This window comes from Streptomyces sp. NBC_01334, assembly GCF_035983595.1.
Taxonomy (GTDB): Bacteria; Actinomycetota; Actinomycetes; order Streptomycetales; family Streptomycetaceae; genus Streptomyces; species Streptomyces coriariae.
Map to the genome: position 1 here is coordinate 4917200 of NZ_CP130718.1, position 57308 is coordinate 4974507.

A 57308-nucleotide genomic window follows, 5' to 3' on the forward strand; every position below is an offset into this window, starting at 1 on the left:
CCATGCCGTTGAAGGGCTCGTCGAGCAGCAGCAGCGACGGGTCGTGGACCAGGGCGGACGCCATCTTGACGCGCTGGCGCATGCCCTTGGAGTAGGTGGAGATCTTGCGGTCCTGCGCGTACTCCATCTCGACCGTGGCCAGCGCCTTCTGCGCCGCCTTGGCACCCAGGCCGTGCAACTCGGCGTTGGCGACGACGAATTCGCGGCCGGTGAGGAAGTCGTACATCGCCTCGCGCTCCGGGACGATGCCGATGTGCCGGTAGATCGCCTCGTTGCGCCAGACCGGGCTGCCGTCGAGGGTGACCGTGCCGGTGGAGGGGGCCAGGAAGCCGCCCATCATGTTGATGAGGGTGGACTTTCCTGCGCCGTTGGGGCCGAGCAGGCCGGTGACGCCGGGGCCGATGGTCATGGTGATGTCGTTGACGGCGACCACGTTGCCGAACCAGCGGGAGACGTGGTCGATGCTGAGCGTGGTCACAGTCCGACCCTTCGGTAGCGGCGCATCAGGAGGCCGTAGCTCGCGGCGATGAGGCCGAGGACGACGAGGACGTAGACGACGCCCTCCCCGTTGGAGGGGCCGATCCCGCCCGGGAAGGCGGAGGTGGCGCCCAGGAACGCGGACTGCACGCCGTCGATGAGGGTGACCGGCGAGAAGAGGCCGATCCAGGGGATGGAACCGGTGCTGTTCTGCGCGTCGGCGATGGCCTGGAGCGTGGAGACGGCACCGTAGGAGATGGTCAGGACGGCGATGACGGCGGCGATGCCGAAGCCGCGCCGCGGGGTCACCGAGGCGATGACCAGGCCGAGACCGGCGAAGAGCAGCGAGAGCAGGGCCACGGAGACGAGTCCTTGAGCGAATCCCTTGGTCTGGTCGGCGAAGTCCAGCTTGGCCAGCAGCGCGCCGATGTACAGCACCAGCAGCGGGGCGGCGGTGAGGACGAAGAGCGCCGAGGCCAGGGCCGCGAACTTCGCGCGTACGTAGTCCGCGGTCTCGATGGGCCGCGAGAAGTACAGCGGCACGGTCTTGAAGCGGAGGTCGCGCGAGACGGACTGGGGCGCCTGCGAGGCGACGTACAGGCTGATGACGGCCTGCATGATGATCGCGTACCGCGTGTAGTCCACCGGCAGTTCGTCGGCCTTGGTGGCGACCGCGACGGCGACCATGATGGCGGCGGGTACGCACATCACCACGAAGAGCAGCATCGGCAGCACCTTGGACTTCACCGAGCGGCCGAGGCCGTAGGCGCCGCGCAGGGACTGCGAGTAGAGGGAGCGGCGGGCGTAGGCGCGGCCCAGCCGGGGACCGTCGTAACTGCGGTAGCCGATGTTGTGGATGCGGGTCTGGTCACCCGAGGGGGCGGTGACCGGGTGCTCAACTGCCATGGCCGACGGCCTCCTTCCGCTGCTGGTCGTTGGTGGCGTCGCCGTCCGTGAAGACCTCGGAGATGTGGTGCCTGCGCTGTTCCATGCGCACCAGGCCGAGGCCGAGGTCGGCGACCACGTCCCGGACGACGTCGTAGGTGTCCTCGCCCTGCGCCGTCAGCAGCAGGACGTGGCCCGCGCCCGGCAGGCCGCTGTTGCCGTCCAGGACGTCCACCCCGCGCGCGTGGAGCGCTTCGCGGACCGCGCGGGTGCCGTCCGGGTGGTCGTCGGTGTCGGTGACCTCGATCGCGAGGGTGGTCGTGGTCTGGGTGAAGTCGGTGGTGGAGCTGGAGCGCAGGAGCTTGCCGCCGTCGACGACCACGACGTGGTCGCAGGTGCGCTCCAGTTCGCCCAGCAGGTGGGAGGTGACCAGGACCGAGATGCCGAAGTCGGTGTAGATACGGCGGATCAGGCCCAGCATCTCGTCACGGCCGACCGGGTCCAGGCCGTTGGTCGGTTCGTCCAGGAAGACCAGCTGGGGGTCGTGGACGAGGGCCTGGGCGAGCTTCACGCGCTGCTTCATGCCGGTGGAGTAGCCGCCGATGGGGCGGTAGCGCTCCTCGTACAGACCGACATGGCGCAGTGTGTCCGCGGTGCGCTCCCGCGCGGCGGTGGGCGGCAGGCCGGACATACGGGCCATGTGCACGACGAACTCGGTGGCCGAGACGTCGGGCGGCAGGCAGTCGTGCTCCGGCATGTAGCCGACCCGCTCGCGGATGTCGGCACCCTTGCTCGCGACGTCGAGGCCGAGCACCTCGGCTCGGCCCTCCGTGGCGGGCGACAGACCCAGAAGGATCTTGATCAATGTGGACTTGCCGGCCCCGTTGGCTCCGACGAGGCCGGTCACACCGGGCCCGACGTCCACAGAGAGCCGGTCAAGAGCGGTCACCCGGGGGAACCGCTTGCTCAGGCTTTCGGTCGCGATCACAGTCACGTCATCGAAATTAGTGACGCACGCCACGAAAATCGTCAGCCCACAGAGCCGTCTTCGCATCAGACCTCAGATGTACGGGTCCGTAGGGGATGCCATGCCTGAGAGCTACGGAGGAGGCGACGGCGGGTTTTCCACAGGCTCCGAACCCTCCTATTGACGCGGCCTCTAACAACTGTCACATTCGGCGATGTCAAGTTACGGGCACGTAGCGCAGTCGACGGGGACTGGCTGGGACGGGGTGGCATGACGACGGCACCGACGGCAGGGACACGCGAACTCTCCGCCGAGCTGCGGGGATTCAGACGGGTGCAGCGGCTGGCGTACGACTGCGCGCAGGCCGTGGCCGCCGAACTGCGACCGGGTGTGACGGAGCGCGAGGCGGCGCGGATGCAGCGGGAGTGGCTGCGCGAACGGGGCGTACGCGACTGGTTCCACCTGCCGTTCGCCTGGTTCGGGGACCGCACGGCGTTCACCGGCTTCCGGTTCCCGTTGCAGTTCTTCCCCACCGACCGCCGGCTGGAGCCGGGGATGCCGTTCATCCTCGACCTGGCACCGGTGTACGAGGGGTACACGGCGGACATCGGCTACTCGGGCGCGCTCGGTGCCCATCCCCTGCAGGAGAGGCTGATGGCCGACTTCGCGGCACACCGGGAGCTGATCCTGCGCGAGGTGCGCGAGCGGCGTTCGCTGCGCGAGATCTACGCCGACGTGGACCGCCTCATGGTCCGCCAGGGCTACGCCAACCGGCACCGCGCGTATCCCTTCGGCGTGATCGCGCACAAGGTGGACCGGGTCAGGGAGCGCCGCTTCTCGCCCCGGCTGTTCGGGTTCGGCACGCAGTCCCTCAAGGGTCTGGCGTCCGACGCGCTGCACGGCCATCGGGAGGGCTGGTCGCCGCTGTGGTCGCCGTACCGCTTCTCCGACCATCCGCCGCAGCCGGGCCTGTGGGCGGTCGAACCCCATCTCGGGTTCCGGGGCACGGGCGCGAAGTTCGAGGAGATCCTCGTCGTCACGGACTCCGCGGATCCCGAGGAGAGCGCGTTCTGGCTCGACGACGATCTGCCGCACGTCCGGGGCTGGGCGGGCACGGGAGCGACGACGGACACGGCAGGGAAGGCGGAGGGGAAGTGACGTTGCCAGAGGGTGCGCGTGAGCGGTGGGTGCGGACCGGCGGGATCCAGCTGTGCGTGGCCGAGCTGGGGGACCCGGAGCGGCCGACGGTCGTCCTGGTGCACGGCTATCCGGACAGCAAGGAGGTGTGGTCCGAGGTCGCGTCCCGGCTGGTCGACCACCACGGGTTCCATGTGGTGCTGTACGACGTCCGCGGGCACGGCCGTTCCGGCGTGCCGAAGCCGCTGCGGGGCGGGTTCACCCTGGAGAAGCTCACGGACGACTTCCTGGCGGTCGTGGACGCGGTCAGCCCGGACCGCCCGGTGCACCTCGTGGGGCACGACTGGGGCTCCGTGCAGTCCTGGGAGTTCGTGACCGTCGAGCGCACCAGGGACCGCATCGCTTCCTTCACCTCGATGTCCGGGCCGTCCCTCGACCACTTCGGCCACTGGATCAACAAGCGGCTGACCAGGCCGACTCCGCGCCGGGTCGGCCAACTCCTCGGTCAGGGAGCCAAGTCCTGGTACGTGTACCTGCTGCACACACCCGTCCTGCCCGAACTGGCTTGGCGCGGCCCGCTCGGCAAGCGCTGGCCCGGCATCCTGCGGCGGATCGAGAAGGTTCCCGCCGGCGACTACCCGACGCCGTCACTGCCGTCGGACGCGGCGCACGGAGCCTGGCTGTACCGGGACAACGTACGGCCCCGCCTGCGCCACCCGCGTGCGGACGCGCACGCCCACGCGCCCGTGCAGCTCATCACGCCTTCGGGGGACCGGTTCCTGTCGGAGCGGCTGTACGACGAACTGGAGAAGTGGGTCCCGCGGTTGACCCGGCGCACCCTCCCGGCCGGGCACTGGATCCCACGCACCCGGCCCGACCGGCTCGCCTCCTGGATCGACGACTTCGTCCTGTCGGTCGAGAGGGAGCGGGAGGCCGAGGCGGTGGGAGAGGCCCGCGGGGACGACGCGGGCGGGCCCGTGCGCAAGGCCGCCACCGGCCGGTACGCCGAGCGCTTCGGCGGTCAGCTGGTGCTGGTCACCGGTGCGGGCAGCGGCATCGGGCGGGCCACGGCGTTCGCGTTCGCCGAGGCGGGCGCCCGGGTGATCGCCGTCGACCGGGACGCCGAGAGCGCGGCCCGCACCGCCGAGATGTCGCTCCTGGTCGGCGCGCCCGAGGCCTGGGCGGAGGCGGTGGACGTCTCCGACGAGCAGGCGATGGAGAAGCTCGCGGCGAAGGTCCACGCGGAACACGGTGTGGTGGACGTGCTGGTGAACAACGCGGGCATCGGGCTGTCGGGTTCGTTCTTCGACACGACACCCGAGGACTGGCGCAGGGTTCTGGACGTCAACCTGTGGGGTGTCATCCACGGTTGCCGTCTGTTCGGCCGGCAGATGGCCGAGCGCGGGCAGGGCGGCCACATCGTCAACACCGCCTCGGCGGCCGCCTACCAGCCGTCCAAGGCGCTGCCCGCCTACAGCACCTCCAAGGCGGCGGTCCTGATGCTGAGCGAGTGCCTGCGCGCGGAACTGGCCGACCAGGGCATCGGCGTCACGGCGATATGCCCCGGCCTGGTGAACACCAACATCACCGCAACGGCGACCTTCGTGGGCGTGGACGCGCAGGAGGAGCGACGCCGCCAGAAACGCTCCACGCGCGTGTACGGGCTGCGGAACTACCCGCCGGAGAAGGTCGCGGACGCCGTTCTGCGGGCGGTCGCGCTCAACAAGGCGATGGTTCCGGTCACTCCGGAGGCGCGGGGCTCGTACGCGCTGTCGCGTTTCCTGCCCAGGGCGTTGCGGGCGCTGGCGCGGGTGGGACCGCCGCTGTGAGCCGCCGCTCGGCCCCGCTGCGCCCGGCGGCGGACTCGGCATCCACCAGGGCAACGACCGTTCGGGGAAAGACGCCTTGACCACCGACCCGCCCGCCCGGCCCCCGTACCGCATAGAGACGCTGGCGCATCTCACCGGCGCCACCGTCCGCACCATCCGCGCCTACCAGGACCGGGGTCTGCTCCCCCGCCCCGAGCGTCAGGGGCGGGCCAACCACTACTCCGACGCCCATCGCACCCGGCTCCACCAGATCGCCGACCTCCTGGATCGCGGCTACACCCTCGCCTCCGTCAAGGAACTCCTGGACGCCCACGACACCGGCCGTGGCCTGGGCGGTGTCCTGGGGCTGGTCGCCGAGGTGGACGGTCCGTGGACCGACGAGGAGCCCTCCCGCGTCTCCCGCTCCGACCTGACCGCCCGCTTCGGGGGCACCGCCGACGACGGGGCGATCGCCGAGGCCGTGGCCCTCGGCGTGCTGGAACCCGTCCCCGGTGACGAGGACGTCTTCCTCGTACCCAGTCCCCAAGAGCTCGCGGTGGCCGTGGAGTTGCATGCTGCCGGGGTTCCGCTGGGCGCGATCACCTCCCATCTGCGGGAGTTGAGGGGTCAGGTCGAGCAGATCGCCGCCCGTTTCCTGGAGTTCACCACCGAGCATGTCTTCGCGCGCTGTCTCGACGGACCGCACCGTCCGACCGACGCCGACGCGGCCGAGGCGGCCTCGCTCGTCCGACGGCTGCGCCCGCTCGCCCGGCAGACCGTGGACGCTGAACTGGCGCGGGCCATGCGCCTGTTCGCCGGTCATCACCTGCGTCGACACCTCGGGGCGGGCGATCCCCCGCCGCCCCTGTCCGGGACACGGACGGTGCCGGTTCCGGTGGAGACAATGCGTGCCGTGGAGGCACTGGTTGGCCCGGAGCATGCCGCGGGTTTTCTTGCGCTCGCGGCCGAACGGGAGTTGCGCGCCCGCGCCTTGGACCACCTCGTCTCAAGTCATGCGGCGTCAGATGATCTTGACGAAGAGAGCTGAAGCGGCGGCCAGTTGTCCACAGAATCACCAACTTGCCTGTGGATAACTACAGTTGGCTGTGGACCAAACCTGAGTCGCAAAACAAAGTGCGTGATCTGCGTCTCCCGCGTCATGCTGAGTGGATGAACGAAATGGACCGGGACGAGAGACGCACCGTGAAGGTGTCGAAGTACCTCTCGAAGCACCTGCGGCACCAGCCCGAGCGGATCGGCCTCACGCTCGACGAGGCCGGCTGGGTGGAGATCGACGAACTGATCGCGGCCTGCGCCGCCCACGGCTTCCGCTTCACCCGGGACGAGTTGGACCACGTCGTGGCCGCCAACGACAAGAAGCGCTTCGCGATAGACGGCACCCGGATCCGCGCCAGCCAGGGCCACAGCGTCGAGGTCGACCTCGGGCTGCCCCCGGCGACCCCGCCGTCGTACCTCTACCACGGGACGGTGGCCCGCTCCCTGGACGCGATCCGCGCCGAGGGGCTGCGGCCCATGAACCGGCACGACGTGCACCTCTCGGCCGACCGGGAGACCGCGACCCGGGTCGGAGCGCGCCGGGGCCGCCCCGTGGTCCTCGCCGTCGACGCGGAGGCCATGCACCGTGACGGCCATGTCTTCCAGGTCAGCGCCAACGGGGTGTGGCTGACGAAGGCCGTGCCCGCGCGGTACCTGCGCTTTCCCGAGCGGCACTGAGGCGCGGCTTCGGCTGCCGCGCCACGTCTTCCTTCGGCATGATCACAGGTATGGACCACCTCCCCACCACTGAGGCCGCGGTCACCGCCCTCCGGTCGATCGCCGCCCAGTACTCGCTCGAGATCGAGGTCACCCACGACATCGGCGCCGATCAGACCTCCCGCCGCACCTCCGCCGGCGTCGGCGTCACCGTCGACCCGGACGGCTCGCTGCCGCACGAGGCCTACGTCGAACTCGGCGGCCGCCCGAGCGTGAGCGTGCGGCTCTACCCCGACGACGACGCCCTGATCACCGTCGACGGAGTGGAGTGCCCCGACGTCGACCGCGACGACGTCCCCGCCTTTCTCCGCGCTCTCTACGACGGCCACGCCTGGGTGAAGATCCGGCGCTTTCCGCCCGCCCACTTCCTGATGGTGCCGCTGCCGCACGACCGCGTGCACAAGGAGTTCATCCTGGTCGGCCTCAGCCCGTGGCTGGGCGGACGCGTACGGTGACTGTTTCACGTGAAACACGCTCGTCCGCATACGCTCGATGACATGAGTCTGCGTCTGAGCACCGTGATCCTCCCGCACCTGCGTTGGCACGAGGGAGGCCGTTCCACCTGGACACGGGCCGAGCAGCTCGGCTTCCACACCGCGTACACCTACGACCACCTGTCCTGGCGCACCTTCCGTGACGGGCCGTGGTTCGGCGCGATCCCGACACTGACCGCCGCAGCGGCCGTCACCGACCGGCTGCGTCTGGGCACGCTGGTGACCTCGCCGAACTTCCGGCACCCGGTGACCCTCGCCAAGGAACTGATCTCCCTGGACGATGTCTCCGCCGGCCGGGTGACCCTGGGGATCGGCGCGGGCGGCACCGGCTTCGACGCCACCGCCCTCGGCCAGGAACCGTGGACCCCGCGTGAGCGGGCCGACCGCCTCGCCGAGTTCGTACCGCTGCTGGACCGGTTGCTCACCGAGGACTCCGTGTCGTACGAGGGCGACCACTACTCGGCGCACGAGGCACGCAACATCCCCGGCTGCGTCCAGCGCCCCCGGCTGCCCTTCGCGGTCGCCGCGACCGGCCCCCGCGGGCTGCGGCTCGCCGCGCGGTACGGACAGGCCTGGGTGACCACGGGCGACCCCAAGCTCTACGAGAGCGGCACCCCCGAGCAGTCGGTTCAGGCCATTCGCGGCCAGGTGGAGAAGCTCACCGACACCTGTGCCGAGATCGGGCGGGACACACAGGAGCTGGACAAGATCCTGCTCACCGGGTTCACCCCGGACCGCGGGCGTCCGCTGGAGTCCCTGGACGCCTTCGTCGACTTCGCGGGCCGGCACCGGGAGCTCGGCTTCACGGAGATCGTGGTGCACTGGCCCATCGCCGACTCCGTCTTCGCCGCGGACGAGAAGATCTTCGAGCAGATCGCCATGGAGGCCCCGGCGCAACTGCGCTGACCTCGGCATCAGGCCGTCCGCGCCCCCGGCGGCGTCTCATGTGTGCGGGCTCGCGCCCGACCGTGCAGGCATATGCGCGAGAATGGCCCGGTGACCTCAGCGACTCGACAGCCCGAGACCCCGGCCGCCGCCCTCCCGCCCCGGCTGATCGCCACCGATCTCGACGGCACTCTGCTGCGCGACGACAAGTCGGTGTCCCCGCGCACGGTCGCCGCCCTCGCCGCCGCCGAGGAGGCCGGCATCGAGGTCTTCTTCGTCACCGGCCGCCCGGCCCGCTGGATGGACGTCGTCAGCGCGCACGTCCACGGGCACGGCCTGGCGATCTGCGGCAACGGCGCCGCCGTGGTCGACCTGCACGGCGGCCCCGGCGCCCACCGGTTCGTGAAGGTGCGCGAGCTGGCGCGGGAGAACGCGCTGGACGCCGTACGGCTGCTGCGGGAGGCGGCGCCCGGCACCATGTACGCCATCGAGCAGACGTACGGCTTCTACCAGGAGCCGGAGTATCCCAAGATGCACATGGAGATACCCGACACCCTCGCGCCGGCCGAGCGACTGCTGGCGCCGGACGCGCCCGGGGCCGACGAGCCGGTGCTGAAGATCCTCGCGTTCCACCCCACGATCGACCCCGACGCCTTCCTCACCCTCGCCCGGCTGGCCATCGGCGACCGCGCCAACGTCACCCGCTCCAGCCCCAGCGCCCTGCTGGAGATCAGCGGCCCCGACGTCTCCAAGGCCAGCACGCTCGCCCTGTGCTGCGCGGAACGCGGTATCTCCCACGAGGAGGTCGTCGCGTTCGGCGACATGCCGAACGACGTCGAGATGCTCACCTGGGCCGGCCGGTCGTACGCGATGGGCAACGCGCACCCGGACGTGCTCGCGGCGGCCTCCGGGCAGACCGTCGCCAACAACGAGGACGGGGTCGCCGTCGTCATCGAGCAGCTGATCGCCGAGCGGGCATAGCTCCCCCGAAGGACGTCAACCCTGCTCCCGCTCCACCGGCAGCCACAGTTCGGCGTCGGCCTCGGTCCCGTCCGGTGACAGCCGGGTGCGCAGGATCTCCGGGCCGGGGCGGCTGCGGCACGGGTTGGACGGGAACCACTGCGTGAACACGTCCCGCCACAGCTCCTGGATGGCCTGCGGCGCCGGCCCGGACGTGGTGAAGACGGCCCAGGTGCCGGCCGGCACGGCCAGGGCGGTCGTGCCCTCGGGAGCGGCCGCGGAAGTGATCACCCCTTGGTAGTAGTCGAGTTCGGTGCCCTCGGCCCGGCTCGGATCCAGGTCGTCGCAGACCGCGACGATGCCCTGTGGCTCCTGGTCCGACAGCTTCTCCAGACGCTCCAGGACCTGCCGGTCGATCCCGCGGACGAAGTCGATGATCACCTGGTTCGGCCCCGTGTGCACCAAGGGCACCCGGGCCTTGACGCCGGCGACGGTGAACGCCGGTCGGTCCACGACGCGATAGCGCATGCTGCTGCTCCCTTCGACAGTGAGGCGGAAGGCCAGCCGGGGCTGGGAGACGAGCGCGGCGCCGGTACGGCGGGCCTCGCCCGGCCCGACGCCGTGCACGCCACGGAACGCCCGGGCGAACGCCTCACCCGAGCCGTAGCCGTAGCGCACCGCGATCTCCAGCAGCGAGTCCCCTCCGGCGAGCACCTCGGCGCCCGCTACGGTCAGCCGCCTGCGCCGGATGTACTCCGACAAAGGCATGCCGGCGAGCGCGGAGAACATCCGGCGCAGGTGGTACTCCGAGGTGGCCGCGCAGTGTGCCAGCGCCGACACGTCGATCGGCTCGTCGAGGTGGTCCTCGACGTACTCCATGGCCTGGTTGAGCCGCTCCAGCACTCCGGTCTCCTTCCGCTGTTGCGCTCACCACGCTAGGCGGCGGACATCCGGCCGGACCCGACATCCTGTGCCCGATCAGGTCGGGTGCGCAGGAAGAGCCTCAGCCGACCGGCGCTCCGCGTGCCGCCAGCCAGGGCACCGGGTCGAGCGCCGAGCCCGCGTCGGGCGTGACCCGCACCTCGAAGTGCAGGTGTGGGCCGGTCGAGTTCCCCGAGGTGCCCGACTGCCCGATCCACTGCCCGGTGGCTACTTTGTCGCCCTGGTCGACGGTGACGGCGGCGAGGTGCGCGTACTGCGTGTAGTAGCCGTCGGAATGCCGCACCACGACCTCGATCCCGAAGGCGCCCCCGCACGAGACCCGCACCACGCGGCCCGCGCCGACCGCCCGTACCGGCGTCCCGATCGGCACCGCGAAGTCCTGCCCGGTGTGCCGGTTCGCCCAGCGCGTGCCACCGCTGCCGTACGACGCGGACAGGGCGTACGTCTCGACCGGTGCGACCCAGTCGCCCACGAAGTGCGTCGGCGGCTGGTCCAGGCGCACGGCACCGCGGCAGGAGCCCGCCGCCACCGAGGCGTCCGCCCGGCCCTGCAACTGCCATCGTGCCTGCTCGAGCTTGTCGTCGATGTCCTTCTTCAGCCGCGCGAGTTCCCGGGCATGCTGCTCCACGGCCTGCCATGCCTCGACGGCCTTCGCCTCGTCGGCGGCCAGCCGTGCCTCCGCCCGCCGGTTCTTGCCGATCGCGTTGTCGACGGCGAGGTTCGCCTGCGAGAAGACGTGCTGGCCGCGCATCAGCTCGTCGGGGCTGCCCGCCAGGACCAGCTGCGCGACGACCGGCAGGCCGCCACCGCCGCGGTACTGGGCGCGGGCGATACGGCCCAGGTCCTCGCGCAGCACGGCGATCTCCCGCCGCTCACGGGTGAGGAGTTCCTCCGCCCGCCGGGCCTGCCCCCGCTGCGTCTCCGCCTCGCGCCGCCCCGCCTCGTACCGCTGCGTCGCCACCGCAGCGTCCTCGTACAGCCGGGCCACCTGCGCACTGATCCGCGAGTCCGAGCCGTCGCCGGGCTCCCCCTCGGCGGCCGTGGGCCGGGTCGCGAGCAGCCCGGACACGCACAGCAGAACCGGAACGAGCAGGACACGACCGCGAGGTGAGCGCATGTCAGCGATCGTGACCCGGCCACCGGTCCCCGGTCCTGTTCAAGTCGTACGCCTGGGGGACACCCCGCCCCTGATGGCTCAGTACGGCGCCTGCCACACCACCGTCGTACCGGCGCCGTCCGCCCCGATGCCCGGGCCGTACGCGCTGTCGCCGCCGAGCGACTCGGCACGCCGCCGCAGGTTCCGCAGACCGCTGCTCCGGCCGCCGTCGGGGATGCCCACCCCGTCGTCGGCGACGGTCAGCCGCACACCCGGCCGGCCGTCGGGGAGGGCCGCCGTCGCGTCGACGACGACGTCGACACGGGAGGCGGCCGCGTGCCGGAAGGCGTGGGAGAGGGCCTCCCGGAGAGCCGCGACGAGGTTCTTGCCGGTGAGGTCGCCGACCAGGGTGTCGACCGGCCCGACGAACCGGTGCGACGGCGTGAAGCCGAGCGGCACGGCCACCGTGTCGATCTCGCGCAGCACCCGCGTGCACAGCCCGGCCGGCGTCTCGGCGGGACCCTGCTGGAGCGCGAAGATCGCCGTACGGATCTCCTGGATGGTGACGTCGAGTTCGTCGACGGCCTTGCCGACGCCCTCCCGCACCTCGGGCACGACGGACCCGCGCTGGGCGCTCTCCAGCATCACCCCGGTCGCGAACAGCCGCTGGACGACGAGATCGTGCAGGTCACGGGCGATGCGGTCGCGGTTCTCGAACACCGCGAGCCGCTCCCGGTCACGCTGCGCCTCGGCCATCATCAGCGCGAGCGCGGCCTGTGAGGCGAACTGGACGGCGAGGCCGCGCTCGTCCTCGCCGAACGGCCTTTCCCCGCGGGTGCGCAGGATGACCAGGGCGCCGAGAACGCACCCGTCGTTCTGGAGGGGGAGCAGCATGATCGGCCCGTAGCCTCGTGCGGACGCCGTGAGCGTGCGCGGGTCGTCGGCGGCGTCCGCCACGAACACCGCCTGCCCCTCGAGGAGTTCGGTGACGATCTCGCTGTCCGGCGGGACGACCTCGCCGAGCATCGTCGACGGCCGGTCCGCGGCCACGGCGACGATCTCCAGGCCGCCTTCGTCGGCGGGCAGCAGCACGACCCCGGCGGCCGAACGGGACAACCCGCGGGCCTGTTCGGCGACCACCTGGAGGGCGTCGTGGACGTCCCCGCCGGACAGCAGCGCCGTGGTGAGCGACCGAACCGTCGATCCACCGTTCGCGCTGCTGAGCGGCCTCGTACAGACGGGCGTTGCCGATGGCGATGCCCGCCTCGGTGGCCAGCTCCCGGGCCGTGTCCACGTCCTGATCGTCGAACGGCCGCCCGTCCCGCTGCTCCGCCACACTGAGGGTGCCGAAGACCTCCCCGTGGACCCGGATCGGCAGGCGCAACCCGCTGTGCCCGTCGGGCAGTCGGCCGACACGGCGGGCGGTCGCCTCGTCGACAGCGTGGAAGACGACGTCGGTCGGACCGTCGTGGCCCTCGCCGCTGACCCCGATCAGCGCGTACCGGGCCCGGGTCGACTCCACGGCGGTCTCGCAGATCCGCTCCAGGGTGGAGCGCAGTTCCGGCAGGCGAGCGGAAAGTGGATCCGTGGACACTCCCCGAGCCCAATAAGCCCTGTTCGTCACGGAAAGTCGGACCGGGCGCGGCAGGTCATCGCGCCGCCACCAACAGCTCCGTGGCTTCCTCCCGTTCGGCCATCCTCCGCAACGGTCCCTCCACCGCCACCAGGGCCGCGTAGGAACCCCGCTGCACCACCCGTCCCTCGTCCAGCACGATCACCTCGTCGACCGCCTCGAGACCGGCCAGCCGGTGGGTGATGAGCAGGGTCGTACGACCCTCGGTGGCCGCCAGCAGGTCCTGGGTGAGAGCGTCGGCGGTCGGCAGGTCCAGATGCTCGGCCGGCTCGTCGAGCACCAGGACGGGGAAGTCGGCGAGCAGCGCCCGCGCCAGCGCGAGCCGCTGCCGCTGTCCACCGGAGAGCCGGGCGCCGTGCTCGCCCACGAGCGTGTCGAGCCCATCGGGCAGACCCTCGGCCCACTCCAGCAACCGGGCTCGCGCCAGCGCGTCCCGCAGCTCCTCCACGTCCGCCCCCTTCTTCGCGAGCAGGAGGTTCTCGCGGACCGAGCTGTCGAAGAGGTGCGCGTCCTGCGCGCACAGCCCGACGAGCCGGCGTACGTCGTCGCCGTCGAGGGCCTGCGCGTCCACCCCGCCGAGCGTGTACGAGCCCGCGTCGGCGTCCAGGAAACGCAGCAGCACCTGCGCGAGCGTGGTCTTGCCGGAGCCCGAGGGCCCGACGACGGCAATCCGGCGCCCCTGCGTCAGGGTGAGGCCGACCCCGGCGAGTGCGTCCCGGCCCTGCCCGGCATGCCGGGCGGCCAGCCCCCGCAGGACCAGCGGGAAGGGCGACGCGGGCGCCTGACGGGGACTCTCCGGCTCGCGCACGGGCTCGGGGGAGTCCAGGACCTCGTACACCCGCTCGGCGCTCCTGCGCACCCGTTGGCGGTACTGCACGGCCAGGGGCAGCCCCAGGACGGCTTCGAAGGCGGCCAGCGGGGTGAGGACGACCACGGCCATGGTCACGCCGCTCAGCCGCCCGTCGGCGACGGCCTGGGCGCCCACCAGGGCGCCGGCCGTGACGGTCAGCCCGGAGACGAGCGCGGTCAGTCCGTCGCCGAGGGCGGTGGCGGTCGCCGCGCGCGAGGCGATCCGGGTGAGCACGGAGTCGGCCGCGCGCACCCCCGCGGTACGGACGGGCAACGCGCCCGCGACGGTCAGCTCGGCGGTGCCGGTGAGCAGGTCGGCCGTGCGGGTGGCGAGCACCCCTCGGGCGGGGGCGAGCCGCCGTTCGGCCCGGCGCGCCACGGCACCGGTGACCATCGGAACGCCGATCCCGGCCGTCAGCAACCCGGCGGCGAGCACCGCCCCGGCCTCGGGCAGCAGCCACGCCGTGAACGCGACGGACCCGGCCGAGACGAGGACGGCGGAACCGGCGGGCAGCAGCCAGCGCAGCCAGTAGTCCTGGAGGGCGTCCACATCGGCGACGAGCCGCGTCAGCAGATCGCCTCGCCGGGTCGAGCGCAGCCCCGCGGGCGCCAGCCGCTCCAGCCGGCGCCAGACCGCGACCCGGGTGTCGGCCAGCATCCGCAGCACGGCGTCGTGCGACACGAGCCGCTCCGCGTACCGGAACACCGCCCGCCCGATACCGAAGGCACGGGTCGCCGTCACGGCCACCATCAGGTACAGCACCGGTGGCTGCTGCGAGGCCCGCGAGATGAGCCATCCGGAGGTGGCCATGAGGCCCACGGCACTGCCGAGGGCGAGGCTGCCGAGCAGCAGCGCGAGGGCGAGCCGGCCGCGTCGGGCACCGGCCATGGCGCGGACTCGCGCGAGGACGCCACCGCCGGTCACGACGAGCCCCGTCCCGCACTCACCGCCGACAGGCAGAGCGGCCGCCTCTTCCGACGGGGCGGGAGCGTTCTGGGGCGCGGCGCCCACGGGCACGGACGCCTCGGCCACGACCTCGGCCAGCCGCACCACACGGTCCGCCACCGCCAGCAGCGCCGGCCGGTGCACGACCAGCAGGACGGTCCGACCGGCCGCGAGTCGCCGCACGGCCGCCACCACCTCCGCCTCGGTCTCCCCGTCGAGCGCGGCCGTCGGCTCGTCCAGCAACAGCACGGGCCGGTCGGCGAGGAACGCCCTGGCCAACGCCAGCCGCTGCCGCTGTCCGGCGGACAGCCCTGCCCCGTCCTCGCCGAGCACCGTGTCGGGGCCGGCGGGCAGCGCCTCGACGAACTCCAGCGCTCCCGCGTCCGCCAGCGCCCGGCGTACGGCCGCGTCGTCGGCGTCGGGACGCGCCAGCCGTACGTTCTCGTCGATCGTCCCGGCGTAGAGGTGCGGGCGCTGCGGCACCCACGCGATCCGAGAGCGCCACTGCTCCAGGTCGGCCGACGCGAGGTCGACTCCCCCGGCCAGCACCCGGCCCGCGGTCGGCCGCACGAACCCCAACAGCGCGTTCAGCAGGGTCGACTTGCCCGCACCGCTCGGTCCGACCAGCGCGACCGTCTCCCCGGGTTCCACGGTGAACGACACGTCCGTGACGGCGTCGGCGGAGCGCCCGGGGTAGCGGACGGTCACGCCCTCGAAGGTCACCCCTCCCTCGGCCACCGCGACCGTGCCCAACGCCGGTGCCGGTGTCTCCAGCACCTCGAAGATCTCCTCGGCGGCAGCCAACCCCTCGGCGGCCGCGTGGTACTGCGCCCCGACCTGCCGCAGCGGGAGATACGCCTCCGGCGCGAGCACGAGGATCACCAGGCCGATGTACAGGTCCATCTCACCGTGCACGAGGCGCATGCCGATCGTCACGGCCACCAGAGCCACCGAGAGCGTCGCCAGCAACTCCAGGGCGAACGACGAGATGAAGGCGATCCGCAGCGTCCGCATGGTCGCCTGCCGGTACTCGCCGGTGATGCGCCGGATCGACTCGGCCTGCGCCTTGGCCCGCCCGAACACCTTGAGCGTGGGCAGCCCGGCGACAACGTCCAGGAAGTGGCCGGACAGCCGCGACAGCAGCCGCCACTGACGGTCCATCCGCGACTGGGTGGCCCAGCCGATCAGCACCATGAAGACCGGGATCAGGGGCAGGGTGCCGACGATGATCGCGGCGGACACCCAGTCCTCGGTCACGATCCGGGCGAGCACCGCGACCGGTACGACCACCGCCAGCCCCAACTGCGGCAGATAGCGGGAGAAGTAGTCGTCGAGGGCGTCCACGCCCCGCGTGGCGAGGGCGACCAGCGAACCGGTACGCCGGCCACTGAGCCAGTTCGGCCCCAACGCGGTGGCTCGCTCCAGCAGCCGACCCCGCAGCTCCGACTTCACGGCGGCACTCGCGCGGTGCGCGGCGAGTTCGGTGAGCCAGGCCACCAGCGCCCGGCCGACCGCCACGGCCACCAACAGCATCAGGGGGGTGCGCAGTTCGACGAGGGGCAGACCGTGCTGGAAGGCCCCCACCACGACCTCGGCGATGAGCATCGCCTGCGCGATGACCAGGACCGCTCCGACGGCACCCAGACCGACGACCGCCACCAGGAAGAGGCGGGTGGCGCGGGCGTACCGGAGGAGGCGCGGGTCGATCGGTTTCACGTGAAACACCCTCTTCTCAAAAAGCATGTTTCACGTGAAACACGCTTTGTCCTCATGGGGTGTGTTTCACGTGAAACACACCCCACATCAGACTCAGTGCACAGCCTCGGCGATGTGCTGCGTACCGATCCGCTTGCGGAACACCCAGTACGTCCACCCCTGGTAGAGCAGCACGATCGGCGTGGCGATCCCCGCGCACCAGGTCATGATCTTCAAGGTGTACGGGCTGGACGAGGCGTTGGTCACCGTGAGGCTCCAGTTCTCGTCGAGCGTGGAGGGCATGACGTTCGGGAAGAGCGTCAGGAAGAGCATCGCCACGGCGGCCACGATGGTGACGCCGGAGAGCGCGAACGACCAGCCCTCACGGCCCGCCTGGTTCGCCACGAGCGCCGCGACCAGGGCGCCGACCGCCACGACCAGGGCGACCAGACTCTTGGCGTCACCACTGTCGATCTGCGTCCACAGAAGGAAGACCGAAGCGAACACCGCGGCGGCGAGCCCCACCTTCAGCGCCAGCTTCCGCGCCCGTTCCCGGATATCGCCGACGGTCTTGAGCGCCGTGAACACCGCACCGTGGAAGGTGAACAGCGTCAGGGTCACCAGACCTCCCAGCAGTGCGTGCGGGTTGAGCAGGTCCCAGGCATTGCCCACGTACTCGAAGTCCTGGTCGATCTTGACGCCCCCCACGATGTTGCCGAAGGCGACGCCCCACAGGAACGCGGGAAGGAGCGAGGTCCAGAAGATCGCGGTCTCCCAGTTGCGCTGCCAGTTCTCCTCGGGCCGCTTCGCCCGGTACTCGAAGGCGACGCCCCGAACGATCAGACAGACCAGGATGAGCAGCAGGGGCAGGTAGAAGCCGGAGAAGAGCGTGGCGTACCACTCGGGGAAGGCGGCGAAGGTCGCACCGCCCGCGGTGAGCAGCCACACCTCGTTGCCGTCCCAGACGGGCCCGATGGTGTTGATGAGCACCCGCCGCTCGGGGCGGTCACGCGCGAGCAGCTTGGTGAGGATGCCGACCCCGAAGTCGAAGCCCTCCAGGAAGAAGTAGCCGGTCCACAGGACGGCGATCAGGACGAACCAGACGTCGTGCAGTTCCATGACTGTGCAGCTCCCTCGGCCTAGTAGGAGAAGGCCATCGGCTTGTCGGCGTCACGGGAGTCGCCGCCGATCTTCGTGGGCGGGTTGAGGTCGGCCTCGGTGAGCTCGGGCGGGCCGGCCTTCACGTACTTCACCAGCAGCTTGACCTCGATGACGGCGAGGACCGCGTAGAGCGCCGTGAAGACGATCATCGACGTGAGGACCTCGCCCTGGGAGACCCCGGGGGATACCGCGTCACGGGTCTGGAGGACGCCGTAGACGACCCAGGGCTGACGGCCCATCTCGGTGAAGATCCAGCCCCAGGAGTTGGCGATCAGCGGGAAGCCCAGCGTCCAGATCGCTGCCAGCCAGTAGAGCTTGGTGAGCTTCGGGCTGAGCGCCTTGTTCCTGAACAGGACCACGTGCGGCACCTCGTCCTCGCCGACCCTCAGGTGCTGCGGCAGCAGGAACTTCTTGCGGGTGAGCCAGAGTCCCGCCAGGCCGAGCGTGAAGGACGCCATGCCGAAGCCGATCATCCAGCGGAAGCCCCAGTAGGCGACGGGGATGTTGGGCCGGTAGTCGCCGGGGCCGTACTTCTCCTGCTCGGCCTTGTTCACGTCGTTGATGCCGGGGACGTACGAGCTGAAGTCGTCGTTCGCGAGGAAGGACAGCAGGCCCGGGATCTCTATGGCGACCTTGTTGTGCCCCTTCTCGACGTCGCCGTAGGCGAAGACCGAGAACGGCGCCGGCGCCTCACCGTCCCACAGGGCCTCGGCGGCGGCCATCTTCATCGGCTGCTGCTTGAACATGACCTTGCCGAGGGTGTCACCGCTGATGGCGGTGAGCAGGCCGGCGATGACCACGGTGATCAGGCCGAGCCGCAGCGAGGTCTTCATCACCGGGATGTGCTTCTTGCGGTACAGGTGGAAGGCGGCGATGCCGACCATGAAGGCGCCACCGGTGAGGAAGGCCGCGGACATGGTGTGGAAGACCTGGCTGAGCGCGGTGTTCTGGGTCAGTACGGCCCAGAAGTCGGTGAGCTCGGCCCGCCCCTTCTCCTTGTTGATCCGGTAGCCGACGGGGTGCTGCATCCACGAGTTGGCCGCGAGGATGAAGTACGCCGACAGGATCGTGCCGATCGAGACCATCCAGATGCAGGCCAGGTGGATCTTCTTCGGCAGCTTGTCCCAGCCGAAGATCCACAGGCCGATGAAGGTGGACTCGAAGAAGAAGGCGATCAGGGCCTCGAAGGCGAGCGGGGCGCCGAAGACGTCTCCGACGAAGCGCGAGTAGTCGGACCAGTTCATGCCGAACTGGAACTCCTGCACGATGCCGGTGACGACACCCATCGCGATGTTGATCAGGAAGAGCTTGCCCCAGAACTTCGTCGCCCTGAGGTACTTCTCGTTCTCCGTGCGCACCCAGGCGGTCTGCAGCCCGGCGGTGAGGGCCGCGAGGGAGATCGTCAGGGGGACGAAGAGGAAGTGGTAGACGGTGGTGATGCCGAACTGCCAGCGCGCCAGGGTCTCCGGCGCCAGAGCCAGGTCCACGTCGTCACTCCTTACCTCACGCTCGTGGATCACGCTTGTGAAAGCGTTCACATTCACAAGCTAGTATGACGTACCGATATTCGATAGGCGAAGGGGGGTCCCCGCCTACCCGCGGAAACCCCCCTGTGACCCCTGCTGAACAGCCGAAACCGGCGCAGTCGACTCGCTAGAGCTCCTTGCGGAACCCTTCCGTCACCTTCAGGAAGATGTCGTTCGCCTCGTTCTCCCCGATCGTCACCCGCACGCCCTCGCCCGGGAACGGCCGCACCACGACGCCCGCCCGCTCACACGCGGCAGCGAAGGGGACCGTGTGCTCGCCGAGCCGCAGCCACACGAAGTTGGCCTGGGTCTCGGGCACCGTCCAGCCCTGCGCGCGCAGCCCCTCGACCACCCGGAGGCGCTCGCACACCAGGGAACCGACCCGGCCGAGCAACGCGTCCTCGGCACGCAGCGAGGCGATCGCGGCCTCCTGCGCGAGCTGGCTCACACCGAACGGCACCGCCGTCTTGCGCAGGGCCTCCGCCACCGGCTCGTGGGCGATGGCAAAACCGATGCGCAGGCCGGCGAGGCCGTAGGCCTTGGAGAAGGTCCGCAGGACACAGACGTTGGGCCGCTTCCGGTACAGCTCCACGCCGTCCGGCACCTCGGGGTCGCGGATGAACTCCCGGTACGCCTCGTCGAGCACGACCAGCACGTCACGCGGCACCCGGTCGAGGAACCGTTCCAGCTCGGCCCGCTTCACCACGGTGCCCGTGGGGTTGTTGGGATTGCAGACGAAGATCAGCCGGGTCCGCTCGGTGATCGCGTCGGCCATCGCGTCCAGGTCGTGCACATCCCCCGGCGTCAGCGGCACCTGCACCGCGGTCGCGCCGCTGATCTGCGTGATGATCGGATAGGCCTCGAAGGACCGCCAGGCGTAGATCACCTCGTCGCCTGGGCCCGAGGTGGCCTGGACCAGCTGCTGGGCGACACCGACCGAGCCGGTGCCGGTGGCCAGGTGGGAGGCGGGGACGCCGAACCGCTCGGACAGCTCCTTGATCAGCACCGTGCAGGCCAGGTCCGGGTAACGGTTGAAGGAGGCGGCCGCCGCCGTCACCGACTCCATCACGCCCGGCAGCGGCGGATAGGGGTTCTCGTTGGAGGACAGCTTGTAGGCCGCCGGACCACCGCCCGCGGCCGGCTTGCCCGGCTTGTAGGTGGGGATCCCCTCCAGCTCGGCGCGCAGCTTGGGGCTCGTCTCGCTCACCGCAGTCCTCCTCGTGACCACCACCGGGTTCAATACTGCTCACCTTATGAGGATTCGACGCGGGTGCGTACAGCTGAGCAGGGACCGGCGCCTGAAACGGAGGGACCTCTGCGACTTCTGAGGACGAAGCCGCACGAAGGCGTACGCGTCAGGGGGCGCGCTGCACATATATCTACGCGCCGGTAGTGCACTCCGTGGCGCGCATCCCTCGTGCAGGTGAGTTGAGACCTCTTCGAAACATCGGTGCGTTGGCAGGCTCATCCGTGCCGACGCGTCACGTCTTGGTATTGACGGAGTCAACTACCTTTCTTTCCAAGGCACTTGACCCCATTTGGCCTTGCAGAAACGTGCCTGTCAATGCGTGCATATGCGTCCGCCCTACCCCACCGGAAGAGCCCTACTATCGGCTCGCCATGACAGCAGCAGGGAAGCACCAGGTGAGCCGCGCGGAAACCTCACGCCGAGGCAGCCGGCCGGGCCGGGCGGGCATCAGGGACGTGGCCGCCGCCGCCGGAGTCTCCATCACGACCGTCTCCGACGCCCTCAACGGCAAGGGCAGGCTTCCGGATGCCACCCGACGCCATGTCCGCGAGGTCGCCGACCGACTCGGCTACCGCCCCTCGGCGGCGGCCCGAACCCTCCGTACCGGCAAGTCGGGCCTCATCGGCCTGACCGTGACGACCTACGGGGATGAACCTTTCACCTTCACCGAGTTCGCATACTTCGCGGAGATGGCGCGCGCCGCCACCTCGGCCGCGCTCGCCCGCGGCTACGCGCTCGTCATCCTCCCCGCGACCTCACGCCACGACGTCTGGTCCAACGTGGCTCTGGACGGCACGGTCGTCATCGACCCGTCCGACCAGGATCCGGTGGTCAGCGAGCTGGTCCGGCAGGGCTTACCGGTCGTCTCCGACGGCCGCCCGGCCGGCACGCTCCCGGTCACCGCGTGGGTGGACAACGACCACGAGGCCGCCGTCCTCGACATCCTCGACCACCTGGCCGACGCCGGCGCCCGCCGCATCGGCCTCCTCACCGGCACCACCACGGACACGTACACACACCTGTCGACCAGCGCGTACCTGCGGTGGTGCGAGCGGGTCGGTCAGGATCCGGTCTACGAGGCCTACCCCGCGCACGACCCGTGCGCGGGCGCCGTGGCCGCCGACCGGCTGCTGGCCCGCCCCGACCGCCCCGACGCCGTCTACGGACTGTTCGACCCCAACGGCACCGACCTGCTCGCCGCGGCCCGCCGCTACGGGCTGCGGGTCCCCGAGGACCTGCTGATCGTCTGTTGCAGCGAGTCCACGGTGTACGCCAACACCGAGCCGCCCGTCACGACCCTCTCGTTGAAGCCGCGCCGCATCGGTACGGCGGTCGTGCAACTCCTCATCGACGCCATCGAGGGCGAGGAAGCGGACCGCCCGGTCGAGCAGGTCATACCGACCGAACTGTTCGTACGCACCTCTTCGCAGCGACGCCCCCCTCGGACCACGGTCAGCCCACCGCGGGCGCCGGAAGAGAAGTAGCCCGCCGCCGCTCCCCACAGCCGACGCCGACGCCATGGCACACGGTTCGTGGGGAGCGGCGGCCTGTGCGAGGGGCGGCGGGAGGGGTGGGGGTGAGGTCCGTTCGCGGCAGCTGAGGCGGGCGGGCCGGGCAGTCCGGGGTGTGGGGGCGGTCCGAGGCTGTGTGGGCGGGCCGGCGGGCCGCGTCAACGAAGGTTGGCGGGAGGCACGTACGGGCGAATTCCGGCGGTGCTGGAGACATCAGACGTCGCGTCGGTCACGGCCGTCCCGTCGACCTCGCTCCGGCCGCCGAAAGCACCCTTGCCCGGCCGATGCCGTCCCCCGCTCCGTCCGACGGAGCAGCCCGCGGGGGTAGGGGTCGGGTGCGGGCGAGGCGCGCGCCAGGTGAGTGCGGACTGCCGAAGCCCGGCCCAATCGGGGCGAAAGCCGCGATGAACTGGAGCCTTGCTCCGATTCACCACCCCTGGGACATCACACGGCACGATCCGCATTCCTATGATGGACGCACGGCACCGCGGGCCGCTGCGACCAGGCAGCCCGAAGGGTGCAGATGCGGCGCGATGGTGGAGGGGTCTGATGACTCAGGGGGCCGGTCAGGGACCCGAGGTGGAGCGGACGGCGACGTTGCGCGACTTCCGGGTGCCCGCGTACGTCCACGAGACCGGTCCGTACGACCCCGGCACGGAACCGGGCAATGTCGCGCCGCCTCTCGAAGAGCCGCTGGAGCACCCGGACGGCTACACACCCACCCAGCGCGACCTGCCCGTCATCAATCGGCGCGGCGACACCCTCCAGGTGACCGTTGACCCGGCAGCCGTCCAGGCTCCGCCGGCCGCGACCGGCCCGGGACCGCTGTTCGTCGTCGGCGACGTCCACGGCTACCTCGACGAACTGGTGGCCGCGCTTCAGGAGAAGGGTCTGGTCGACTCCGCGGGCAACTGGTGCGCGGGCACCGCCCGGCTGTGGTTCCTCGGTGACTTCACCGACCGCGGCCCGGACGGCATCGGCGTCATCGACCTCGTCATGCGGCTGTCCGCCGAGGCCGCCGCGGCCGGCGGGTACTGCAAGGCCCTCATGGGCAACCACGAACTGCTGCTGCTCGGCGCCAAGCGCTTCGGCGACACGCCCGTCAACTCCGGCGCGGGCACCGCCACCTTCCAGGCGGCCTGGCTGCTCAACGGCGGCCAGAAGTACGACATGGACCGTCTTCAGGATCACCACCTCCAGTGGATGGCCCGCCTCGACGCGGTCGAGGAGGTCGACGGCCACCTGCTCGTGCACTCCGACACCACCGCCTACCTCGACTACGGCGACTCGATCGAGGCGGTCAACGACACCGTCCGCGAGACGATCACGCGCAACGACGCGGACGAGGTGTGGGATCTGTTCCGCAAGTTCACCAAGCGCTTCTCCTTCCGCGACGAGGGCGGCGCCGACGCCGTACGCTCCCTGCTCGATACGTACGGCGGCACCCGCATCGTTCACGGACACAGCCCGATTCCCTACCTGCTCGGCGAAGTCGGCTCCGAGGACGGTGAGGACAACGGCGGTCCGCACGTCGAGGGACCGCACGTCTACGCGGACGGGCTGGCCATCGCGATGGACGGCGGCGTGACGATGGCCGGAAAACTGCTGGTCCAGCAACTGCCCCTGGAAATCTGAGCATTCCCGGGGCAGTTCCCGGGGCAGAAGTACCCCACTGTGGAGCCGTCGGCGACATCGCAGGCCAGGGGCCAATTTCGGCAAACCCCCTGTCACCTCATGCCGTCACCGCTCTACCATCGGGTTATCCGTAGCAGGCTCCCCTCCGTTTCTGCCCGACGGCTCGTTGGCATGCGAGCCCCAAGCCCTACGGAGCATCGGGGGATGCAGATGAACAGCGTTCCGCAGCACCTGAACAGCGAGGACCGCCAGGAGTACGAGCGGATCCTCGACGAGGCGCTGCGCTCCGCCCCACACCACCCGGAACTGGCCGCAGTCGGACAGCGGCTCAACCCCGAACAACTGCGCACCATGGCACTCAACGCCTCCGCACTCATCACGGTGGCCGCGGCGGCCGAGTACCAGCACTACGTGAAGGTCCGCGAGGAACTGCGCCACCCCGCGCCGTCCACCCCGTCGTCTCCGTCCGAGACCGGCTCCGCGGAGCCGGGCGCGGCCGCGATGGGGCTCGCCACCACCATGGGGGAGGCGGCCCAGGCCGCCGAAGCCGCCGGGGCGGGCGCCGTCGCCGCCGTCCTCACCCCTGTCCTCGCCGGGACCGCCGCGGTGATCTTCCTGCTCGTCGGCTACCTCCTCAGGGTGCTGGACCCCGAGCAGGCGTTCGCCCGGACCATGGTCACCGCCGGCTGGACGTTCGGGGCCGTGGCCGTGGCCGCGATCCTCGTCGCCACCGTCGCGCTGCTGCTCACCGCCCTGCGCAACCGTCCCTCCCTGGAGGCCGGACCGTACGGCGAACTGAGCGAGGAGGTCGACCAGGCCAGGGAAGCCTGGCGAGATGCCCTGCTGGAACGCGGCATCCTGCCGTTCCTCCGGGAGGCCCTCGCCGATCCCGGCACGGCGGCCGCCCTGCACACCGACCCGGCGCCCCCGGCCCCCACCAACCGCCTCCCGAAGATCGGCTATGACCGCCCGGGGTTCAGCAGCCCGGACGACGGCCGTTCGACCGGCCCGCGCCCGAGCTTCAGCAGCCCGGACTACAGCAGCCCGGACTTCGGCGGCCCGGAACACCAGCCGGAATAGGCACTCGGCTTGCGCCCCCGCCGACCCCGCCGAGGGGAGCGCAAGCCGTACGCCGGGCGCCGGACGGCTCTGGCGGAGAGCCGCCCCACGGGTCGGTGCAGCCCCGCGGGGCTCAGTGCTGCCCTGTGCGGGTCGGAGTCACAGGGGTGGCAGCCCGGAGTCGCACGTCCGCGCATCCGCGCATCCGCGCATCCGCGCATCCGCGCATCCGGTCAGAGAATGCCCGCCCGGCCGGCCGCGGTGACCCAGCTGGGGAACTCGGACAGCAGCCGGTCGTAGAGCTCCTGGTCCGGGAGGGTGCTGATGTCGTCCACGGAGAAGAAGCCCACGTTGTCGACGCGGCGTCCGGGCAGTGTGTCGAACCGCTCCAGGACGCCGTAGTTGGACCGGCCGAGCCCCACGAACTGCCAGAAGATCGGCTCCTCGACCGCCGCCCGCAGCTCCCGCTCGATCGCCGCGTCGCGGTAGACCCCTCCGTCGGAGAAGAACAGCACCAACGTCGGGGCGGCCGCCGGATTCTCCCGCACATACGACCTGACCTGGGAGATCGCCTTCTGCTCCTCGTTCTGGATGCCGACCGAGCGCATGTCGACCTGCCCCGGCTCCATCCCCTTGCGCGGCTTCTTGCCCCGCCGGAAGAGACTCATCTCACCCACCCGCACATGCAGCCGCAGCCACTCGGGGAGCTCGCCCAACCGCAGGTCGGGAAGGCGGGCGGCATCGCTGGCGAAGGTCCAGGCCTGCATCTCGCCGTCGTCGTCGAGCTCTGCCGCCACCGCGGCCATGCGTTCCACGACGTCCGCCACCACACCGCGTGAGTACAGGAACGCCATGGACCCGGAGGCATCGAGGACGAGCACGACCCGCGCGCTGATCCCCACCGCCCCCCGCTTGCTCAGACTGACGGCGACCTGCTCCTTGCGCAGCGACAGCCGCTTACGCATGTCGACGGGCAGCCGCTCCTCCCCCTTGGCCAGACGGGGGCCCGACGGTGGGGTGGCTGCCGGTGGGGTGATCGGAGGTGGGGCGATGGTCCGTGGGGTGACCGCGGGTGAGGCGACTGCAGGTGGGGCGACCGCTGGGCGGTTCGGAGGAGTGGCCGCGGGGCGGTTCGGTGGGGTGGCGGGCTGCTCCGGCTCGTCGTCGACCGTGATCCCGAAGTCCCTGGCCACCCCCGCCAGCCCGGAGGCGTACCCCTGCCCGACCGCCCGGAACTTCCAGCGCCCCTCGCGCAGGTACAGCTCACCGGCGATGAACGCCGTCTCCGTGTCGGCCTGCATCTCGAAGCGGGCCACTTCGGCGCGCCCGTCCCCACCGAGGAGTCTCAACGTCAGGCCGGTCACCTGGCCGAACGTTCCCCCGTCGGCCGACGCGCACAGCACCACACGCGTGATGGCGCCCTCCAGTGAGCGGAGGTCCACCTGGACGGTGTCGGTCAGGACACCGGCTTCGCTCCGCTTGCCGACGTGCCGTACGGCGCCGGACGCGTGCAGCGGCTGGTTGTAGAAGACGAAGTCCCTGTCGTCACGCACCCGTCCGTCCTGCGCCAGCAGCAAGGCCGAGGCATCGATGTCCGGCCCACCGGCCCCTTCGGCCCAGCTGAGTTCGACCCGTACGTCCGGCACGTCGACCGGCAGATTGGCACCCTTGCTCAGGGATCGCGCTGTCATGGAGGCAAGTCTGCCGAGCCGACGCTCTGGGGCAACCGAACGAGCGAGATCCTTTCCTCCTGGGCGACCGCCAAGAGCGTGCCGTCGGGACGCAGAGCCGCGACCGGTGTCGGTATGTGGGTGACGCCAAAGGCACCCACGCGGCGCGACACCTTCACCTCGGGCCACTCCGCCAGCACTTCACCGGTGATGACGTCGATCAGCCGAGGGTGCCCGTGCAGGGAGACGACGCGACCACCACCCGCGAGCAGCGTGCCGACCTCGAAATCGACAGAGCTTCGGTGCAGCCACGCGTGCTGGGACAGTGACCACACTCCGATCCGACGGCGTCCGAGCGAGGCGCCCCCCTCTTCGTCGAGGAACTCGTCTCCGGTCGCCACCGCCAGTCGGTCGTCGTCGAGCCAGCAGGCCGACTCCACCTCGGCGTCGATCCCCGGCTGCGTCGGCAACACCCCGCGCCCGTCCAGTACGGCCGGGTTCGCCAAGGCGCTCTCCAGATCGAAGACCTCGACGATTCCGTACGGATGCCACACCCAGCCGGCCACCAGCAGATGCCGGCCGTCCCCGCTCACCGACAGCCGGGAATGGAACACGTCCTTCGCTTCGCGGGCGCCGGCGGTGAGGCGCTGCCCTGACACCACGTCCTCGATCTGGAGAACGTTGTACTCCTCCGGACAGTGGACCAGGATCTCCCTGCCGTCCCTCAGGGCCCCCAGGGCCACGGGGTAGTCGTAGTCCTCGGCGTGATCCGGGCTGCGCGTCAGTGCACGGAGGGGGTGCGTTCCCTCCAGCAACAGCGCTTCGGTCCCCCGTTCCGCATGGACGACGCTGTAGCGGCCGGACGGTGAGACGACGCTTCTGTCGAAGCCTGGACCATGATCGGTGGCCGTCCGGCGCTCCACGCCATCGGTGCTCCACGCCCGGCCACCCACCGCATCGACCAGCTCATCGCCCTGCCAGGCCAACGACCGGACCGGCGCCGTCGACTTCACCCACTCCAAGGTCCCTCTCCCCCCGATCGCAGCAACGTCGTCTCCTTCTCCGTGACGGTCGCGCATGGGCGCTGTCCCCGGGCCTCGGGTCCCAGGGACAGCGCCGGTCCGAGTCCGTCAGTCAGCCAGCGGCAGGTACACCCGGTTCCCGCTCGCCGCGAACTCCTTCGACTTCTCCAGCATGCCCTCGGCGATCTCCTCCGCCGAGGCCCCGTCGGCCGCCCCGCCGCCGAACCGCTCGTTGATGCTCTGGCTGATCTTCATCGAGCAGAACTTCGGCCCGCACATCGAGCAGAAGTGCGCCGTCTTCGCCGGTTCCGCGGGGAGTGTCTCGTCGTGGAACTCCCGTGCCGTGTCCGGATCGAGGGCGAGGTTGAACTGGTCCTCCCAGCGGAACTCGAAGCGGGCGTCGGACAGCGCGTCGTCCCATTCCTGCGCACCGGGGTGCCCCTTGGCGAGGTCGGCTGCGTGGGCGGCGATCTTGTAGGTGATGACGCCGGTCTTGACGTCGTCACGGTTGGGCAGGCCCAGATGTTCCTTGGGCGTGACGTAGCAGAGCATGGCCGTGCCCCACCATGCGATCATCGCGGCACCGATGCCGGAGGTGATGTGGTCGTACGCCGGCGCGACGTCCGTCGTCAGCGGGCCGAGCGTATAGAACGGAGCTTCATCACAGATCTCCTGCTGAAGGTCGATGTTCTCCTTGATCTTGTGCATCGGGACATGGCCCGGGCCTTCGATCATCGTCTGAACATGGAAACGCTTCGCGATCCGGTTGAGTTCCCCGAGTGTCCTCAACTCCGCGAACTGCGCAGCGTCGTTGGCGTCCGCGATGGAACCCGGCCGCAGGCCGTCGCCCAGCGAGTACGTGACGTCGTAGGCGGCGAGGATCTCGCAGAGCTCCTCGAAGTTCTCGTAGAGGAACGACTCCTTGTGGTGCGCGAGGCACCAGGCCGCCATGATCGAGCCGCCACGGGACACGATGCCGGTCTTGCGGTTGGCGGTGAGCGGGACGTACGCAAGGCGGACACCGGCGTGGACCGTCATGTAGTCCACGCCCTGCTCGGCCTGCTCGATGACAGTGTCCTTGTAGATCTCCCAGGTCAGTTCCTCGGCGCGGCCGTCGACCTTCTCCAGTGCCTGGTACAGCGGCACCGTGCCGATGGGGACGGGGGAGTTGCGCAGCACCCACTCGCGGGTGGTGTGGATGTTGCGACCGGTCGACAGGTCCATGACCGTGTCGGCGCCCCAACGGGTCGCCCAGGTCATCTTCTCGACCTCCTCCTCGATGGAGGACGTCACCGCCGAGTTGCCGATGTTGGCGTTGACCTTCACCAGGAACCGCTTGCCGATGATCATCGGCTCGATCTCCGGGTGGTTGACGTTGGCCGGCAGTACGGCGCGGCCCGCCGCGATCTCCTCGCGAACCACCTCGGGGGAAACGTTCTCCCGGATGGCCACGAACTCCATCTCGGGTGTGATCTCCCCCCGGCGCGCATACGCGAGCTGGGTGACCGCCTCGCCGTCCCGCCCGCGGCGCGGTAGGCGCGGCCGGCCCGGGAAGACCGCGTCGAGGTTGCGCAGACCGCCGCGCGGTGAGGTGTGCTTGAGGCCGTCGTCCTCGGGGCGGACCGGGCGGCCCGCGTACTCCTCGGTGTCGCCCCGGGCGATGATCCAGTTCTCGCGCAACGGCGACAGGCCCCTGCGGACGTCCGTCTCGACGAGTGGATCGGTGTACGGGCCGGAGGTGTCGTACAGGGTGACCGACTGCCCGTTGGTGAGATGCACCTGACGAACCGGCACCTGTAGATCGGGGCGAGTGCCCTCGACGTACCCCTTGTGCCAGCCGATGGACTTCCCGGCCTCCGAGGCATTCACGTCGACCGTGCTTTCGCTGGTCGCGTTCTGCGTGAAGGCAGGCGTGCGTGCGTCCTTGTTGGTCATGAGACCTACTCCCTACGCCGGCATTACCCGGTAACAGGTTCGGCGGTCGACGCAGCGGCTACCGCCTGCCGATGTTTCATGTGAAACATCACTCGATTCGAGAGACGTTCCACGTGAAACATCGCGAAGACGGAGGTCAGCGCCCTCTCAGCCCGGTGCTCCGAGCTCCCGCGTGTGCAAAGGTTGTCTCCACGCTAGCGTCAATTCTGGCGCGGTGAACAGAGGGCCCGTGTCGTTCTTGCGATGATCGGTCGGTGACCACGACACACCAGCCCCCGTATCCGCCGCCCGAGCCGCCCCGCCGACCGGGCGCCGACAGCGGCCCCGGCAATGGCTCCGGCAGCGGTTCTGGCAGCGGCCCCAGAGGCGACGGCGACTTCAGCAACGGTCACGATCACCCGCGTAGTCCCGACCACGGGCCGGGATACGCAGGCGGGCTCGGCGGGTTGAGACGCGCCGGAACCCCTGGCGGTCGAGGACCCGGCCCGGTCGAGGGTCGCGGGGCAGGGCCGGGTGCGCAGTCGGGGCCGGTGGCGCAGTCAGGGTCAGGGTCGGGGAGCGGCGGCCGGGCCTACGGAAACGGTCCGGGGCCCGGGACCGGCCGGGGATACCGGAGCGAGCAAGGGCCCGGGAACGACCAGGGGTACGGGGGCGGCCAGGGATACGGGGACGGGTCCGTGCCCGAGCAGGAGTACAGCCCCGGCCATGGTTCCGGCCCTCGTCCTGAACGTGGCTCTGGTCCTGGTTCTGGTTCTGGTCCCGCCCCTGGTGACGGATACGGCTTCGACCGCGAACACGATCATGGGCAGAGCCACGACGGTGGTCATGGCGGCGGCCCCGGGAACAGTCCCGGCGAGGGCCACGGCGGCGGGCACGGCGGCGGGCACGGCCATGGCCCGGGTGACGGGCACGGCTCCGGTTCCGACGGCGGGCACGGGCATTCGCACAGCCACAGTCACGGCCCGGCAGCCCCCGTCTCCCAGCACCTGCGCAAGGTCATCGCGGCCATCCTCATCCCGTTCGGAGCCGCGGTACTGGTGGGGCTCGTGGTGCTGTGGCCCGGCGGAGCCCCGGCGCACGAACGCACCGGAGTCGGCTTCGACCGGCAGACCCAACAGGCCACGGTCACCAAGGTCGTGAGCTTGAGCTGCGCGTCGGTGAACGCCTCAGGCGACACCCCTACCGGCGACACCTCCACGGCCGAGGGCTCCGCCGCCCAGCAGCAGGCGGGCGGCACCTGCAAGCGGGCCACGATCCGGGTGGACACCGGAGACGACAAGGGCCGTACGTTCACCGAGATCGTCCAGCCCGACCAGTCACGGCAGTTGGAGCAGGGTGAGAAGGTCGTGGTCGCCTACGAGCCCTCCGCGCCGAAGGACCTCCAGTACTCGGTCACCGACGTGAACCGCCGCATCCCCATGGCGGTCCTGGCGATCATCTTCGCGGTCGCCGTCGTGGTCGTCGGGCGGCTGCGGGGCGTCATGGCGCTGGTCGCGCTGGCCATCAGCTTCATGGTGCTGAACTTCTTCGTACTGCCCGCGATCCTCCAGGGATCGAACCCACTGGTCGTGGCGGTGGTGGGCTCGAGCGCCATCATGCTGATCGCGCTGTATCTCTGTCACGGGCTCTCGGCGCGCACCTCCGTCGCGGTGCTCGGCACGCTGATCTCACTGCTGCTGATCGGCATCCTCGGCTCGCTGTTCATCGACTGGGCCGCGCTGACCGGCAACACGGACGACAACACCGGCCTGATCCACGGCCTGTACCCGTCGATCGACATGAGCGGACTCTTGCTGGCCGGCATCATCATCGGCTCGCTCGGCGTACTCGACGACGTGACGGTCACTCAGACCTCGGCGGTCTGGGAACTGCACGAGGCCAACCCCGCGATGGGCTGGCGCGGCCTGTACCGGGCCGGCATTCGCATCGGCCGCGACCACATCGCGTCCGTGGTCAACACGCTCGTCCTCGCCTACGCCGGCGCCGCGCTGCCGCTGTTGCTGCTCTTCTCGATCGCGCAGAGCAGCGTGGGCACCGTCGCCAACAGCGAACTGGTCGCCGAGGAGATCGTGCGCACCCTGGTGGGCTCGATCGGCCTGGTCGCCTCCGTGCCCGTCACCACGGCCCTGGCGGCCCTGGTGGTCTCCGCCGACCGGACAGGCCCTGGGAAGGCGCCCGTGACGGCTCCGGAAGCGACTCCTGCGGCGCCGGCGGGAGCGACGGGGGCGGCGGCCGCGGGCAGCGCCCAGGCCCGGGGCGGCCGGGGCCGGCGGCGCAAGCGCTGAGGCGGAAGGGCGCCCGAGTCCCGACCACACCGGCCGACTCGGGCGCACGCCTCACTCCGCTCGACAGGGCCGTTCGGCGCCTGCGCCACCTCATGAAGAAGCGTTCCTGCACAACGCCAACCGCAACGAAGCCTTCGCCGCACTCGCTTCGCCACCCTCGCCACCCCTCGCATTGCCATCACGTCAGCCGGCGCTCTGTTCCTCCGCCAGGATCCGGTCCAACGCCTCGTCCAGATGCGCGTCGAAATCGGCGAGAGCACCCTCCTGGCCCAACGGAACCAGCTTGTCGGTGCGGTCGAGGAACGCCACGAGCGGGGCCGCCGAGGAGCGGAACAGCGCCTGGTCACCACCGACCTGAAGCCGGATCAGGACCTCCCCCAGCACATCGGGATCCACCGGCGAGACGCGGACGTCCCCTTCGCCACACGGCCTGCCCACCCCGTCGATGAGCAACTCGCGCCCGAAAGCCCAGGTCACCGGGGCATCACCGGGCAGATGAAAGGTGAGTCGCACGGCATAGGGATCGCACGACTCGTAACCCAGCTCCACCGGAATGCGGAACGAGAGCTCCTCGGAGACGAGGAAGCTCATCATGACCTCTGCCTGTACTGCCTGTACGGACTCGCGCATCGCCTTGCCCTGTCATTTGCCGCCGACTGGCCGGGAATGGACCTTCTGACACTGCACGCATCTTGCTGAAAGTACACAACAGATCACAAGGAGTGAGTTTTCAGATACTGATAGAGATCGCCAGCGACCCCAGCAGCCGTCCGATCTCGCTCTGAAGTTGCCGGGCGGCCGGCAGCAGCCGGTCGGCGTGATGGGCGGGCAGAGAGATCGCCATCGTGGACGCCGTGGTGCCCACGGTGATCGGGACGGCGGCACACACCGTGCCCAGCGCGTACTCCTGCCGTTCGACGACCGGTTCCATGCGCCGCATCCGCTCCAGGCGCCGCAGCAGGGCGTGGTTGTCACGCACGGTGTACGGGGTGATCGACTCGGCGGGGTAGCGGGCCAGGTGGTCGCGACGGGCGTCCTCGTCCAGCTGGGAGAGCAGACACTGGCCGATGGCGTGCGCGTGTCCGGTCTCGCCGAAGTCGGCCCACTCCTCGACCGCCGGATTGCCCGGGGTGTCCGAGACGCACATGATCTCGATCTCGCCGTCGCGGTACCTGGCGTAGTACACGGGGACACCGATCGAATCGCGCCACTGCGCGAGGGTGTCGGCGACCGTGCTGCGACGTTTCTGCGCTGCTCCGCTCCTGCCGAGCCGCTCGGCGGCCTCGCCGAGGAAGAACAGCCCTCTGTCCCGTCGCAGATAGCCCTCGTGCACGAGGGTGCGCAGCAGGTGGTAGGCCGTGGGCAGCGCGAGTCCGGTCTCGCGGGCGAGCTGCTTGGCCGGAGCCCCGTACTCGTGCTCCGCGACGGATTCCAGCAGCCGCATGGCGCGCTGGACGGAGCCGATCAGGGTGGCCGCGGGGTGCGGATGCTCGGGGGTGGTCGTGTTCGGTGGGCGTTGCAGCGGGGGTGCGGCGGACCGCGGCCGGGCGGGGGGTGCGAACGGTTCTGCCGATGCGGTGTCAACCATGACCATGGGTCACTTCCGAAGCGCGAGGGGGAGGTCCGTGCGGGGAACACGGGAGGGGTGTGCGCCACTCGCGGGGGTTCGTACCCGCGACGAGTTCCGGACTTTAACCGTCTGCCACCACGTACAGACGGCCTGTCAGGGAAACTTCCCCCGGCCGAGGGAACAGGCGATTCCTGTTACCGCTCACCGGCCTCCCGCACCGCTCACCAGTCGCTGCGCGAGGAGGAACTCGAAGTGAACTTCCTTACGACGTAGATCAGTCCGCCGACCAGCGCCACGAAGACCAGCAGCTTGAAGAGCAGGCCGATCACGAACCCGACGACGCTGGCTATGAGGCCACCGAACACGACCAGGGCGATGACCGGCACCGCGACCCACTTCACCCACCACGGCATTCCCGCGAAGATCTCTCGCATGGCCCTTGTCCTCATCCTCTTCGTTCGATGTCCGGCACCCCTGTCGGGCCGGAGCGATTCGATGTCCTGCCGCCGATGCTAGGTCCGAAGAGGGTGCCGACGGGGGCCTCGCACCCCTTGTCCTCCCCTGACCGAACCCTTAGGGAACCCCGAGACCGCTGGTCGACCAGCGGACGGACACGCTCAGGCAGGACGCCGGACAGGCACCGTAAGGCCCTGCTCAGGACGGACTCCGGACGGAGGAGCTCAGCCCTCGGCCGGCGAGAAGACGACCAGGACCCGAAGGTCCTCGCTGATGTGATGGAACTTGTGGGCGACCCCGGCCGGGACGTACACCACACTGCCCCGCGCCACTTGAGTCGTCTCCAGACCGACAGTGATCGAGGCACGCCCGCTCACGACGAAGTACACCTCGTCCTGGTTGTGCGGATTCTGTGGATCATGCGCGCCGGCGTCGAGCGCGTACAGCCCGACCGACATGTTCCGTTCACGCAGAAACTGCAGGTAGGCACCGTCGTTGGCGGCTCGCTCCGCCTCCAGTTCATCCAACCGGAATGCCTTCATCGACCTAGTCCGCCCTCGTCCGGTGCTCGTTCTCGATCTCTCTGCCACGATCAGACACATGAAGAATTTCGTAGTCAAGACGATCGCCAACGCAGGCGCCCTGGCGGTCGCCGTCTGGCTGCTCGACAAGATCACCCTGACCGGTGACAGCACGGGCAAGAAGATAGGCACCCTCGTCGTCGTCGCACTGCTTTTCGGCCTGGTGAACTTCCTGGTCAAGCCGGTCGTGAAGGTGCTGACCTTCCCCCTGTTCATCCTCACCCTCGGCCTGATCACCCTGGTGGTCAACGCCCTGATGCTGCTGCTGACCTCGTGGTTGGCCGACAAGCTCGACCTGAGCTTCCACGTGGAGGGCTTCTGGACCGCGGTCCTGGGCGGCCTGATCATTTCCGTCGTCTCCTGGGCCCTCAACGTCGTCATGCCCGACGGCGACTGAGGCCGCGATGACCTACCGCGTCTGTTTCGTCTGCACCGGCAACATCTGCCGCTCGCCGATGGCCGAGTCGGTCTTCCGCGCGCGCGTGGACGACGCCGGTCTCGAGGGACTGGTCGAGATCGAGAGCGCCGGCACGGGTGACTGGCACGAGGGCGAGGGCGCCGATCCGCGTGCCCGCTCCGTCCTGGAGGAGCACGGATACGCCCTCGACCACGCGGCCCGGCGCTTCGAGCCGTCCTGGTTCGCCCGCCTCGACCTCGTCATAGCCCTCGACGCCGGCCATCTCAAGGCCCTGCGCCTCCTCGCACCCACCCAGGAGGACGCGGCGAAGATACGGCTGCTTCGGTCCTACACTCCCGCGGCAGCCGACGACCTCGACGTCCCCGACCCCTACTACGGGGGCCTGGGCGGCTTCGAGGAGTGCCTTGAGATGGTGGAGGAGGCGAGCGCCGGTCTGCTCGCCGCCGTACGAGACGACGTGGAAGGACGAATGGCATGAGCGGATCCGCTACCGACGGAGAGCTTTCCAGAGGCCCCGGCGAGGGCACGCGCGCGGTGCGGGCGGGGCTGCCCGAGCCGGTGAAGTACGAGCCGACCCTTCCCGGGCCGGTGTTCGCAGCGCACTTCCACCTGCCGGGCGAGCCCACGGGCCCGTACACCTACGGCCGTGACGAGAACCCGACCTGGACCCACCTGGAGCACGCCATCGGCGAGCTCGAGGCACCGGGCCAGGACGACGTCGAGACGCTCGCCTTCGCCTCCGGCATGGCCGCGATCTCGTCGGTGCTGTTCTCCCAGCTGAAGGCCGGGGACACCGTCGTACTGCCCGACGACGGCTATCAGGTACTGCCCCTGGTGCGCGCGCAGTTGGAGGCGTACGGCATCGAGGTACGCACCGCGCCGACCGGCGACGACGCCCAGCTGGACGTCCTGGACGGCGCGAAGCTGCTGTGGATCGAGTCCCCCTCGAACCCCGGGCTCGACGTGTGCGACATCCGGCGGCTCGTCGAGGCGGCACACGCGCGTGGCGCTCTGGTGGCCGTGGACAACACGCTCGCCACCCCGCTCGGGCAGCGCCCGCTGGAACTCGGCGCCGACTTCTCGGTGGCCAGTGGCACCAAGCAGCTCACGGGTCACGGCGACGTCCTCCTCGGCTACGTCACCGGGCGGGCCGGTACACCGATGACGGCCGTGCGGCGCTGGCGCAAGATCGTCGGAGCCATCCCCGGGCCCATGGAGGCCTGGCTCGCACACCGGTCGATCGCCACCCTCCAGTTGCGCGTGGAGCGGCAGAACACCACCGCCATGGCCGTGGCCGAGGCACTGCGGGGGAGGCCCGAGGTGAGCGGGCTGCGGTACCCGGGGCTGCCGGACGACCCGTCGCACAAGGTCGCCTCGCAGCAGATGCGTCGCTACGGGTGCGTGATCTCCTTCACGCTGGCCACGCGCGCGCACGCCGAGCGTTTCCTCGAGGCCCTGCGGCTCGTGGACGACGCGACGAGCTTCGGCGGGGTGCGGTCGACCGCGGAGCGGCGCGGGCGCTGGGGTGGGGACGCGGTGCCGGAGGGCTTCATCCGGCTGTCCGTCGGCGCCGAGGACCCCGAGGACCTGGTGGCGGATGTGCTGCGTGCGCTGGAGGAGTCGGCGCGGTGATTGCCTTACGGACCACCCGTCCGGGCCCCGCTACGCACAACGGACGGTCCGAGCCTCCCCCCTCGTGGCTCGGACCGTCCTCGGTTCTGCGCGCGAAGAACCGCGCGAACAAGGCTAGTTGACTCTGTGTCAGTGTCCAATCACAGTAGCGGCAGAGACCTATCGACTTATTTATAGTTGGGCCCTGCCTCAGAGCTGGAGGAAGGCGGGGGAAAGGGAGGATGCTCCGTGGATCTGGCTTTGCTGCGCACCTTCGTGACCGTGCACCGGGCCGGCTCCTTCACTCGCGCCGCCGCTCTGCTGGGACTGTCCCAGCCGGCCGTCACCTCACAGATCCGCACGCTGGAGCGGCAGCTCGGCCGTCCCCTGTTCCTGCGGCAGGCCCGCGGCGTGACGCCCACGAGCATCGGCGACGAACTCGCCCACAAGGCCGCTCCCCATCTCGACGCCTTGGTGGAGATCGCCGGAACCGGCCCCGACGACGAGTCCACCGGGCGGACGCTTCACCTCGCAGGGCCCCCCGAATTCACCGCCGAGCGGGCCCTTCCCACGCTCACCGAGCTGTCCGGCGACGACGGCCAGGGGTTCGCCCTGCGTGCCTCCTTCGGCAACGCCGAGGAGGTCCTGGAAGGCCTGGCTGCCGGCCACCACGACCTGGTCATCAGCACGGCGCGACCGCGCGGGGCGCTGCTCACGGCCACTCCGCTGTGCGACGAGGAGCACGTCCTGGTCGCCGCCCCGCAGTGGGACGAGCGGATCGATGCCGGGAAGCTGTGCCGCAAGGGCGCGACCGCGCTGGAGAACCTCCCGGTCGTCGAGGTCCACGAGTCCCTGCCCCTCGTCTCCCGCTACTGGGCCTCCGTCTTCGACTCGCGCCCCGCCGCCTCGGGCACCGTCATCGTGCCCGACCTGCGCGCGGTCCTCGCGTGTGCTGTCGCGGGTGCCGGTCTGGCCGTCCTGCCCCGCTATCTGTGTGCGACCGCTCTGGACCGCGGTGACATCGTCGCGCTCCACGAACCGGCGGTGCCGCCGCTACGGACGTACGTTCTTGTGGCGCGCACAGGAACGCTGGCGACGCCGCATGTCGCCCGGGCCCACGAATGGCTGCTGAGCGCGGCTACCGCGTGGTACTGACCCGGTTTCCCCCCGGTGGCAGGGAATGATCTCCTCCGGTGACCCCTCACGATGTTTCACGTGGAACCAGCCGGGCCACATTTCTCCCATGACCGTCCGACCCGTGGTCAAGCGCACCGCACGAGCCGTTCTGCTGGACGGCGACAACCTGATCCTGATCAAGCGCACCAAGCCCGGTGTGGATCCCTACTGGGTCACGCCCGGTGGCGGGGTCGAACCGGATGACGCGACGGTGGTGGACGCCTTGCACCGTGAGGTGCACGAGGAACTCGGCGCCAAGATCACCGACGTGGTGCCCTGCTTCGTCGACACCGTCGAGCACATCGGTGACGACGGGGGTGCGACCGGCGTGAAGGTGCAGCACTTCTTCGTCTGCCGTCTGGAGTCCATGGACCCGTCCCTGCGGCACGGCCCCGAGATCGAGGAACCCGCCGGCGAGTACGAGATCGTCCGTGTGCCGTTCACCCGGGTCGGGATCGCCTCCGTCCACCTCGTACCGCTGTCGCTGCGGCACTACCTCGACGGCAACATCGAGGGCGTCCGCGCCATGCACGCGCCCGACCTCGGCTGAGGGGCTGAGCCCGGTCCGGAGCGGTCTGCGGGACGCCTGGTCAGCTTCCGGCTGCGACGAGTTCCTCGACCGAGTCGTGCCGTATGCGCTCCGAGGGGATGCCGACGCCCCGCAGCGCGTCCACCCCGCTGCGGATCATGCCGGGCGGACCGGCGACATAGGCGTCGTACTCGGCCCAGGGCCCGAAGGTGCGTATCGCGTCGGGCAACTGGAGCAGACCGTGCCGGTCGACCACCGGGCGGACCTCCAGCCAGGGGTGGGACTGCTGGAGCCGGAGCATCGTGTCGATGTCGTACAGGTCGTGGTCGCTGCGCGCGCCGTAGAACACCTCGACCGGGCGGCGGGTGCCGTGCTCGGCGACATCCTCGACCAGCGCCTTGATGGGGGCTATGCCGGTGCCACCGCCCAGGCAGAGCAGCCCGCTGTTCCTGGTGTGATCGACGGTCATCGAACCGGCCGGGGGACCGAGCCGGATGACGTCGCCGGGCCGGGCGCGGTGCACCAGGGCGCTGGAGACCCAGCCCGCCGGGACGGCTTTCACATGGAACGCCAGCAGGCCGTCGGAGCGTGGTGCCGAGGCGAAGGAGTAGTGCCGCCAGATCCGCGGCCACCACGGCGTCTCCAGGCTCGCGTACTGCCCGGCGAGGAAGGGGTAGGGCTGGTTGGGCCGGACGGTGAGGATCGCCACATCCGGCGTTCTGAGGTCGTGCGTGACGACCTCCGCGTACCACCAGGGCGGGGCGCGCAGTTCGTCCACGGCCGCCGCGTCGATCATGACCTGGGAGATCGTGGTGTAGGTCCGGACCCAGGCCGCCTCCGTCTCGGCGTTCCACACGGCGTCCGCGTACTTGCTCAGCGCGCCGATGAGGCACTCGCCGACGGCCGGATAGTGCTCGGCCCTGGTGCCGTACTTGCGGTGGCCACGGCCCAGGTTCTGCAGGTATTCGACGAGGACCGCTTTGTTGTCCACGTGCTCGGCGGCGGTGAGCAGCGCCTTGAGCAGCCGGTCCCGTTGGGCGTCCATCGCGGGCGGGAACAGCGAGCGCAGGTCGGGGTGGCGGACGAACAGCAGCGCGTAGAAGTACGACGTGACCTTGTCCGCCACCGGGGCCACCTCGGCCATCGTGCGCCGGATGAGGACGGCGTCCGGAGACGCGTTGCCAGCGGGCGAGGGCCGGTGAGCGGACAGCAGGGAATCGACGGGCGAGGCGGTGACCTGTTGTACGGCCGAACGGGACTCGGTGAGCACGGCCCGCTGCGGGGGCCCAGGCACTTCCCCGGACACCGACGGCTGCGGCTGCTGCGTCGGCGGCAGCGGCGACGGCATGGGCGCCCGCTGCTGGACAGGTGCCCCGGGTTCCGCGCCGCCTCGAGAGGCGGCGGGCGCCTCGGGCGGGGCCGGCGCCTCGGGCGGGGCCGGTGGCCGAGACTGCACGAAGGGTGGTGTCTCGGCGGGGTGGTGGACCTCGGTGGGGGATTCCTGCCAGGGCGGCGAGGGGGGCTGTGCGCTCGCGGGGGCGGTCGTCGCGTCGTCGGGGGTCGGCGGGTCCGGGTGTATTCGGCGCTCGGCGTCCGTGGTGCCGCTCTGGGGCGCCTCGCCATGGGAGTCGACCGCGTTCCTGCCCACCGGGCGCAGTGCGGCCAGGCGACGGCCCTCAGAAGCCCCGTCCTCGCCCCGCGGAGCTGGCTCCGGCTGCTTGCGCGGTGTGAACCATCCGTCCCCGCCGCCGGACGTGCCGTTGTCGGCCGACCTGCTGGTCGGAGCGTCCATGGTGTGCCTCGCCTCGAACATCTTTCGGTCGGTCTGCGCACTTCCTGGATCGGAAGGTGCCTGCTTCCCCCGCAGATGGCTTGTTTTTCCGTTCGGTTCCACGACCAGGACCGCCACGGTCCACCCGTATTTGCCCTCCGCACCCACACGCAGGGCGCGTGTGAAAGGCGGGGCGGCACTCTCACCGCAGCATCCCATCCTGTCCGGGCGCCTCGGTCACATCACCGGAAATGCGGGTCTTCGATCCCTCCGTCCCGTTAGGCTGCATTGCCCTGTTCTCGGCTCGCGCGGAATGTATGCACCGCGTCGCGCGCACTTCGTCCCGGAAGCGAACCGGAGTCGACCATACCGGCCGCCGTCCGCCGCACAAGTCCCCCCCTTCCGTCCCTGGATCCCGCTCGGCACGCGAACCGCAGGTTTTCTTCGATCCAGGGTCGATGAGGGGTCAATCAGCGGTCGTGGCACACCAATTCATAGGCATCCCACAGATCCTTCCCCACGTAGGAGTGGGTCGCGAGGCCCGCCAGATGGCGGTCCGAGTTGACCGCCACGGAGACCGGCACGGCCCCGAACAGATCCTTGTCGGAGAGCGAATCGCCGTAGGCGACACAGTCGTCCCGCGTCACTCCGAACTCCGCACAGAGTCGGTCGGCGATCAGCACCTTCGCCGCCGCGCTCAGCACTCCCGCCGGGTCCATGGGCTCGGTGAAAGGGACCGCCGGGAACCGGGACCCATACGCCGCGTGGGCGCCCCACCCGGTGAGTCTTTCCACGAAGAAGGAAGGCGAGAGCGACACGACCGCGCAGTACTCCCCTCTGTGCCCTATCTCGGCCCAGACATCGCGGATGCGTGCCAGCCACGGCGCTCCTTCGAACGCCGCCGTCACATGCTCCTCGGTGAGCTGCGTCCAGAGTTCGTACACCTGCGCCGCGTACTCCGGCGGGCCGATCAACCCCGCGGAGATCGACTGCTCCAGCACCGCCGTCTCGGCCTCCAGGCCGAGTTGACGCGAGATCTCCAAGGGAGCGGACGTCCCGTGCAGCAGCGTGCCGTCAAGGTCGAAGAGGTGAAGTCTCGCCATGGGCCGAGGCTAACGGGCAGGCCTGAGATCTCCCTGACCGCGCCTCTCCCGGGCTTCCGTTCGCCCCTGTTTCACGTGAAACACTCCCGCACCGCCGTCGCCCTGGAGAGGGGCCGTAAGGCTGGACGGCGGGCCGGGACATGGCCAGAAGCACGTACGTCCCAGGGGAAACAGGTGGACGCCGACGGTACGGGTCGGACAGCCTGACCTGCGTGCCGACTCCTTCCCTCACCGCTCTGCCCATCCGTCGTCTGACGTACCGCGACCTCACCGCCTGCGCCGACTTGTCCGAGGACCGGGGGTGGCCGCGCGAGGAGCACAAGTGGGGCCTGCTCCTCTCGGCCGGAAGGGGATACGGCATCGACGACCCCGACGGCGGGCTCGTCAGTGCCTGCGTCGTCACCGAGTACGGTCCGCCCGGCCACCCCGCCCTCCGCGCCATCGGCATGGTGCTGGTCGCCGAGCGGTACGCCCGGCAGGGGGTCGGTCGGCGGCTGATGCGGCACGTCGTCTCCCTGCTGGGCACCACTCCGCTGACCCTGCACGCCACACCGAACGGCCGTCCGCTCTACGAGGAGCTGGGCTTCAAGACCACGGGCCGGGCGGAAATGGTGCGCGGGCGTCTCACGCCGGACGACATGGAGTCGGACGTCGTCACCCGCGCGGCCACGGCCGAGGACCTCACCGCGATCCTCCGGCTCGACGAGGCGGTCTTCGGCACCGATCGGACGCATGTGATCGCCCGTCTGCCCGCCTTCGCCGACCAGTTGCGGGTCGCCGAGGACGACGGCCGGATCATCGGTTACGCGGCCGCGTGGCCCAACATGGACACCCAGGTCGTGGGCCCGCTGATCGCCAGGGACACGAAGACCGCGAAGGCCCTGCTGGCCTCCCTGGCCGCCCGCACGGACCGGCCTCTGCGCACCGACATCGACGTACGGCACGAGGAACTGCTGGAGTGGGTGAAAGCGCGGGGCCTGGAGTCCGTTGCCTTCAACGCCGTGATGACCCACGGGATCACGGAGCTGCCGGGCGACTGGCGACGCCGGTTCGCGCCGCTGACGGTGGCGGCCGGCTGAGCCGGGGACACGACGGAACGCCGGTTCCCGTGCTGGACGGCAACCGGCGTTCTTCGTGACGTGACAGGTCAGACGAGCGTCTCCACGGCGGCCGTGGCAAAGCCGTGGTCCTGCTCCGGGGCGCCGCCCCCGACCCCGATCGCGCCGATCAGACGGCCGTCGCGGTGCACCGGCACTCCACCCGCGATGAACAACAGCGGCCGGTCGAGCGCGGTGGGCAGGGTGTGGAAGAGACCGCCCGGCTGCACGGCGTCTACGAGGTCTGCGGTGGGGGCGTTCAGCTGAAGCGCCGTGTACGCCTTGCGCGTGCTCGTCTCCCCGGAGATCAGTACGGCCCGGTCATCGCGGCGGAAGGCCAGCAGATGGCCGCCGGCGTCCAGGACGGTGACGCTGACCGTGACCCCGGCGGCCTCGGCGGCACGGCGGGCGGCCGTGACGAGGGCTTCGGCGTCGTGAATGGTCAGGGGCGCAAAGGTGGTGGTGCTCATGAGGGGAAGTTCTCCTTGCGATGTTGTCGGGGTGCGTCGAGGTTTTCGAGGTCCGGCGTGACCGAGGTCCTGGTGCTGCCGAGGCCGAACGCGGTCGAGGTCCGCGGTGATCAGGGATGGGCGCCGGCCCGCCGGGGCGGCCCTGGTCCAGCGAGGTGAGCGACGGGATTCACCGCTGGACGGCCGTCCGCCGCTCGACGGGCGTTCCACCGGCGACGACTGCGCCGGCACCGCAAGGGGCGTATTCACGGCGCTCCAGCGCGGCCGAGACGACGGCGAGGAGCAGGGCGCCCGCGGCAAGAGCGGCGCCGACCCAGTTCGGGGCGGTGTAGCCCAGGCCTGCGGCGATGACGAGACCGCCGAGCCAGGCGGACAGCGCGTTGCCCAGGTTGAAGGCACCGATGTTCACCGCCGACGCCAGCGTCGGCGCGCCGTGGGCCTGGTCCAGGACGCGCTTCTGGAGCGGTGGGACGGTGGCGAAGCCCAGGGCGCCGATCAGGACGATCGTGACGGCCGCCAGGACCTTGTTGTGGGCGGTGAGCGTGAAGAGCGCCAGGACGACCGCCAGGGCGCCCAGAGAGACGTACAGCATCGGCATCAGCGCGCGGTCGGCGTACCTGCCGCCGACGAGGTTGCCGCCGACCATGCCGAGCCCGAAGAGGACCAGCAGCCAGGTGACGGATCCGTCGGCGAAGCCCGTCACGTGCGTCATCATCGGCGCGATGTAGGTGATGGCCGCGAAGACCCCGCCGAAGCCGAGGACGGTCATCGCCATGGCGAGCAGCACCTGGGCGTTCTTGAAGGCGGCCAGTTCGTGCCGCAGGTGCACTCCCTCGGCCCGCGGCATCTCGGGCACGAGCTTGGCGATGCCGGCCAGGCCCACGACGCCCAGTACGGCGACGAGGGCGAAAGTCACGCGCCAGCCGACACTCTGCCCGACGAGAGTGCCCAGCGGAACGCCCACGACGTTGGCGACGGTGAGGCCGGTGAACATCATCGCGATGGCCCCGGCCTTCTTGTCCGGGGCGACCAGGTCGGCGGCGACGACCGAGCCGATGCCGAAGAAGGCGCCGTGGGCGAGTGAGGCGACCACGCGGCCGATCAGCATCACGGCGAACGAGGGGGCGACGGCGGACAGCAGGTTGCCGACGATGAACAGGCCCATCAGCAGCATCAGCATCCGCTTGCGGGAGATCTTGGTGCCGAGGACCGTCATGAGCGGGGCACCGAACATGACACCGAGCGCGTAGCCGGTCACGAGGAAGCCGGCCGTGGGGATGGAGACCCCGAAGTCGCCCGCGACCTCGGGCAGCAGACCCATGATCACGAACTCGGTCGTCCCGATTCCGAAGGCCCCGATCGCGAGGGCCAGAAGCGCGAGAGGCATAGGAGGTAACACCTTCCGAGATGATTGCAGATGCGCTTAACGTGCTTCCACAATAGTTGCAGACGCGGGCTATAGGCAAACGCCGTATATTGCGGGATTGCTCTATCCTGGTCTGAGCCGCTCCGGGACGGAGGAGAATCCCCATGACTGCGACGGACCCCGCGCTCACCGCTCTCGCCCAGGGCTGGTGCGCCCTCTCCCTGCTGCACGGGAGGATCGAGGCCCACATCGAGCGCGCGCTGCAGAGCCGGCACGACCTGAGCGTGCGCGAGTACTCCCTGCTCGACGTGCTCAGCCGGCAGCACGACGGCGAGGGAGGCCATCTCCAGATGAAGCAGGTGGCCGACGCTGTCGTCCTCAGCCAGAGCGCGACCACCCGGCTGGTGACCCGGCTCGAGGACCGCGGGCTGCTCGAGCGCTACCTGTGCCCCACCGACCGCCGTGGCATCTACACCAACGTCACCGAAGCCGGTCTGAAGCTGCTGGCCGAAGCCCGTCCGACCAACGACGCCGCCCTGCGCGAGGCGCTCGACGAAGCCGCCAGGAACGCGGAACTGGCCCCGCTGGTACGGGTCGTGGAGTCACTGAACGCACCCGTCGCCGCCTCGGGCACATAGGGTGCGGGACATGGGAGATCTTGAAATACGGGCTGCCGTCGCCGAGGACATCCCCGCGATCGTCGGCATGCTCGCGGACGACCCCCTGGGCGCACAGCGCGAGTCGCCTGACGATCTCAGCCCCTATCTGACCGCCCTGGAACGGCTCACCGCCGACCCGAATCAGCGCCTGGTCGTCGCCGTCCGTGAGGGACAGGTCGTCGGAACGCTCCAGCTGACGATCATTCCCGGCCTGTCCCGGCGCGGCTCGACCAGGTCGATCATCGAAGGCGTGCGGGTGCACGCCGACGAGCGCGGCAGCGGCCTGGGCACGCGGTTCATCGAGTGGGCGATCGAGGAGTCCCGGCGCGAGAACTGCCAGTTGGTGCAGCTCACCTCCGACAGCACGCGCACCGACGCCCACCGCTTCTATGAGCGCCTGGGCTTCGTCGCCTCACACGTGGGCTTCAAGCTCCAACTCTGAGGACTCCGGGACCGAACAGAAGCGCCCTGTTTCACGTGAAACAGGGCGCTTCCGCTTCGTGCGGGGCTAGCCGATACCGCGCCAGCCCTCGGGGTCGATGCCACCGGGCACAGTGGCCCGCACGTCGTACGGCTGACGCGTGAACACGAACGACCCGAGGTCCAGGTGGTCCACGCTCCCGTCCGGCCGCCGTACGACCCGCAGGAGCTCTCCGGCGTAGTAGCCCTCCAGGCCGGTCCAGGTACCGTCCCCGTTCGGCCTGAACCGGGAGCGCCGCCCGGCGCCGGCCAGCGGCCCCAGGGAGACCAGCCCGTCGGCCGTCACCCGCAGGGCGAAGGGGCTGGTCCCCCAGTGCCACTGGCCCGCCAGGTCCAGGACGGCGGGGTCCACCTCCCGCAGCGGACGCCACGGCTCGGGAATCCGCGGCTCGGCCTCGGCGACGATCCGTACGAGATCGGCGGCCACCTGGGACGTCAGCAGGCCGGACGTGCAGTTGGCGAGCACCACCGCGGCCACGTCGTCCGCCACACCGATGGTGAGGGTGGCCAGGAAGCCCGGCACCGAGCCGGAGTGGCCCACGAGCAATCGACCGTCCCGGTGCTGGATCTGCAGCCCCAGTCCATAGGTGGAACCGTCAGCCACGTCCGGCAGTCCGGCCGGTGCCGCGGGCATCCACATCTCGTGCAGGGTCTCCACGCTCAGGACGCGGTCGTCGCCCCGGGCCAGGAAGGCGGCGAATCGCGCGAGGTCGCCGGCCGTGGACCAGAGCTGGCCGGCCGCGGCCATCCGCCCGAAGTCCTCGGCGGGCTCGGGCAGCAAGACGTCGGCCCAGGGATGGACCGCCCAGCCTCCCGCGGCCGGGGCCTGCGACCGGACGGTCGTACGGTCGAGCCCCAGAGGTTCGAGTACTTCCCGTCGCAGTACCTCTTCCCAGGGCGCTCCACGGAGTTCTTCCACGAGAGCACCCAGGAGTGAGTAGCCGGGGTTCGAGTAGTGGTGACGTCGGCCGGCCGGAAACGGGGCGGCCTGGTCACCGAGGACGTCGGCGAGCTCGGGCCGCAGCGAACCCGGAGTCCGCTCCCACCAGGGGCCGGGCGACTCCGCCGCCAACCCACCGGTGTGGGCGAGCAGTTCGGCCACCGTGGCCTCCCCCGCGCCGGATCCGGGCAGATGCTTCTCCAACGGGTCCTCGAGGTCGAGCATTCCTTCGTCCCGCAGTCGCAGCACGAGCACGGCGGTGAAGGTCTTGGTGATCGAGCCGATCCGGTACTGCACGTTCTCGTCCGGCGCGTGCCCGTCGACCGAGGTCCGCGCCCCGTGCCACACGGCCCGCCCGTCCCGTACGACCGCGGCGACCAGGGACGGGGCCCGTCCCTCGGTCTGGGCCACGGCGATCCGGTGCAGCAGCGCCCGCCGGGTGCCGGGAAGCAGCTCTTCCTGAGGTGTTGTCATGAGCCCAGTCCACCCGCCCGCGCGGCCGACGTCGAGTTCATTCCGCCCAGGGCACCGGATCAGGTCTGCGCCATGTCCACGAAGCGGGAGTAGTGGCCCTGGAAGGCGACGGTGATCGTGGCCGTCGGGCCGTTACGGTGCTTGCCCACGATGATGTCCGCCTCGCCCGCGCGCGGAGACTCCTTCTCGTAGGCGTCCTCACGGTGCAGCAGGATCACCATGTCGGCGTCCTGCTCGATGGAGCCGGACTCACGCAGGTCGGACACCATCGGCTTCTTGTCCGTGCGCTGTTCGGGACCACGGTTGAGCTGCGAGAGCGCGATCACCGGGACCTCCAGCTCCTTGGCCAGCAGCTTGAGGTTACGGGACATGTCCGAGACCTCCTGCTGACGGCTTTCGGAACGCTTGGAGCCACCGGCCTGCATCAGCTGGAGATAGTCGATGATCACGAGCTTGATGTCGTTGCGCTGCTTCAGGCGGCGGCACTTGGCCCGGATCTCCATCATCGACAGGTTCGGGGAGTCGTCGATGTACAGCGGTGCGGAGGAGACCTCGGGCATCCGGCGCGCCAGACGGGTCCAGTCCTCGTCCGTCATGGTGCCGGAACGCATGTGGTGCAGGGCAACGCGGGCCTCGGCGGACAGCAGACGCATCGCGATCTCGTTGCGTCCCATTTCCAGGGAGAAGATGACGCTGGGCAGGTTGTGCTTGATCGACGCCGCGCGCGCGAAGTCCAGCGCGAGCGTCGACTTGCCCATGGCGGGACGCGCCGCGATGACGATCATCTGGCCCGGGTGCAGACCGTTGGTGAGCGAGTCGAGGTCCGTGAACCCGGTGGGCACACCCGTCATCTCGCCGCTGCGCGAGCCGATCGCCTCGATCTCGTCGAGGGCACCCTCCATGATGTCGCCGAGCGGGAGGTAGTCCTCGCTGGTGCGCTGCTCGGTGACCGCGTAGATCTCGGCCTGGGCGCGGTTGACGATCTCGTCGACGTCGTCGTCGCCCGCGTATCCCATCTGCGTGATGCGGGTGCCGGCCTCGACCAGGCGGCGCAGCACGGCGCGTTCGTGGACAATCTCCGCGTAGTACTCGGCGTTGGCGGCGGTCGGCACCGTCTGGACGAGGGTGTGCAGATAGGACGCGCCGCCGACCTTGTTGATCTCGCCGCGCTTGGTGAGCTCGGCGGCGATCGTGATGGGGTCGGCCGGCTCGCCCTTGGCGTAGATGTCCAGGATCGCCTGGTAGATCGTCTCGTGCGCGGGCTTGTAGAAGTCGTGGCCCTTGAGGACCTCGACCACGTCGGCGATCGCGTCCTTGGACAGCAGCATGCCGCCGAGGACGGACTGCTCGGCGTCGAGGTCCTGCGGCGGTACCCGCTCGAAGGTGGTGCCACCGCCTTCCCACTCGCCGCTTTCCCGGCCGCGATCGTGCTGTTCGTCACGACCGCGCCCTCCTTCGCCGCGCCGCCGGGCAGGAGGCAGACGATCACTGGGCCCGCTGTCGGCCCACGGGTCGTCCAAGGGCTCGGAAATGCTCACCGAGCAGCCTCCTCCCGTCCGCCGAGCGGACCTCGCCATGCCTTCTTTCTACGGCACGGCACTGACAATCGAGAGCGCCAACTCCGGTTGTGGCGCGTCGGTTTTATGAGGGTTTCCTCGGCCGACGGACGGAGCGGGCGCCGGACCACGGTAGGCCCGTCGGCACCGTCAGCCAATCTGGTTATCCACAGGCCATGTGGACGACGGCCCCGATGCTGTGGAGAACTCCGCAAAACCTGTGCACGACCCGGTGGACAGCCCTGTGAACAAGCCCTCTTCTTTTCTTGCGAAGCACCTCTGACCTGCACCTTCGCCATCCACCGGCTGTGCAGAAGAAAAAGTTGCCCGGTCGGACCAAGATCTCTTCGAACGGCGCGCAAGACACTACACGGCGTGAGGAGAGGTAAGGGTCACAAGGGGACTGGATCTATTACCTGTGGACGATTAGATTGGTGCTCATGACACAGGCTCCCGCGTCCCCCGAGACCGTCCGACGGCAGCACGATCGAGAGATCGTCGCACTGGCCGTCCCGGCCTTCGGCGCGCTCGTCGCCGAGCCGCTCTTCGTCATGGCCGACAGCGCGATCGTCGGCCATCTGGGCACCGCCCAACTGGCCGGACTCGGCATCGCCTCCGCGCTTCTCATGACAGCCGTCAGTGCCTTCGTCTTCCTCGCCTACGCCACCACCGCCGCAGTAGCGCGCCGCGTGGGCGCCGGTGACCTGCCGGCAGCCATCCGCCAGGGCATGGACGGCATCTGGCTGGCGCTGCTGCTAGGCGCCGCTGTGATCGCGGCCGCCTTGCCCTCTGCCCCGGCACTCGTAGAACTCTTCGGCGCCTCGGACACCGCCGCTCCCTACGCGACCACCTATCTGCGCATCTCGGCACTCGGCATCCCGGCCATGCTCGTCGTACTGGCCGCGACCGGTGTCCTGCGTGGACTCCAGGACACAAGGACACCGCTCTGTGTCGCCGTCGCTGGCTTCGTCGCCAACGCCGCGCTGAACGTCGGCCTCGTCTACGGCGTGGGCCTTGGAATCGCCGGCTCTGCCTGGGGCACCGTGATCGCCCAGTGGGGCATGGCCGTGGTCTACCTCGCCGTGGTGGTGCGCGGAGCCCGGCGCCATGGCGCGTCGCTGCGCCCCGACGCCGCCGGCATCAGGGCTTCCGCCCAGGCCGGGGTTCCCCTGCTGGTCCGCACGCTCTCACTGCGGGCCATTCTGATGATCGCCACAGCCGTGGCCGCCCGCCTCGGAGACGACGACATCGCAGCACATCAGATCGCTCTGGCCCTGTGGAGCCTGCTGGCCTTTGCCCTCGACGCCATCGCCATAGCCGGACAGGCCATCATCGGACGGTATCTCGGTGCCGACGACGCCCAGGGCGCCCGTGACGTCTGCCGCCGCATGGTCCAGTGGGGGATCGCCGTGGGTGCCCTGCTCGGTCTCTTGGTCGTGATCGCCCGCCCCGTGTTCCTGCCGCTCTTCACCAGCGACCCTGCCGTGAAGGAGGCCGCACTGCTGGCTCTTCTCGTGGTGGCGCTCTCCCAGCCCATCTGCGGCATCGTCTTCGTACTGGACGGTGTGCTGATGGGTGCGGGGGACGGCCCCTACCTCGCCTGGGCGATGGTGCTCACCCTGGCCGTCTTCACTCCCGTGGCCCTGCTGGTACCGGTGCTCGGCGGCGGTCTTACCGCGGTGTGGGGAGCGATGACGCTGATGATGGCGGTCCGCATGCTGACCCTCTGGCTGCGGGCCCGCTCCGGCCGCTGGATCGTCACCGGCGCCACCCGCTGACTGTTTCACGTGAAACCGGCGGTCGCGTGAAACGGCCGTTTCGCACAGGACCCGCCGTTTCACGTGAAACAAGCAAGCGGAAGGGGCCGCCCCCCACAGGGTGCGGCCCCTTCTCAGCTCTTCGAGCCAAACGCAGCGATCAGGCCGCGACGACCTCGATGTTGACCTTGGCGGCAACCTCGGGGTGCAGACGCACGGACGTCTCGTGGGCGCCCAGGGTCTTGATCGCCGAGCCGAGCTCGATGCGACGCTTGTCGACCTCGGGGCCACCGGCAGCCTTGATCGCGGAAGCGATGTCGGCCGGGGTGACGGAACCGAAGAGACGACCGGCGTCGCCGGAGCGGACGGCCAGACGGACCTTCACGCCCTCGAGCTGGGCCTTCACAGAGTTGGCCTGCTCGATGGTCTGGATCTCGTGGATCTTGCGAGCACGACGGATCTGCTCGACGTCCTTCTCGCCACCCTTGGTCCAGCGGATAGCGAAATTCCGCGGGATCAGGTAGTTGCGAGCGTAGCCGTCCTTGACGTCGACGACGTCGCCGGCGGCACCGAGGCCAGAGACCTCGTGGGTGAGGATGATCTTCATTTGTCGGTCACCCTTCCCTTATCGCGCCTGAGCGGTGTACGGCAGCAGCGCCATCTCACGGCTGTTCTTGACGGCCGTGGCGACGTCACGCTGGTGCTGCGTGCAGTTGCCGGTCACGCGGCGGGCACGGATCTTGCCGCGGTCGGAAATGAACTTCCGCAGCATGTTCGTGTCCTTGTAGTCCACGTACGTGACCTTGTCCTTGCAGAAAGCGCAGACCTTCTTCTTAGGCTTGCGCACAGGCGGCTTCGCCATGGTGTTTCTCCTGTGTGATCAAGAAGTTGGGATACGACCCACCCTCGACCCGGACGTGCCCGGAGACCCCGGGCCCGAACGGCCTAGAAGGGGGGTTCGTCCGAGTAGCCGCCACCGGCACCACCGCTGCTGCCGCCGCCGGAGTTCCCACCCCAGCCGCCGCCACCGCCACCGGCGCCCTGGTTGCCACCGGCGGGAGCGCCGGTTGCCCACGGGTCTTCGGCGGGAGCGGCGCCGCCCTGCTGGCCGCCGCCGGAGTTTCCACCCCAGCCGCCGCCCTGCTGGCCGCCACCGCCACCGCCGCCGTAACCACCCTGGCCGCCCTGGCCACTGCGGCCGGAAGCCTTGGTGACCTTGGCCGTGGCACTGCGCAGGCTGGCGCCGACTTCCTCGACGTCCAGTTCGTAGACCGTGCGCTTGACGCCCTCACGGTCCTCGTAGGACCGCTGCTTCAGCCGGCCCTGCACGATGACGCGCATGCCTCGCTGGAGCGACTCCGCGACGTTCTCCGCCGCCTGACGCCAGACCGAGCAGGTCAGGAACAGGCTCTCGCCGTCCTTCCACTCGTTCGTCTGGCGGTCGAAGGTGCGGGGAGTGGACGCGACACGGAACTTCGCGACCGCCGCACCGGAGGGGGTGAAGCGCAGCTCGGGGTCGTCGACAAGATTGCCGACGACCGTGATGACGGTCTCGCCTGCCATGGGGGAACCTCTCGGCGGGTTTGCTGCTGGCTGCTAGTGCTGCTACTCAGAATCCCGAGATCAGCTGAGCGAGAGAGCTCAGTGGGTCTCGGGACGGAGGACCTTGGTCCGGAGGACCGACTCGTTCAGGTTCATCTGGCGGTCGAGCTCCTTGACGACCGCAGGCTCTGCCTGAAGGTCGATGACCGAGTAGATGCCCTCGGGCTTCTTCTTGATCTCGTACGAGAGACGACGACGGCCCCAGGTGTCGACCTTCTCCACCTTTCCGTTGCCCTCACGGACGACGGAGAGGAAGTTCTCGATCAGCGGGGAGACAGCGCGCTCCTCGAGATCGGGGTCGAGGATGACCATCACTTCGTAGTGACGCATGTGGAACCCACCTCCTTTGGACTCAGCGGCCACGGTCGATCCGTGGCAGGAGGGTTGTGATGCGTACGCAACGGTATCGGCCGCCACTGACAATCGGGGGTCGGCTTGCGACTTCCCCGCTCTCAGCTGGACGGACACCCTGGCAAGCCTGGGCAGACACCGGTGCAGAGGGTACAGAGTACCTGCACACACGCTTCCGGTTGAAATCCGGCGTGGATGACCGTCAGTCTGTACACGTCGGGTGTGTATGGCGCTACGATGCGCCGCTTTCGCAGGAGGTGCCCCATGGCACAGGCATTGCGACCCAATACCGCCGGTTCTCTCTTCGCCACCGACGGCAGAGCCCATCCAATCCAGGACACCCTGCTGGCAGTGACTCTGGTGCTCGGCGTGACGGCCTTCATCACGTCGTTCTTCCACAGCCTTCATCTGCTCAGCTCCTGGGCCGGCCTGGTGGGAATCCTGACCGGCGCGTACGGACAGTGGATCTCCGAGACCACCCGTGAGCGCTTCGGTCTGATCCTGGGTCTCGGTGCCGCAGGCGTCGGCTTCTACATCGGCATGGCCAACGGCGGCCTCTTCGGCTGAACCCGGTGACCGGACCGGCGCCGATGCCCGCACCACGGGCACCGTCCGCGCCGGAAGACGCGTAGGACACCTACGAATCCGGACGGAACGCCCCGGCCGCGCGCGGGCCGGGGCGCAGGTTCCGTACGGCCAGTCAGGCCGCTCGCCAGGCGCAGTAGGCTTCGGCGCGAGAGCCGGAGCCCCTGTACCCATGGGGACACACCAGCCCGAGGAGCGCCCCGAATGAGCCTGACCCTGAGGACGATCAGCCGCGAGCAGCATCTGGCATACATCCAGAGCCTGCCGTCGGCGAGCCACATGCAGGTTCCGGCCTGGGCCGATGTCAAGGCCGAGTGGCGTTCGGAGAGCCTCGGCTGGTTCGACGAGCGCAACGGTGAACTGGTCGGCGTGGGCCTCGTCCTCTACCGCCAGCTGCCCAAGATCAAGCGCTACCTGGCCTACCTTCCCGAAGGCCCGGTCATCAACTGGTACGCGCCGAATCTGACCGACTGGCTGGAACCGATGCTGGCGCACCTCAAGCAGCAGGGCGCGTTCTCGGTGAAGATGGGCCCGCCGGTGATCATCCGTCGCTGGGAGGCCACCTCCATCAAGGCCGGCATCCAGAGCCCGGACGTGAAGAGACTGCGCGACATCGAGGCCGACTTCATCGAGCCGCGCGCCTTCGAGGTGGCTGACAAGCTGCGCCGCATGGGCTGGCAGCAGGGCGAGGACGGCGGTGCCGGCTTCGGCGACGTCCAGCCGCGCTACGTCTACCAGGTGCCGCTGGCGAACCGTTCCCTTGAAGAGGTCCACAAGAACTTCAACCAGCTGTGGCGCCGCAACATCAAGAAGGCCGAGAAGGCCGGCGTCGAGGTCGTCCAGGGCGGTTACCACGACCTCGAGGAGTGGCAGCGGCTGTACGAGATCACGGCCGTGCGGGACCACTTCCGGCCGCGTCCGCTCTCCTACTTCCAGCGCATGTGGTCGGCCCTCAACACCGAGGACCCCAACCGCATGCGGCTGTACTTCGCCCGCCACAACGGCGTGAACCTGGCGGCGGCGACGATGCTGATCGTCGGCGGTCACGTCTGGTACTCCTACGGCGCGTCCGACAACATCGGCCGTGAGTTCCGGCCCTCGAACGCGATGCAGTGGCGGATGCTGCGCGACGCCTACGCGCTCGGCGCGACCGTCTACGACCTGCGAGGCATCTCCGACTCGCTGGACGAGACCGACCACCTCTTCGGCCTGATCCAGTTCAAGGTCGGCACGGGCGGACAGGCCGCGGAGTATCTCGGCGAGTGGGACTTCCCGCTGAACAAGCTGCTCCACAAGGCCCTCGACATCTACATGTCGCGCCGCTGACGTCACGTTCAGTGATTCCATACCTCTGACACCTCTGACGCGTTTCCCCACACCGCAGCCACGAGAAAGGTCCCAGGTCCGGCCATGGCGCTCACCCTCTACGTCGACACCGCGCGCTGGCGGGCGCATCACAAGCACGTGCAGGAGCAGTTCCCGGGACTCGTCCCGGTCTGCAAGGGCAACGGCTACGGCTTCGGGCACGACCGGCTGGCCGAGGAGGCCACCCGGCTGGGCTCGGACGTCCTCGCCGTCGGCACGACGTACGAGGCCGCGCGCATCAAGGACTTCTTCGGCGGCGACCTGCTGGTGCTGACGCCCTACCGGCGCGGTGAGGAGCCCGTCCCGCTGCCCGACCGGGTCGTGCGCTCGGTGTCGTCGATCGACGGCGTGTACGGCCTCGTGGGCGCTCGGGTGGTCATCGAGGTGATGTCGTCGATGAAGCGGCACGGCATCAGCGAGCAGGACCTGCCGCAGCTGCACGCCGCCATCGAGAACGTCAGGCTCGAGGGTTTCGCCATCCACCTCCCGCTGGACCGCACCGACGGCTCCGACGCCGTCGAGGAGGTCATCGGCTGGATGGACCGGCTGCGCGCGGCCCGGCTGCCCCTGCACACGATGTTCGTCAGCCACCTCAAGGCCGACGAACTCGCCCGGCTGCGGCAGCAGTTCCCGCAGACCCGCTTCCGGGCCCGTATCGGCACGCGGCTGTGGCTGGGGGACCACGAGGCCACCGAGTACCGCGGTGCCGTCCTCGACGTCACGCGGGTCGCCAAGGGCGACCGCTTCGGCTACCGGCAGCAGAAGGCGGCCTCCGACGGCTTCCTGGTGGTCGTGGCGGGCGGTACGTCGCACGGGGTGGGCCTGGAGGCCCCCAAGGCCCTGCACGGCGTCATGCCGCGCGCCAAGGGCGTCGCCCGGGCCGGCCTCGCCACGGTGAACCGGAATCTCTCCCCGTTCGTCTGGGGTGGCAAGCAGCGCTGGTTCGCCGAGCCGCCGCACATGCAGGTCTCCATCCTGTTCGTGCCCTCGGACGCGCCGGAGCCGCACGTCGGCGACGAACTCGTGGCCCATCTGCGGCACACCACCACGCAGTTCGACCGGATCGTGGACCGCTGAGGCACGAGCGCCGAAGAACGCAGCAACGAAAAGGCCGTACACGCAGACTCCGTGTACGGCCTTTCCCGTGGGCCCGCTGCCGGGCCCTGACGCCTCGGGCGGCGCCCTGTTCGCTCAGAGCGAACTGTCGGTGGTGTCCTGCTTGCCCCAGTCCACCTGCGGCCCGTCGAAGTGGGAGGCGTGCCGGGGCGGATGGGCTGCGGCGCCGAGCACGAAGACGTCCTCCGCCCCGTCGAGCACTCCGCCCGAGGGGTCGTCGTCGCCCGCCTGCCGCACCACGTCCCGCTCCGGCATCAGGATGTCCCGCACGATCACGCCGCACAGGTAGAGCGTTCCCAGCAGATGCACGCCGATGGCCCAGTGGTAGCCGTCGGTCGGCAGCCCCTTGTGGGCGTCTCCGCTCGTCGTGTACGCGAGGTACATCCAGATGCCCAGGAAGTAGGCGACCTCGCACGCCTGCCAGATCAGGAAGTCCCGCCACTTCGGCCGGGCCAGCACCGCCAGCGGCACCAGCCACAGGACGTACTGCGGCGAGTAGACCTTGTTGGTGAGGATGAAGGCGGCGACGATCAGGAAGGCCAGCTGGGCGAAGCGGGGCCGGCGGGGCGCGGTCAGCGCCAGCACGGCGATGCCCGCGGCGCACAGCACGACAAGAAGCGTGGCAAGAGTGTTGACGCTGTCGGTGGTGAGGGGATCGCTCGAGTTCTGCGCCATGATCAGCCAGAAGGAGCCGAAGTCGACGCCCCGCTCCTGGCTGAACCGGTAGAACTTCGACCATCCCTCGAAGGCGAAGAGCATGACCGGCAGGTTGACCACCAGCCAGGCGACGACCGCACCGCCCAGGGCCTTTCCGAAGTCCCGCCACTTGCCCGCACGCCAGCACAGCACGAACAGGGGTCCGAGCAGGAAGACGGGATAGAGCTTGGCGGCCGTGGCGAGCCCCAGGAGGACCCCGAAGGCGAGCGACCGGCCCCGCGACCACATGAGCATCGCCGCGGCCGTCAGAGCGACCGCCAGCAGGTCCCAGTTGATGGTGGCGGTCAACGCGAAGGCGGGGGCCAGGGCGACCAGCAGACCGTCCCAGGGGCGCCGGGCGTGGGTCCGGGCCACACAGACGGCGATGACGGCCGCGCACGCCATCAGCATCCCGGCGTTGACCATCCAGTACCACTGTTCCTGGTCCTGGATGCTGCCGCTGCCCGGCGTCAGCCAGTTGGCCACCTCCATGAACACGCCGGTCAGCACCGGGTACTCGAGGTAGTCCATGTCGCCGGGAAGCTTGTCGAAGTACGGCACGAGCCCGTCGGCGAAACCGCGTCCCTGGTAGAGGTGCGGGATGTCCGAGTAGCAGGCGTGCGTGTACTGGGTGGTGGCACCGAAGAACCAGCCGCCGTTGTAGCAAGGCGCCTTCTGGATCAGTCCTAGGGCGAACATCCCGATCGCCACGAGCGCGATGATCCGCACGGGGGTCCACCAGGACGTCCCGAGCAGGGCCCGGCGGCCGATAGGACCGCCGATCAGCTCACTGCCGGCCGTGGCCACCGGGTCGTCGCTGGTCGGCTTCACCGGATCCGGCTCGTGCGCGCGCGTCGGCGTCGATTCTGCACTGGGCATGAGCGACATCCTGCCGTACGGACCTAGGAAAACGCCGAGGGCCGCCCCACCTCGTTCGGTGGAGCGGCCCTCGTTTCACGTGAAACATGCGCATGTTTCACGTGAAACGCCCAAGCTGGACGACTGTGCGGCTAACCGCCCGGGCCTCCGAAGAAGCCACCGTTTCCGTTCCCTCTGCTGTTGCCGTCCGACTCCGTGGCCGTCGGTGTCGGAGTGGTCTCCCCTGTTCCGCCGTTGTCGTTTCCGTCGGTCGTCCCTGCGCTGTCGTCCTGGCAGTCGAAGAAGTTCGAGCAGGTCTCGGACGCCGAAGGCGAGGGCTCGACCTCCGTCTCACTGGGAGACGCGGACGGCGACGGCGACTCCTCTTCGGTCTCGGTGACCGACGGCGTCGGAGTCGGGGACGGTTCCGCGTTGACGACCTCGCCGATCGGCTGGGGCTCCGGGAAGTCCTTCGCCTTCGTGCCCTTCAGCGCCTCGGCCATGTAGTCGTGCCAGATCTGCGCCGGGAACGAGGCGCCGTGGATCTTCTCCTGGCCACCTGTTCCGAACATCTCCAGGAACGTGCGGTTCTTGTTCGACTCGTCGTCGTCGTAGCGGAACATCGTGACCGCGGTCGACAGCTGCGGGGTGTAGCCCACGAACCAGGCCGACTTGTTGCCGTCGGTGGTGCCGGTCTTGCCGGCCACCTCGCGGCCGGGCAGCTGGGCGTTGGTACCGGTGCCCTTCTCGACCACGGTCTTCAGGACGTCCGTGACGTTGTCGGCGACCTTCGCGGTGAACGCCTGCTTCGTCTCGGTCTCGTGCGTGAAGATCTGGCCCTTCTCGCTCGTGACCTTCTCCACGGAGTAGGGATCACGCTGCTTGCCGCTGGCGGCGAAGGTGCCGTACGCACCCGCCATCCGGATCGCGCTCGGGTCGGAGATACCGATCGAGAACGACGGGAAGCCGCTGTTGGTCAGGCTGGACTCCTTCAGGCCCGCGCTCACGGCGGATTCCTTCACCTTGTCCAGACCGACGTCCATGCCGAGCTGCACGAAGGCGGAGTTCACCGACTCGCGCATCGCCTCCCGGAGGTCGATCTTGTACTTGGGCGGAGTCCC

General features: G+C 69.8%; 51 protein-coding genes and 1 pseudogene (2 of these 52 running past the window's edge). 23 read left to right on the top strand and 29 right to left on the bottom strand.

Features of this window, described 5'->3' with window-relative positions; genetic code table 11:
* The 3 genes in view from OG736_RS22050 to OG736_RS22060 are tightly spaced (each overlapping or abutting the next) and all read right to left on the bottom strand, a layout consistent with a single transcriptional unit that may run on beyond the window.
* Positions 1-478: the 5' portion of an ABC transporter ATP-binding protein gene (locus OG736_RS22050; protein WP_057606361.1), read on the bottom strand. It extends 434 nt beyond the left edge of the window; 478 of the gene's 912 nt are visible here — the first part of the coding sequence; the start codon lies at positions 476-478; the stop codon falls past the left edge of the window.
* Positions 475-1383 (bottom strand): ABC transporter permease, encoded by a 909-nt coding sequence (locus OG736_RS22055; RefSeq protein ID WP_327183975.1) that lies wholly within the window; start codon positions 1381-1383, stop codon positions 475-477. Before OG736_RS22055 ends, OG736_RS22050 begins: the two co-directional genes overlap by 4 nt.
* Complete coding sequence (locus OG736_RS22060) at positions 1373-2350, bottom strand: ABC transporter ATP-binding protein (RefSeq protein ID WP_327187679.1); 978 nt, start codon at positions 2348-2350, stop codon at positions 1373-1375. The genes OG736_RS22055 and OG736_RS22060 overlap by 11 nt, the downstream gene beginning before the upstream one ends.
* Positions 2351-2599: 249 nt before the next feature.
* Between OG736_RS22060 and OG736_RS22065 the strand changes: the two genes are divergently transcribed.
* The 7 genes from OG736_RS22065 (at position 2600) to OG736_RS22095 (ending at position 9407) form a co-directional block, all read left to right on the top strand.
* Positions 2600-3487 (top strand): M24 family metallopeptidase, encoded by an 888-nt coding sequence (locus tag OG736_RS22065; RefSeq protein ID WP_327183976.1) that lies wholly within the window; start codon positions 2600-2602, stop codon positions 3485-3487.
* Positions 3484-5295, top strand: coding sequence for an SDR family oxidoreductase (locus OG736_RS22070; protein WP_327183977.1), 1812 nt, complete (start codon positions 3484-3486; stop codon positions 5293-5295). Before OG736_RS22065 ends, OG736_RS22070 begins: the two co-directional genes overlap by 4 nt.
* A 76-nt stretch (positions 5296-5371) precedes the next feature.
* The gene (locus tag OG736_RS22075; protein WP_327183978.1) at positions 5372-6322 is read left to right on the top strand and encodes a MerR family transcriptional regulator; all 951 of its coding nucleotides are present in this window, start codon (positions 5372-5374) and stop codon (positions 6320-6322) included.
* Positions 6323-6444: 122 nt separating this feature from the next.
* Positions 6445-7008 carry an RNA 2'-phosphotransferase gene (locus OG736_RS22080; protein ID WP_327183979.1) on the top strand — a complete coding sequence of 188 codons (564 nt, stop codon included), beginning with the start codon at positions 6445-6447 and terminating at the stop codon, positions 7006-7008.
* Between the two features lie 50 nt (positions 7009-7058).
* Positions 7059-7502, top strand: a complete 444-nt coding sequence (locus OG736_RS22085) for a hypothetical protein (protein WP_327183980.1) — start codon at positions 7059-7061, stop codon at positions 7500-7502.
* Positions 7503-7544: 42 nt separating this feature from the next.
* Complete coding sequence (locus OG736_RS22090; RefSeq protein WP_327183981.1) at positions 7545-8447, top strand: LLM class flavin-dependent oxidoreductase; 903 nt, start codon at positions 7545-7547, stop codon at positions 8445-8447.
* 72 nt (positions 8448-8519) lie between these two features.
* On the top strand, positions 8520-9407 hold the full coding sequence (locus OG736_RS22095; protein WP_327183982.1) for a Cof-type HAD-IIB family hydrolase: 888 nt from the start codon (positions 8520-8522) through the stop codon (positions 9405-9407).
* Between the two features lie 15 nt (positions 9408-9422).
* Here OG736_RS22095 and OG736_RS22100 read toward each other — a convergent pair whose 3' ends face one another.
* The 7 genes and pseudogenes from OG736_RS22100 to hisC form a co-directional block, all read right to left on the bottom strand.
* Entirely contained in the window at positions 9423-10289 is an 867-nt protein-coding gene (locus tag OG736_RS22100; protein WP_327183983.1) for an AraC family transcriptional regulator, read from the bottom strand.
* 100 nt (positions 10290-10389) lie between these two features.
* On the bottom strand, positions 10390-11445 hold the full coding sequence (locus OG736_RS22105; RefSeq protein ID WP_327183984.1) for a M23 family metallopeptidase: 1056 nt from the start codon (positions 11443-11445) through the stop codon (positions 10390-10392).
* Between the two features lie 78 nt (positions 11446-11523).
* A pseudogene (locus OG736_RS22110) lies at positions 11524-13018 on the bottom strand (sensor histidine kinase).
* Between the two features lie 55 nt (positions 13019-13073).
* Positions 13074-16568 carry a thiol reductant ABC exporter subunit CydD gene (cydD, locus tag OG736_RS22115; protein ID WP_327183985.1) on the bottom strand — a complete coding sequence of 1165 codons (3495 nt, stop codon included), beginning with the start codon at positions 16566-16568 and terminating at the stop codon, positions 13074-13076.
* Positions 16569-16661: 93 nt separating this feature from the next.
* Positions 16662-17666 (bottom strand): cytochrome d ubiquinol oxidase subunit II, encoded by a 1005-nt coding sequence (gene cydB / locus OG736_RS22120; protein ID WP_327183986.1) that lies wholly within the window; start codon positions 17664-17666, stop codon positions 16662-16664.
* Positions 17667-17686: 20 nt separating this feature from the next.
* Positions 17687-19195, bottom strand: a complete 1509-nt coding sequence (locus tag OG736_RS22125) for a cytochrome ubiquinol oxidase subunit I (protein ID WP_327183987.1) — start codon at positions 19193-19195, stop codon at positions 17687-17689.
* Positions 19196-19361: 166 nt separating this feature from the next.
* Positions 19362-20441 carry a histidinol-phosphate transaminase gene (hisC, locus tag OG736_RS22130; protein WP_327183988.1) on the bottom strand — a complete coding sequence of 360 codons (1080 nt, stop codon included), beginning with the start codon at positions 20439-20441 and terminating at the stop codon, positions 19362-19364.
* Between the two features lie 413 nt (positions 20442-20854).
* On the opposite strand from hisC, the gene OG736_RS22135 reads away from it, so the two are divergent.
* The 3 genes from OG736_RS22135 to OG736_RS22145 all read left to right on the top strand — a co-directional run bounded on the left by OG736_RS22135 (position 20855) and on the right by OG736_RS22145 (position 24709).
* Complete coding sequence (locus tag OG736_RS22135; protein ID WP_078616089.1) at positions 20855-21967, top strand: LacI family DNA-binding transcriptional regulator; 1113 nt, start codon at positions 20855-20857, stop codon at positions 21965-21967.
* Positions 21968-22543: 576 nt separating this feature from the next.
* Entirely contained in the window at positions 22544-23629 is a 1086-nt protein-coding gene (locus OG736_RS22140; protein WP_327183989.1) for a metallophosphoesterase, read from the top strand.
* A gap of 204 nt (positions 23630-23833) precedes the next feature.
* Positions 23834-24709 (top strand): hypothetical protein, encoded by an 876-nt coding sequence (locus OG736_RS22145; protein WP_327183990.1) that lies wholly within the window; start codon positions 23834-23836, stop codon positions 24707-24709.
* A gap of 212 nt (positions 24710-24921) precedes the next feature.
* Here OG736_RS22145 and OG736_RS22150 read toward each other — a convergent pair whose 3' ends face one another.
* Genes OG736_RS22150 through thiC form a run of 3 tightly spaced genes read right to left on the bottom strand, consistent with a single transcriptional unit; the run spans position 24922 to position 29315 of the window.
* Entirely contained in the window at positions 24922-26379 is a 1458-nt protein-coding gene (locus tag OG736_RS22150) for a VWA domain-containing protein (protein WP_327183991.1), read from the bottom strand.
* On the bottom strand, positions 26376-27437 hold the full coding sequence (locus tag OG736_RS22155; RefSeq protein ID WP_327183992.1) for a hypothetical protein: 1062 nt from the start codon (positions 27435-27437) through the stop codon (positions 26376-26378). Before OG736_RS22155 ends, OG736_RS22150 begins: the two co-directional genes overlap by 4 nt.
* A gap of 51 nt (positions 27438-27488) precedes the next feature.
* Positions 27489-29315, bottom strand: coding sequence for a phosphomethylpyrimidine synthase ThiC (gene thiC / locus OG736_RS22160; RefSeq protein WP_327183993.1), 1827 nt, complete (start codon positions 29313-29315; stop codon positions 27489-27491).
* 677 nt (positions 29316-29992) lie between these two features.
* Here thiC and OG736_RS22165 point away from each other — a divergent pair.
* Positions 29993-31600 (top strand): YibE/F family protein, encoded by a 1608-nt coding sequence (locus tag OG736_RS22165; RefSeq protein ID WP_327183994.1) that lies wholly within the window; start codon positions 29993-29995, stop codon positions 31598-31600.
* Between the two features lie 183 nt (positions 31601-31783).
* On the opposite strand, the gene OG736_RS22170 is transcribed toward OG736_RS22165, so the two are convergent.
* The 4 genes from OG736_RS22170 to OG736_RS22185 all read right to left on the bottom strand — a co-directional run bounded on the left by OG736_RS22170 (position 31784) and on the right by OG736_RS22185 (position 34168).
* The gene (locus OG736_RS22170; protein ID WP_020130693.1) at positions 31784-32230 is read right to left on the bottom strand and encodes an SsgA family sporulation/cell division regulator; all 447 of its coding nucleotides are present in this window, start codon (positions 32228-32230) and stop codon (positions 31784-31786) included.
* Between the two features lie 100 nt (positions 32231-32330).
* Positions 32331-33194, bottom strand: a complete 864-nt coding sequence (locus OG736_RS22175) for an IclR family transcriptional regulator (RefSeq protein WP_327183995.1) — start codon at positions 33192-33194, stop codon at positions 32331-32333.
* Between the two features lie 197 nt (positions 33195-33391).
* A complete protein-coding gene (locus tag OG736_RS22180; protein ID WP_020130691.1) occupies positions 33392-33604 on the bottom strand; it encodes a DUF5326 family protein in 213 nt (70 codons plus the stop codon).
* Positions 33605-33850: 246 nt separating this feature from the next.
* Positions 33851-34168: a cupin domain-containing protein gene (locus OG736_RS22185; RefSeq protein WP_020130690.1), complete on the bottom strand. Its 318-nt coding sequence runs from the start codon at positions 34166-34168 to the stop codon at positions 33851-33853.
* A gap of 58 nt (positions 34169-34226) precedes the next feature.
* Here OG736_RS22185 and OG736_RS22190 point away from each other — a divergent pair, with 58 nt between their 5' ends.
* The 5 genes from OG736_RS22190 (at position 34227) to OG736_RS22210 (ending at position 37962) form a co-directional block, all read left to right on the top strand.
* Positions 34227-34604 (top strand): phage holin family protein, encoded by a 378-nt coding sequence (locus tag OG736_RS22190; protein ID WP_054242144.1) that lies wholly within the window; start codon positions 34227-34229, stop codon positions 34602-34604.
* A 7-nt stretch (positions 34605-34611) separates the two neighbouring features.
* Positions 34612-35103 carry a low molecular weight protein-tyrosine-phosphatase gene (locus OG736_RS22195; protein ID WP_327183996.1) on the top strand — a complete coding sequence of 164 codons (492 nt, stop codon included), beginning with the start codon at positions 34612-34614 and terminating at the stop codon, positions 35101-35103.
* Entirely contained in the window at positions 35100-36257 is a 1158-nt protein-coding gene (locus OG736_RS22200; RefSeq protein ID WP_327183997.1) for a cystathionine gamma-lyase, read from the top strand. Before OG736_RS22195 ends, OG736_RS22200 begins: the two co-directional genes overlap by 4 nt.
* Before the next feature lie 228 nt (positions 36258-36485).
* Positions 36486-37391: a LysR family transcriptional regulator gene (locus OG736_RS22205; RefSeq protein WP_327183998.1), complete on the top strand. Its 906-nt coding sequence runs from the start codon at positions 36486-36488 to the stop codon at positions 37389-37391.
* A gap of 88 nt (positions 37392-37479) precedes the next feature.
* The gene (locus OG736_RS22210) at positions 37480-37962 is read left to right on the top strand and encodes an NUDIX domain-containing protein (RefSeq protein WP_171398235.1); all 483 of its coding nucleotides are present in this window, start codon (positions 37480-37482) and stop codon (positions 37960-37962) included.
* A gap of 40 nt (positions 37963-38002) precedes the next feature.
* Here the strand turns inward: OG736_RS22210 and OG736_RS22215 are convergent, their stop codons facing one another.
* A complete protein-coding gene (locus tag OG736_RS22215) occupies positions 38003-39733 on the bottom strand; it encodes a globin domain-containing protein (protein ID WP_327183999.1) in 1731 nt (576 codons plus the stop codon).
* Positions 39734-40182: 449 nt separating this feature from the next.
* Positions 40183-40815: an HAD family hydrolase gene (locus tag OG736_RS22220; protein ID WP_327184000.1), complete on the bottom strand. Its 633-nt coding sequence runs from the start codon at positions 40813-40815 to the stop codon at positions 40183-40185.
* A 212-nt stretch (positions 40816-41027) separates the two neighbouring features.
* Here OG736_RS22220 and OG736_RS22225 point away from each other — a divergent pair, with 212 nt between their 5' ends.
* Positions 41028-41894 carry a GNAT family N-acetyltransferase gene (locus OG736_RS22225; RefSeq protein ID WP_327184001.1) on the top strand — a complete coding sequence of 289 codons (867 nt, stop codon included), beginning with the start codon at positions 41028-41030 and terminating at the stop codon, positions 41892-41894.
* Positions 41895-41962: 68 nt separating this feature from the next.
* Here OG736_RS22225 and OG736_RS22230 read toward each other — a convergent pair whose 3' ends face one another.
* Together OG736_RS22230 and OG736_RS22235 are read right to left on the bottom strand one after the other, a co-directional pair.
* Positions 41963-42382, bottom strand: coding sequence for a GlcG/HbpS family heme-binding protein (locus tag OG736_RS22230; RefSeq protein ID WP_057606332.1), 420 nt, complete (start codon positions 42380-42382; stop codon positions 41963-41965).
* Positions 42383-42551: 169 nt separating this feature from the next.
* Positions 42552-43769: an MFS transporter gene (locus OG736_RS22235; protein WP_327184002.1), complete on the bottom strand. Its 1218-nt coding sequence runs from the start codon at positions 43767-43769 to the stop codon at positions 42552-42554.
* Positions 43770-43912: 143 nt separating this feature from the next.
* On the opposite strand from OG736_RS22235, the gene OG736_RS22240 reads away from it, so the two are divergent.
* Both OG736_RS22240 and OG736_RS22245 read left to right on the top strand, forming a co-directional pair.
* Entirely contained in the window at positions 43913-44386 is a 474-nt protein-coding gene (locus tag OG736_RS22240) for a MarR family winged helix-turn-helix transcriptional regulator (RefSeq protein WP_327184003.1), read from the top strand.
* 10 nt (positions 44387-44396) lie between these two features.
* Positions 44397-44849, top strand: a complete 453-nt coding sequence (locus OG736_RS22245; RefSeq protein ID WP_327184004.1) for a GNAT family N-acetyltransferase — start codon at positions 44397-44399, stop codon at positions 44847-44849.
* Between the two features lie 66 nt (positions 44850-44915).
* Here OG736_RS22245 and OG736_RS22250 read toward each other — a convergent pair whose 3' ends face one another.
* Both OG736_RS22250 and dnaB read right to left on the bottom strand, forming a co-directional pair.
* On the bottom strand, positions 44916-46301 hold the full coding sequence (locus OG736_RS22250; RefSeq protein WP_327184005.1) for a serine hydrolase domain-containing protein: 1386 nt from the start codon (positions 46299-46301) through the stop codon (positions 44916-44918).
* 59 nt (positions 46302-46360) lie between these two features.
* Positions 46361-47839, bottom strand: a complete 1479-nt coding sequence (gene dnaB, locus OG736_RS22255) for a replicative DNA helicase (protein WP_028806982.1) — start codon at positions 47837-47839, stop codon at positions 46361-46363.
* 458 nt (positions 47840-48297) lie between these two features.
* On the opposite strand from dnaB, the gene OG736_RS22260 reads away from it, so the two are divergent.
* Positions 48298-49635 (top strand): MATE family efflux transporter, encoded by a 1338-nt coding sequence (locus OG736_RS22260; RefSeq protein ID WP_327184006.1) that lies wholly within the window; start codon positions 48298-48300, stop codon positions 49633-49635.
* Between the two features lie 139 nt (positions 49636-49774).
* Here the strand turns inward: OG736_RS22260 and rplI are convergent, their stop codons facing one another.
* From rplI to rpsF, 4 genes are all read right to left on the bottom strand, one after another.
* The gene (gene rplI, locus OG736_RS22265) at positions 49775-50221 is read right to left on the bottom strand and encodes a 50S ribosomal protein L9 (protein WP_020130673.1); all 447 of its coding nucleotides are present in this window, start codon (positions 50219-50221) and stop codon (positions 49775-49777) included.
* A gap of 18 nt (positions 50222-50239) precedes the next feature.
* Complete coding sequence (gene rpsR / locus OG736_RS22270; RefSeq protein ID WP_020130672.1) at positions 50240-50476, bottom strand: 30S ribosomal protein S18; 237 nt, start codon at positions 50474-50476, stop codon at positions 50240-50242.
* An 83-nt stretch (positions 50477-50559) separates the two neighbouring features.
* Positions 50560-51177 (bottom strand): single-stranded DNA-binding protein, encoded by a 618-nt coding sequence (locus OG736_RS22275; RefSeq protein WP_327184007.1) that lies wholly within the window; start codon positions 51175-51177, stop codon positions 50560-50562.
* Positions 51178-51255: 78 nt separating this feature from the next.
* Entirely contained in the window at positions 51256-51546 is a 291-nt protein-coding gene (rpsF, locus tag OG736_RS22280; protein WP_006604399.1) for a 30S ribosomal protein S6, read from the bottom strand.
* Positions 51547-51831: 285 nt separating this feature from the next.
* Here rpsF and OG736_RS22285 point away from each other — a divergent pair, with 285 nt between their 5' ends.
* From OG736_RS22285 to OG736_RS22295, 3 genes are all read left to right on the top strand, one after another.
* Positions 51832-52134: a hypothetical protein gene (locus tag OG736_RS22285; RefSeq protein ID WP_327184008.1), complete on the top strand. Its 303-nt coding sequence runs from the start codon at positions 51832-51834 to the stop codon at positions 52132-52134.
* A gap of 222 nt (positions 52135-52356) precedes the next feature.
* Positions 52357-53478, top strand: coding sequence for a peptidoglycan bridge formation glycyltransferase FemX (femX, locus tag OG736_RS22290; protein ID WP_062644836.1), 1122 nt, complete (start codon positions 52357-52359; stop codon positions 53476-53478).
* An 84-nt stretch (positions 53479-53562) separates the two neighbouring features.
* Positions 53563-54594 carry an alanine racemase gene (locus tag OG736_RS22295; protein WP_020130668.1) on the top strand — a complete coding sequence of 344 codons (1032 nt, stop codon included), beginning with the start codon at positions 53563-53565 and terminating at the stop codon, positions 54592-54594.
* A 114-nt stretch (positions 54595-54708) separates the two neighbouring features.
* Here the strand turns inward: OG736_RS22295 and OG736_RS22300 are convergent, their stop codons facing one another.
* Both OG736_RS22300 and OG736_RS22305 read right to left on the bottom strand, forming a co-directional pair.
* Positions 54709-56208, bottom strand: a complete 1500-nt coding sequence (locus tag OG736_RS22300; protein WP_327184009.1) for a glycosyltransferase family 87 protein — start codon at positions 56206-56208, stop codon at positions 54709-54711.
* Between the two features lie 131 nt (positions 56209-56339).
* On the bottom strand, positions 56340-57308 hold the 3' end of the coding sequence (locus OG736_RS22305) for a transglycosylase domain-containing protein (RefSeq protein WP_327184010.1). 1710 nt of this gene lie beyond the right edge of the window; 969 of the gene's 2679 nt are visible here — the last part of the coding sequence; its start codon lies beyond the right edge, outside the window; the stop codon is at positions 56340-56342.

Coding starts and splice junctions, on each gene's coding strand:
- OG736_RS22055 (WP_327183975.1), bottom strand. CDS start 1,383: ATGGCAGTTGAGCACCCGGTCACCGCCCCCTCGGGTGACCAGACCCGC.
- OG736_RS22065 (WP_327183976.1), top strand. CDS start 2,600: ATGACGACGGCACCGACGGCAGGGACACGCGAACTCTCCGCCGAGCTG.
- OG736_RS22080 (WP_327183979.1), top strand. CDS start 6,445: ATGAACGAAATGGACCGGGACGAGAGACGCACCGTGAAGGTGTCGAAG.
- OG736_RS22085 (WP_327183980.1), top strand. CDS start 7,059: ATGGACCACCTCCCCACCACTGAGGCCGCGGTCACCGCCCTCCGGTCG.
- OG736_RS22090 (WP_327183981.1), top strand. CDS start 7,545: ATGAGTCTGCGTCTGAGCACCGTGATCCTCCCGCACCTGCGTTGGCAC.
- OG736_RS22095 (WP_327183982.1), top strand. CDS start 8,520: ATGCGCGAGAATGGCCCGGTGACCTCAGCGACTCGACAGCCCGAGACC.
- OG736_RS22105 (WP_327183984.1), bottom strand. CDS start 11,445: ATGCGCTCACCTCGCGGTCGTGTCCTGCTCGTTCCGGTTCTGCTGTGC.
- cydB (WP_327183986.1), bottom strand. CDS start 17,666: ATGGAACTGCACGACGTCTGGTTCGTCCTGATCGCCGTCCTGTGGACC.
- OG736_RS22135 (WP_078616089.1), top strand. CDS start 20,855: ATGACAGCAGCAGGGAAGCACCAGGTGAGCCGCGCGGAAACCTCACGC.
- OG736_RS22140 (WP_327183989.1), top strand. CDS start 22,544: ATGACTCAGGGGGCCGGTCAGGGACCCGAGGTGGAGCGGACGGCGACG.
- OG736_RS22145 (WP_327183990.1), top strand. CDS start 23,834: ATGCAGATGAACAGCGTTCCGCAGCACCTGAACAGCGAGGACCGCCAG.
- OG736_RS22150 (WP_327183991.1), bottom strand. CDS start 26,379: ATGACAGCGCGATCCCTGAGCAAGGGTGCCAATCTGCCGGTCGACGTG.
- OG736_RS22155 (WP_327183992.1), bottom strand. CDS start 27,437: ATGCGCGACCGTCACGGAGAAGGAGACGACGTTGCTGCGATCGGGGGG.
- thiC (WP_327183993.1), bottom strand. CDS start 29,315: ATGACCAACAAGGACGCACGCACGCCTGCCTTCACGCAGAACGCGACC.
- OG736_RS22170 (WP_020130693.1), bottom strand. CDS start 32,230: ATGCGCGAGTCCGTACAGGCAGTACAGGCAGAGGTCATGATGAGCTTC.
- OG736_RS22175 (WP_327183995.1), bottom strand. CDS start 33,194: ATGGTCATGGTTGACACCGCATCGGCAGAACCGTTCGCACCCCCCGCC.
- OG736_RS22180 (WP_020130691.1), bottom strand. CDS start 33,604: ATGCGAGAGATCTTCGCGGGAATGCCGTGGTGGGTGAAGTGGGTCGCG.
- OG736_RS22185 (WP_020130690.1), bottom strand. CDS start 34,168: ATGAAGGCATTCCGGTTGGATGAACTGGAGGCGGAGCGAGCCGCCAAC.
- OG736_RS22190 (WP_054242144.1), top strand. CDS start 34,227: ATGAAGAATTTCGTAGTCAAGACGATCGCCAACGCAGGCGCCCTGGCG.
- OG736_RS22195 (WP_327183996.1), top strand. CDS start 34,612: ATGACCTACCGCGTCTGTTTCGTCTGCACCGGCAACATCTGCCGCTCG.
- OG736_RS22200 (WP_327183997.1), top strand. CDS start 35,100: ATGAGCGGATCCGCTACCGACGGAGAGCTTTCCAGAGGCCCCGGCGAG.
- OG736_RS22210 (WP_171398235.1), top strand. CDS start 37,480: ATGACCGTCCGACCCGTGGTCAAGCGCACCGCACGAGCCGTTCTGCTG.
- OG736_RS22215 (WP_327183999.1), bottom strand. CDS start 39,733: ATGGACGCTCCGACCAGCAGGTCGGCCGACAACGGCACGTCCGGCGGC.
- OG736_RS22220 (WP_327184000.1), bottom strand. CDS start 40,815: ATGGCGAGACTTCACCTCTTCGACCTTGACGGCACGCTGCTGCACGGG.
- OG736_RS22230 (WP_057606332.1), bottom strand. CDS start 42,382: ATGAGCACCACCACCTTTGCGCCCCTGACCATTCACGACGCCGAAGCC.
- OG736_RS22235 (WP_327184002.1), bottom strand. CDS start 43,769: ATGCCTCTCGCGCTTCTGGCCCTCGCGATCGGGGCCTTCGGAATCGGG.
- OG736_RS22240 (WP_327184003.1), top strand. CDS start 43,913: ATGACTGCGACGGACCCCGCGCTCACCGCTCTCGCCCAGGGCTGGTGC.
- OG736_RS22245 (WP_327184004.1), top strand. CDS start 44,397: ATGGGAGATCTTGAAATACGGGCTGCCGTCGCCGAGGACATCCCCGCG.
- OG736_RS22250 (WP_327184005.1), bottom strand. CDS start 46,301: ATGACAACACCTCAGGAAGAGCTGCTTCCCGGCACCCGGCGGGCGCTG.
- OG736_RS22260 (WP_327184006.1), top strand. CDS start 48,298: ATGACACAGGCTCCCGCGTCCCCCGAGACCGTCCGACGGCAGCACGAT.
- rplI (WP_020130673.1), bottom strand. CDS start 50,221: ATGAAGATCATCCTCACCCACGAGGTCTCTGGCCTCGGTGCCGCCGGC.
- rpsR (WP_020130672.1), bottom strand. CDS start 50,476: ATGGCGAAGCCGCCTGTGCGCAAGCCTAAGAAGAAGGTCTGCGCTTTC.
- OG736_RS22275 (WP_327184007.1), bottom strand. CDS start 51,177: ATGGCAGGCGAGACCGTCATCACGGTCGTCGGCAATCTTGTCGACGAC.
- rpsF (WP_006604399.1), bottom strand. CDS start 51,546: ATGCGTCACTACGAAGTGATGGTCATCCTCGACCCCGATCTCGAGGAG.
- OG736_RS22285 (WP_327184008.1), top strand. CDS start 51,832: ATGGCACAGGCATTGCGACCCAATACCGCCGGTTCTCTCTTCGCCACC.
- femX (WP_062644836.1), top strand. CDS start 52,357: ATGAGCCTGACCCTGAGGACGATCAGCCGCGAGCAGCATCTGGCATAC.
- OG736_RS22295 (WP_020130668.1), top strand. CDS start 53,563: ATGGCGCTCACCCTCTACGTCGACACCGCGCGCTGGCGGGCGCATCAC.
- OG736_RS22300 (WP_327184009.1), bottom strand. CDS start 56,208: ATGCCCAGTGCAGAATCGACGCCGACGCGCGCGCACGAGCCGGATCCG.